Genomic DNA, 57671 nt, shown 5'->3' on the forward strand with positions numbered 1-57671 from the left:
CCCATGACCTTTTGAGTCATAGGATTTTGATCTTCTTCAGCTAAAAATCAACTAATTTTCTTAACTGATCGGCATTAGCCTTACTTGTGAATAACTGCAGTTACACAGAATTATTTACAGGGTCGTTATTCAATATTATGTCACTTATTATTTGATAATTCATTATTCAGGGGTTATCAAATAATAAGGATTAACAGATAATCTATTAATCCTTATTCATTTGTATAACCAGGTAATGAATCTAGAGCAGAGTCTAAATAATCCATTAACGAATTTAAGTTAGAAACCGCAATATCCATGGTATTAAATTGCTTATATAAGCGCTCTTCTAAATTATCCATACGATACGTTAAAGTTTCTTCTTGCTCTTCAAGTGATGCTATCTCTTTATATAAAGAATCTAATTTACTATCGATAGTAGAGCCACTACTGCTGATATCGCCATCTGTCGCACTGACGTTGGAATCAATAATACCATCTAGCATATTATCTAACATTGAGCTTATTCCTTGAGAATAAGAAACACTCCCTCTTTCGCCTAAAGCACCACCGGTAATAGCAGCTTTAAGGCCTTTTGAATCACCCGTATCAGATAGTAAGAATTGTCCATCACCTTTTGCAATATTACCATCAATTAACCCTTCTACATTTTCACCATTACTACCGCCAGCAACTGATAACCCTAATGAAGAAGCAAAAAAACTAGAATCTTCTATTTCTGTTATTGCGACCGTTGAAGAGGTTCCGTAACTATTAGAATTAATTGAGAGCATACCTGCGCTTTCAAGAATGCTCGCATTGAGTCCATTCTCTACAAAATTGGCATCCGAATTGATTTTTGACTGTAACTCAGTGGTAAACTCTTCAATGGTGTTATAGGTTTTAGATGTAAGGGTAATATCATCAGATAAAAAACCATCTAAACGCATTTTAAACGTATCATTACTTGAATCTATCGTTATTGGTACTGATAAAGAAGAAGAGCCTATTAATGTTCCTTGAGTCGCTAACTTAGTGACCTCTATATCGTAAGAGCCAGGTACCGTAAAACTACTTTTGCTTTCATAATCAATAAATGAGTCTGATGCGCCACCCGATGCAGTAAAAAACTCGGCAAGACTGTCCATATCAGAAGCCATAATATTATTTAATGCTTCTGAGTCTATTGATAACGTCCCGTCTCTGTTGGTTAACATACCTAAGTCAGCAAAACTCCGTACAGCACCATCAAGATGAGGTATGGTGGTGTTTAAAATACTACGCATTTGACTTTTAATGTTACGTATCGTTGAATCCCCGCTTAGCACGCCATTACTTTCTGAATCTGTACCATAAGCGCTCAAGGTATTCATTTGTTCAATGGTACTGTTATAGTTTTCAACAAAGGCATTAATTTGCTCTTCAACAGTACTATTATCTGAAACGATAGTTAAAGAAACTGTGCTCCCAACTTCAGTTTTACCACCAACGTTAAGCGTAACCCCTTCAATGACGTTAGCAATATTATTAGTGGAGCGAGTCACTTCAATACCATTCATGATAACTTTAGCATCTTGAGCAACTGACGTTTGCTCCATATTTTTTACATCACTAGAATAAGTTAACGCAGAAAGGCCTATTGCATCTAAACTATTAGCATCGTCATCTGCAACAGTTAGTTGCAAAGCGTTCTCTTTTCCCGTTTCTTTATTAGTTAATACTAAACGATAATTAGTACCATCATTAATAATAGAAGCTGACACACTATAATCACCTTCATTAATCGCATCTCGCATTTTATCAAGGGAATTATTAGCAGGATCAATCGTTAATGTTTCTACCGCTTTATCTGGGTTAATTGAGAAGGAACCATCCTCCTCATAAGTACCATAACTAAAACTAATAGTACCAGTACCAATTTCAGAGGTTGCTTCAGAATAAGAGTTTGCAGAAGAAGATACGATAGTTTGTGCTTTAGCTTGTTGCTCTACTTCAAAACTCCAACTACCTGTTGCAGCACCGATACCCAGTGTCGCACTTATAATCTCATCATCACTGCTAGTGGCACTAGTCGCAGAGAAAGTAGAAGCTCGTGATAGATCTGAATAGGAATCTTGAAAATCAGACAATGCACTATTGATAGTACCAAAAGCAGAGATCATTTCAGTCGCTTCTGTAGCACCCGCTAATAAAGAGGCAGCAGCGGGATCTTCTTCGGCGGCAACAATGGCTGTGACAATATTATTTATATCAAGTCCAGAGCCTAAACCTGTTGATGTAATTGAAGTCATTGTTGTTCCTTAATCATTCACTGAATCTAATGTATTTTTTATTTCTATTTCTATTTCTATTTCTGTGTCATTAAAACTATTAACGTCACAATAAAATGCAAAAAATAAGCCATATTGCGAATGTAATGATTGGCCAAATTAATAGTGTAATGGGTCAATAATGATGACATGAATGTTATTTCTACATTCATGTATGCCTGCAATACGTATATTAGCTTATATCGGATTTTAAAAGCTTCACACATATAAGTAAGAATCTTAAATTAAGATCTCTAAGCAAAATTTACACTTTTGTATCAAATAAAATACCTGCAACATCATCCATTTTTTTACGTAAAACAACTAATTCTTCTGACGGAATTTGGCGAATAATCTCATCGCTTTCGGAATCTTTAACGGTAATAACACTTTTTCCTAAATCATCATCCACTGAAAAAGATAAATTACGCTTCATATCCTTTAAGAAAGTATTCATTTCTTCGACCGTTGCTGATATTTCAGCTGCAGTGAGTTCCGGTAATTCTGTATTATTTTCAGACCAAGTAGCTTTTGCTAGTTTATCTACACCATCAATGACTTGTCTTGTAAATTGCATTGCAAACTGTGTTGTAGCATCTATTGGTTTATCTAACTTTACTGCTTGATATCCCGCTACAGGATTAGTGATATTGAGCTCTGACATAATCAACCTCTTTTAGTATCTCTAATAACCAAAAAAAGCCCCCTATGACTTAGGGAGCTTTAAATCAATTACTTAGCAACCCTAGCGGCTTAACCAAGTAGTGAAAGTACACTTTGAGCAGATGAGTTAGCTTGTGAAAGCATTGACGTACCCGCTTGTTGTAAGATTTGTGCTTTACTCATGTTAGACGTTTCAGAAGCAAAATCGGCATCTTGAATACGAGAGTTAGAGGCAGATAGATTTTGAGAAACATTCTCTAAGTTAGAGATAGTTGAATCTAAACGGTTTTGAATCGCACCTAAACCTGCACGTGAAGCACTGATTTTTGCTAATGCATCATCAACTTTAGTGATCGTATTTGAAGCACCTTCCATCGTTGATACGTTAGTACCTAATGAATCAATTTGTTTACCGCCCATTTCAGTTGTTAAACCAAGCTTAGCTAGTGCACCCGTACGTTCAGCTTGAGTTGCTGCATTTGAGCCTATTTCGATTCCCTTACCAGGTTCAGCTGAGAATGTTAAACCATCATCACTTAATGTAACACCTGTTTGCTCACTATATGAATTTATATGTGCAGCTATATCTGCAGGAGCAGTCGCAGTAGAAGCGGCAATATCAACACCATTAATAGTTAGTGCATCAGCATCAGTAAAACCACCACCACCGGCAGTTGCAACGACCATAGAGTCCGCACCATTTGATTTTTCAAAACCACCAACAGCTAAACCTGCAGCAGTACCATTGATAGCAATTGGCTCATCAGCAACACTATCTAAAGCTAAATAACCAGTGTAAGTATCAGCTGCAATACCAGAACCAGCAACAGCACCACCCACAATAATGTCTTCACCGGTATCATTGGTCATGATCAACTCACCATCATTTCCCAAAGTGGCAGTAACACCAGCTACGTCACGATTAATGGTTTCAACTAAGTTATCCATAGAAGACGTTGCACCTAATGTAGTAACACCAGACGTACCAACTTGAATCGACATACCATTTGTTACACCTGTAACAGTAGTACTTTCATGGTCACCTTGAACAACATTGTATGCGCTCGCTGTAACACCACTTTCAGCAGTATCTAAGTTAATTGCTTTAGCAATATCAGCGGCAGATGCACTGTCAGAAGCAGCTACATCAACACCATTAATCGATAGGTCGCCAGCAGCCCCCGTTGTTGCAGCAGTAACACGTCCACTATTTAATTCATCTTTATTTAAACCACCATTTAAACCAAGATCATTTGTTGTTACAGAGTCGATCTCGAAACTTAATGTTTGGCCTTCGTTAGCACCGATTTGTAAGGTAGTTGGTCCCATAGTGCCATCTAACAGTTTTTTACCGTTAAATTCTGTTGTATCTGCAATACGGTCAAGTTCACTGTGTAATTGATCGACCTCTTCTTGAATTGCTGTACGGTTTTCAGCTGAGTTTGTATCATTGGCTGATTGAACCGATAGCTCACGCATACGTTGTAAAATATTAGTCATCTCATCCATTGCACCCTCAGCAGTTTGTGCCATTGAGATACCATCGTTTGAGTTACGTACGGCTTGTGTCAAACCTGTGATTTGAGAGTTCATACTTGTTGAAATTGCAAGGCCGGCTGCATCATCTTTAGCGCTGTTAATACGCAGACCAGAAGATAAACGTTCCATTGCTTCGTTAGACGCCATTTGCGTTTTGCCTAGTTGACGTTGTGCATTAATCGACATTACATTTGTGTTTACTACTGATGTCATGATGAGCTCCTTGATTTATTTATTACCTAACGTCACTGAGTAAAGTTAGTATTAAGTATTTGTTGGTGACATATTTTATTTATCGACCGCTTAAAAAATAACTTTAATGATTTTTAAACTATTTTTATTATGCTTTATCTCACATGTTCATCGCTGATAAAGTAAAGCTACGGTTCATTTTTAAAGCAGTCGATGTTCAGACTTAATAACTATATCGACCCACTAAAAGATATCTTTAGGGCTTTTTGGAAATAAATAGGTATTTTCGAAGGAAATAAAAAAGGCGATAGATCTTTTTAGATCTAACGCCTTTTTGGAAGAGTCATTATTTACCAGAAATAAAAACTAAGTTATTGAATTTAAAAATAAACCCTAACGACTGACACAGCAACACAACCTGGACGGCGTGTTCCTTGAATTTCTACAGAGATCTCTTTTTCGATCTCTAACCCACGTTTTATAGGTGAGACTTTAATTAAACGACTATGCGCGCGTATCACACTACCCGTTTTAACGGGGTACGGAAAACGTACTTGGTTAAGGCCATAGTTAACCGTCATTTTAGCATTTGCATAAGCAGGACGGCTGGCATCAACACTATCGGTTAAATAGGGTAATAAAGATAAGGTTAAAAAACCATGTGCGATAGTCGTTTTAAAAGGAGATTCTTTTTCAGCACGTTCAACATCATTATGTAGCCATTGATGATCTCGCGTAACATTAGCAAATTGATCCACACAATTCTGAGTAATCGTTAGCCATTCGCCAACATGGACTTCATCCCCTATTCTTGATTGAAGGCATAAATAGAGTTCACGTGCTTCCGATGAAACTTGAATGGGTCTTTGAGCGACTTTAACTGATCGGCCATTTTCTAAAACTGAATATTCTTTCACCCATGACAATAAATGTGCACGTTTATAATGCGCATTTTTAAGAAACAGAGAGTAATAGTCACGAACAGCAGGAGACATCCACTGCTTAAAATCAAAAGCAAACTTTTGCATAAAATCCGCTTTGTATTTAATAATATCAAGTTTTTTCATAAAAAAAGATCTTTCCTTAACTCACTAGCATTAACTTAATGATGCGTTAATTTCATTTAATACTGTAACAGGATCTGCTGCTTGGGTTATAGGGCGTCCAATCACTAAATAATCAGAACCGCTATCGATTGCTTGTTTTGGCGTTTTAATACGACGCTGATCACCAGCATCGGATCCCGCAGGGCGAATACCAGGTGTAATTAATTTAAATGAGGCACCTAATAACACCTTAAGTTCTTCAGCTTCATGTGAAGAGCAAACAACACCATCTAAACCTGAGGATTTAGTTAATGTAGCAAGACGCTTCACTTGCTCTGCAGGCGTCAGATTGATGCCTAGTTCTGTTAAATCACTTTGATCCATACTAGTTAAAACCGTGACTGCAATTAATAAAGGCGCTTTATCGCCATAAGGTTCTAGAATAGTTTTAGCCGCTTCCATCATACGACGCCCACCACTTGCATGTACATTAACCATCCAAACACCTAAATCAGCCGCAGCCTTAACTGCTTTAGCCACTGTATTAGGAATATCATGAAATTTTAAGTCTAAAAATACATCGAACCCTTTTGCGACAATAAGTTTTACAAATTCAGGTCCAAAATGTGTAAACATTTCTTTACCGATTTTTAGGCGGCATGTAGCGGGGTCTAATTGCTCTATAAAAGCCAATGCTTGTTGTTTATCATCATAATCTAATGCGATAACAACTTTAGGATCAGTTAGCTGATTCATTTTTTTTCCTATCTAAACAGTTTGTAAGCCGTTACGTTAAAATAATTTATTCGCCGTCTAAGCCTCTGATCGGCTTAATTCTTCCCCAACTTTTACAAGATGGACATTGCCAGAATAACTTCTTAGTCGAATAACCACATTTTTGACAACGATACTGTGGTCTAAAAGTAATTTGTTCACTCACTAATTTATGTAAAAAGATTAAACTCTCTTTTTCGTTATCAGACTGCGCGAGTTGCAAATGATAGGTCATTAAATGATTAAAGCCTTTCATTGTTGGATTACGACGTAATTCTTGCAACATAAATGCTTGTGCCTTTTCGACACTGTTGAATTCCGCAATCAACTTTGCCAATAAAATGACAGCACTTGCACCAGCACCTAATTCAACAATACGCTTTAAGTAAATCATTAGGGCTTGCTGTGTATTCAACTGTTTATGTAGTTCATATAACCTTTCTAGAACGACTTCAGTAAAATCAATATCTAATTCAGGCACTTGCTCTAACATGTTCAGTGCTTTTTCTGGTTGTTGGCTTTGGTCGTAGTAATCTGCCATAGCTAAACAGGCACGAATACATTTAGGGAAAGTGATTAATGCTTTTTGATATAATTTAATGGCTTGTTTTTGTTGCTCAGGCTTTTTAAGCTGATCTGCCAAACTACAGTATAAATAAGATAATGTTCTAGGTTTCGCTTTTGACTTGTCGCTCTTATTCATTTGTTCGGTACAGTTAATCGCTTCTTTCCAATCTTTTAGTTGTTGATAAATAAGCAATAAATTTTCTAACGCAACTTGTTTGTATTCAGGAGACTCTTTAAGTTGAATAAAAATTTCTTCACTACGGTCAAACAAACCTGATTGATAGAAATCTTTACCCAATTGAAGCATTGCTAAATCACGTTGCTCTAATGTTAAAGATGGGCGAGCAATAAGATTTTGATGGATACGAATAGCACGGTCTACTTCGCCGCTTTGACGAAATAAATTACCTAACGCAAGATGCGTTTCGATGGTTTCATCATCGACATCCAATAAGGCAATAAAATGGTCAACTGCCTTATCAGGTTGCTCATTTAATAGAAAATTTAAACCTTGAACATAGTCACGGCTTAGTTGATTACCTTTTTTTTGCTTTTTTTGATAAACACTACGCACACCCATATACCAACCATAAAAGGCTGCTACAGGCAGTAATAGGAAAAAAACTTCTTGCACTAAGAGTTAATCTTTTTCGATGCTGTCACGCAGATCATTGAGCTCTCTACGCTGTTTTACATTCAATTTAGTTAATTGACGAATTTTCATTTTCTGTGCCAAGTAGAAATAACTAGCAAAGCACAATGCAATAGCAAATCCCACAGAGAATATAATTGCCATTAACGTTGATAGGCGTAATTCATTTTGCGCAATGAGATAGTTTATTGTGACGAGTTGTTGGTTTTGTAAACCCAATACAATCACGACAATAAAAAACACCACTGTGATTAATATAGCTAGAAAACGTTTCATACTGATACCTACACAAGAATAAGAAGTCATGAGTGTATTATAAATCAATCAGGGAATAAATCATTGAAATGAATCGTTTAACATTATCGACTCAGATAGTGATCAAATTGGTATTGTTGCCAGATAAATACTCAGAAAAGAGTAGATAGAAAGTTAAGTAAAAAAAATGGTGCTTTTCAGCACCATTTATATTTAGACATTTAACGCATTAACACGTTCTCTCAATGCTTTACCCGGTTTGAAGTGAGGAACATATTTCCCGCCTAGCTCAACCTTATCACCTGTTTTAGGATTACGGCCAACGCGTGGAGCACGGTAATGTAGTGAAAAACTACCAAAACCCCTAACTTCAATTCTTTCGCCAGAAGCGAGTGAGTTTGTCATTAGTGTTAGCGTTTCTTTCACGCTGTCTTCAACTTCTTTAACCGACAATTGAAAGTGTTTGCTGGTTAGTCTTTCGATCAAATCAGACTTAGTCATAACTTACCTCGTATTATGTGAATACAATTAAAAAGACTCCAGTTAATGCTTTAAATGTGGCTGTTGCCAGCCACATTTAATTATTTGCCTTTAGCAGCGTTAAACGCGTCAAGCATTGCATTACCCATGCTTGCTTCGTCTTGTTGCTTCAAGCTATCGATAGCATCTTTCTCATCTGCTTCATCTTTAGCTTTGATAGACAGGCTAATTACGCGGTTTTTACGATCAACACCAACGTACTTAGCTTCAACAGGTTCACCAGCTTTTAATACTGTAGATGCATCTTCGATACGATCACGTGAGATATCAGCAACACGGATGTAACCTTCAACGCCTTCAGTAAGAGTAACAGTTGCACCCTTAGCATCAACTTCAGAAATAGTACCATTAACAATAGTACCTTTCTTGAATTCTGCTAGGTAGTTGTTGAATGGGTCTGCAGCAATTTGCTTAATACCTAGAGAGATACGCTCGCGCTCTGGGTCAACTTGTAATACAACAGCTTCGATTTCGTCGCCTTTTTTGTAATCAAGTACTGCTTTTTCGCCTTCAACTTCCCAGCTAATGTCAGAAAGGTGAACTAGACCGTCGATGTTGCCATCAAGACCGATGAAGATACCGAAGTCAGTGATAGATTTAATCTTACCAGAAACTTTTTGACCTTTATCGTGTGTTGAAGAGAACTCTTCCCACGGGTTAGCTTTACACTGTTTAAGACCTAGAGAAATACGACGACGTTCTTCGTCGATGTCTAGAACCATAACTTCAGCCATATCACCTAAATTAACAACTTTAGATGGGTGGATGTTTTTGTTAGTCCAATCCATTTCAGAAACGTGAACAAGACCTTCTACGCCTTCTTCAATTTCTACGAAACAACCGTAATCAGTTAAGTTAGTTACTTTACCAGTTAGACGAGTTGATTCAGGGTAACGCTTAGCGATTGCAACCCATGGATCTTCACCTAATTGCTTAAGACCTAGAGATACACGAGTGCGCTCACGGTCAAACTTAAGGATTTTAACGTTGATTTCTTCGCCAACAGTTACGATTTCGCTTGGGTGTTTAACACGTTTCCAAGCCATATCTGTGATATGTAGTAGGCCGTCTACGCCGCCTAAGTCTACGAACGCGCCGTAGTCAGTTAGGTTTTTAACGATACCTTTAACTTCTTGACCTTCTTGAAGATTTTCAAGAAGCTCATCACGTTCAACACTGTTTTCAGTTTCGATAACAGCACGACGAGATACAACAACATTGTTGCGTTTTTGGTCTAGCTTGATCACTTTGAATTCAATATCTTTGTTTTCAAGGTGAGCAGTGTCACGTACCGGACGTACGTCAACTAATGAGCCAGGTAGGAAAGCACGGATACCGTTTAATTCAACAGTGAAACCACCTTTAACTTTACCGTTGATAACACCGATAACAGTTTCTTGGTCTTCGTACGCTTTTTCTAACTGGATCCAAGCTTCGTGACGTTTAGCTTTTTCGCGAGAAAGTTTAGTTTCACCGAAACCGTCTTCTACAGCGTCTAGAGCTACATCACAAACATCGCCAACTTCAACTTCAATTTCGCCAGCAGCGTTCTTGAATTCTTCAACTGGGATAGCAGCTTCAGATTTAAGACCAGCATCAACGAATACTAAATTATTGCTAATACGTACGATTGTACCTTTAACAATTGTTCCTGGGCGAGTTTCTACTTGTTGAAGAGATTCTTCAAATAGTTCAGCAAAAGATTCCATCATCTATTTATTCACACTTATTTTATACAACCACATACATTCCATTCGTACGGGAGGCAAGAAAGATTACCACTTCATCCTTGAAGCAGCTTTATTCACAACTGATTATTCAGTTGAAATTTTTAATTTAAGTTCAGTTAAAGTCAGGATTTGTTCGACCACTTCATTAATAGTTAATTCAGTTGAATCGATAACAAATGCATCATCGGCTGGTCGTAATGGAGCAACAGCTCGGTTACGATCTCGATAATCACGTTCTTTAATCTCGCTTAAAATTTGCGCGATGCTAACATTAAAGCCCTTATCTTGCAACTGATTAAAACGGCGCTTAGCCCGTTCTTCGGCGCTTGCGTCTAAGAATATTTTGACTTTAGCCTCAGGAAATACAACGGTTCCCATGTCTCGACCATCGGCAATTAAACCAGGTTTTTGCAAGAAAGCTTTTTGCCTTGCTAATAAGGCAGATCGTACCAGCTCGATAGAAGCAACTTCAGAAGCGGCTTGCCCTACGACTTCAGTACGTAATTTATCACCTACATTTTCACCTGCTAATAAAGTATCCACACCTGCGCCATTAGAGACAAAAGAAACATCTAATGCTAATGCAAGATCAGCTAATGCTGTTGAATCGGTTAGTTGTATCTTTTTTTGGAGTGCAGCATAAGCAAGAATACGATAAAGCGCCCCACTATCTAATAAATGCCATTGTAATTTTTTAGCTAAAATATGGCATACAGTACCTTTACCTGATCCACTTGGACCATCGATAGTTATTAAATTTGAAACTGACATTATCACTCCGAATCTGTGATTAAAGATTATATTATCGTATTAGCGGTTCGACTCTTAATCAATTTCATCTAAGAAATCATTAAGATTTTCGTCTGTTTTTTTCTGTGACTCTTGCTGTTTTAATAAAAGGAACTCTTCGGTACTTGCACCATTAGCATTAAATTTAAATGCTTCAAATTGCATATAAGCTTCTTTTACAAAAGTATAAGGATCTAAAGATTGCTCAAGTAATATTTCTTGCCCCAATAGCCCTTCACGAACATCTAGACCATTAAGACCTATCACAACACCTGTTTGCCATAACTCAAAGTAACTGTAAGGGAAATATAAACTATCAACGATACTACCAGCTAATATACGTGTACTACGTGGCCCTATAAAAGGCACCATTAAGTATGGCCCATGAGGAACAGACCAACGACCTAATACGTTACTGAAGGTCTCTCTACGGCGCTCTACACCACCATACTTTGCTACATCGAACAGACCTAACAAACCAAAGGTTGAATTAAAGGTAAAACGGAAAAAAGCATCAGTAGCACGACCAAATTCTAATTGTAGTAGGTTATTGACCATGGTAGAAGGTTCATCTAAGTTTAACACCATGTTATTAATAGCAACTCGCCCTGCTTTAGGCACCCAATCAACATAGGTTTCAGTCACTGGTTTATAAATATAACCATCTAAAACATAATAGTTAAAATCCCAAACTAAACGGTTCGCTGGTTCGATTGGGTCACTCATATAAGTTGCATCATCACCCTTGATCGTTTGAGCAGAAGAGCCAAAACTTAACAAGAGCAAAAAAATAGAAAACAAATGTCGTGTAAACATGTCAAATATCCAAATAGTGTTTTTAATGATTAAGCATTAATACTGTTTGATTTCATCATTAGTTCACTCTTAACTAGTTCTAAAAAAATAAACAGTGATAACCTAAAATAGCAATAACTTAAACTAACCGTACTTAATCGTTATAACTCCATAACAATAAAGATTAACTGTTAGCTAAGGAAATTTGTTGATGGAAAATAACTCATTAACCATCAACAAACCTAAAGAATGTTTAAGATTGTTGATTAATTATAATATTAATCACGCTCTCTTCTCCGGCCTTAATAACACCACTTTCACCAGACCACTGACCAACGTTTTTATTCACCGTTCCGTCAGCTGAGATACGCGCTTTAATAATAAATTGAGGATGATCACTTAATTTAATACCTTGCACCATCGCATTAGCATCAGACAAAACAACCTTTACAGGGAATGTACTTATAGGTAGCTTAATTGCGGCAATAGGCATTGGCGAGCCATTCACTGACTGAGCATAGACAAATAACGTGCTATTTTTTGCATAATTAACTTGCTCAGACAACGAAACATTTACTTCATAAGCCGTACCAACAATAGCTGGCGCATCATTACTTTGTTCAGGGTTAATTTGTTCTGCAGATACCGCTTTTTGTTCTACTACTTCAGGTTGTTTCTGTAATGCTAATTGCTCTTGAGCATAAGCAATACTATTTTTTAACATGCTTGCTTTATCACTGTTTTGATCAACTAAGGCTAACATTTTTTGCCAACGTGCGATTGCCCCTACAAAATTTTCCTGTTGCAAGGCCATAAATCCAAACATTGACCACCCTTCATAATTATCAGGATATTTTTGCAAAAAACGATTTAACATCGATTCTGCTGTTGCTTGTGAATATTCGTCACCGAGTTTCATTTTTAGTTCGATGTATTCTAGCTCGATCTCTGCATTATCAGGTGCAACTTGAATCGCTTTTTGAATAGCACCTAATGCTAACTCTTTATCTTTAAATACGCGCCCTAATCGACTGTATAACACCCAACCTTGGGCATCGTTTGGTTCATTTTCTAGGTGCATTCTTAAACCTAACATGAGATCTTCTAATTCTTTTTCATTAGGCGTGGAATCATTGTCTTCAAATAATTTCTTATGAATTTCAGGGTAGCGTTGTAATGCCCCCTGCCAATCATTCATTGCTTTAAACGCCCCTACTGACCAATATAAACCAAGGCTAGCGAGTATTAAAAAAACAACACCAGGAATCCAAATACGTTGTGAATTATGTTGCTTACTTTGTTTATTTGAAGCAGTGTCATCAATATCATCAAGTAAATTGTATTGAAGTTCAGCGATCATGGTTTCTTTATCAATAACCACTCCTTGCTGAATATCATTCTCAACTTCTTTAACACGAATATCATAAAGTTCATGGTTAAGTTGATTTCGCCTTTCTTGAGTCGTATTTTGATTCGATTTATCACGTATAAAATGAATCGCTATCACAACACTAAAAATCACCAACAATAACAAAGCGGCAATAACAAACTGTAATATCATTATTTCGTATCCTTAACATGCTGCTTTAACAACTTTTGTAACTTTTCTTGTTCTTCTGTATCTAAAACGCTTGCTTTAGTGGGTTGTTTTTTAATTTGTCGAAACAAAACCAATAAACCAAAAATAATAAATAATGCAGGACCTAACCATAAAAAGATGGTGATAGGTGTAACTGGTGGATCATAACGAACAAAGTTGCCAAAACGCGCCACCATGTAATCAATGACTTGTTCTTTCGTTTGTCCTTGTGTCACTAATTCGTATGTCTTATTACGCAGATCTTTTGCTAATTCAGCATTCGAGTCTGCAATATTATTGTTCTGACATTTAGGGCAACGTAATAATTTAGTCAGCTCATGGAATGTTTTCTCTTGTTGCGGATTATCAAACTCAAAAGTCTCAATCGCAGCTTGGCTATGCTGACTAAACAACATTAAGCTAAAAAAGAGCATTAATAACATTAACACACTGCTTTTAGTAAAAGTCATTATTCCATATCCTCATAAATCGAAAGCAATTTGTCATTCCATACTTTTTCATTCAAATCACCGACATGGCGATATTGGATAATCCCATTGCTATCAATTAAAAAGGTTTCTGGAGCACCGTAAACCCCAAGATCCATGCCTAGCATGCCATTTTGGTCGAATAAACTAATTTGATAAGGATCGTTTAAATCATTCAACCAGCGGATAGCTTTTTTACGATCATCTTTATAATTCATACCTACGATATACAAACCTTGTTTAGCTAGTTTATTAAGGTAGGTGTGCTCTGCATAACAAGTTGGACACCATGTTGCCCAGACGTTTAACAACATTTTTTGACCTTTAAAAATAGTCGCATCATATTGTTTATTTTCGTCGTAAATATCTTGCAGAGTAAAAGCAGGAACCGCTTGTCCCACCAGTGCAGAATCCAATTTACTTGGGTCGCTACCTTTTAATAAGGGCGTTGCTAACAACACAGCGCCTATAATAAAGATAATAAAAGGGACTAATAGTGTTAGTACACGGCGTTTATTAAGCATTTTGAGTTCCTTCTTTATCAGCCGTAATCGTGTCTTGATCGGCGTTTTCTTTTTTACTACGGTAACGTCTATCACACATCATCAATATACCGCCAAATGCCATTATTAATGGACCTAACCAAATCCAACGAATAAACGGCTTGTAATAAATTCGAACCGCCCACGCACCATCAGGTAACTGTTCGCCCATAGCGATATACAAATCGCGTGTGATACCTGCATCAATAGCCGCTTCGGTCATTGGCATACGTTGCACCGTATAAAGTCGTTTCTCCGCTTTCATTACAGCAATTTGTTTTTGATCTTGCTTAACTGTAAAAATACCCACTGTGCCCGTATAATTTGGACCGTTAAGTGCGTCCACTTGATCGAAGTGGAAATCATAATGCTCAAAGGTAATATGGTCGCCTACTGCTAACTTGACATCTTTTTCGATAGAAAAATTTTGTGTCATAGTAATGCCAATAATGATCACAGCCAAACCAAGATGTCCAAGACTCATCGCCCAGTGACTATTACCTAATTTCATCAGACCTTTGCTAAATGCATGGCGATGGGTTGAACGTAAATAAATTTCGTAAACAACCGCAACGATGATCCAAAACCCTAAGAAAGTACCTAACACGGCTAGCCAAGTAAGGAATGGTGCAAATATAAACAAGAAAGCGACCGTCGATAGCACACTTAAAATTAAAATAAGTGATAACGGTTTTTTCAAATCATTTAGTTGCTGACGCTTCCAACGAAACAATGAACCTACGCCTAAGAACAAGGCAAATGGTACAATCAAAATAGTAAACATACGATTAAAGAACGGTTCACCGATAGAGATACTACCTAAGCCAATTTCTTTATGCACCAGCGGTAATAAAGTACCTAATAACACCACGATCAACGCCGCAATTAACAAAATATTGTTAATTAACAACATACTTTCTCGTGATGCTAATTCATAACGTCCACGGCTTTTCACTTTAGATGCTTGTATCGCATACAATAATAATGAGCCACCAATAACCAGCACTAAGAAACCTAGAATAAATAAACCGCGGGTTGGATCACTCGCAAAAGCATGTACTGAAACCAACACACCAGAACGAACGAGGAAAGTACCTAATAAACTTAATGAAAATGCACTGAGCGCCAGTAATACTGTCCATGATTTAAAGACACCACGCTTTTCACTCACAGCTAATGAATGAATTAAAGCAGTACCTGCTAGCCAAGGCATAAATGAAGCATTTTCTACTGGATCCCAGAACCACCACCCCCCCCAACCTAACTCGTAATATGCCCACCAACTACCTAGCGCAATACCAACTGTTAAAAAGACCCATGCGGCCATTGTCCAAGGACGAGACCATTTAGCCCAAGCACTATCCAAACGGCCTTCAAGTAAGGCAGCAATGGCAAAAGCGAAAGCAACAGAGAAACCAACGTAGCCCATGTAAAGCATAGGAGGATGAATAACTAAACCAAAGTCTTGTAATAATGGGTTTAAATCACGTCCATCAATAGGGAAATACGGCAAGGTACGATCGAAAGGATTAGACGTTAAAATAACAAACAAATAAAACCCAAAAGATAACAAACCTAATACCGCAAGCACTCGAGCAACCGATTCAATAGGTAAACGCTTACTCATTAAGGCGACGGCAATACTCCACCCAGATAAAAGGAAAACCCATAATAATAATGACCCTTCATGTGCGCCCCATACGGCAGACAATCGAAAATACCACGGCATTGCAGAGTTGGAGTTAGTCGCAATATATCCAATTGTAAAATCATTAATTAAAAAAGAATAAGCTAAAATTGCAAAAGAAAAAGCAACGGCGACAAACTGTAAAATAGTAAGAATTCTAGCACTACGAATAGCGCCTTGATGGCCAGTTTGGACGCCATATAATGGATAAACCATTTGTAAAAATGACAAGACACACGCCAAAATTAAAGTAAATTGACCAATTTCAGGAAGCATTAATCTAACCCTTTTTTTATGAATTAAGTTTTATTAGCTTTATTTTGCTAATTCACTTTCCGTTTTTAAATGTTCCATACCTTTCAGTGCATCAGCGACTTCTGGCGGCATATATTCTTCATCATGTTTAGCAAGTACTTCAAATGCATCAACAGAGTTTGTTGATTTTAAAACACCTTGCGCCACTATTCCCTGACCTTCACGAAATAAATCTGGCAAGATACCATCGAAGTAGACCGTGACTTGCCCTGCTTTATTGTCTATTAAATCAAAACTAACTTTAAGACTTTCAGGGTCTCGTTGAACAGAGCCATTTAAAACCATCCCACCAATACGTAAACGTTGGCCAATTTCAGGTTTAGCACCCGTTTCATTTTTACCATTAAGAATTTCATTAGGGGTGTAAAACAAATCAATATTTTGTTGCAAAGCATATAACGTTAACCCGATGGCTAATGACAATCCCGCAATTAATGAAGAAGTGATTAATAAGCGTTTTTTACGTCTTGGATTCATAAAATGTCTTCTCTATTTTCGGCTGCTTTAATACGTTGCTCACGTTGTATGCGTTGTTCAACCTGATGAAATATTTTTTTACGTTTAAATACACTATTGGTAATAAGCAAAATAATACTCAATAGTGACACACCATAAGATAACCATACATAAAAACTATAACCGCCCATGGCGATAAAGTCTGACAATGATGTAAATGCCATATTAACCTCTCTTATTGTTTTTTAAGGATTGCTTCACTAAAGCAATGACCCAAGGACGATGACTTTCTCGTTGTAATATTTCATTACGAAAACGATATAAAATCATAAAACCTAAGAAACTCGCAAAACTCACAATCATAATCAATAAAGGAATAAGCATTTCAGTCGCCATTGAAGGCTGATCAAACTTAGTGATGGTTGCGCCTTGATGTAAGGTATTCCACCAAACGACTGAAAAATGAATAATGGGTAAATTAATTACACCAACTAACGTTAAGATAGAAGCAGCACGCCCAGCCAAAATTTTATCTGAAAATGCATTGTATAAAGCAATAATACCTAAATAAACAAATAATAAAATCAACTCAGAGGTCAGTCTCGCATCCCAAACCCACCAAGCTCCCCACATTGGTTTGCCCCAAGCTGCACCGGTAAACAAAGCAATAAATGTATAAACAGCACCAATAGGAGCAGTGGCTGCAACGGTCATTTCAGCTAAACGAATTTGCCACACTAAACCAATAAAAGCAGCAATGGCCATTGTAGAATATGCCCCCATTGCCATCATGGCAGCAGGGACATGTATATAGATAATACGAAAACTATCACCTTGCTGGTAATCAGCAGGTGCGAACGCGAGGCCCCATATAATGCCAACAAAAAACGTCGGTACCGCAATGACTAAAAACCAAGGCATTAATTTCCCAGATAACGCATAGCTTTTCTCAGCTTTTGCATAAGGATGTAACCATTTCCACATAATTGTTTCTCTATCTATGTCTTTATTTTCAATAAGTAAGAATAACTAAAACGAATTAACTCACGCTAACTCGTAAAGATGCTGCAATGGCAAAAGGCGCTAACGTAATAGCACCGACTAACATTGCACCCAATAACGCCAATAAACCAAGGTAAGGTTGTCCAAATGAAGCCGCATCAATCGCCATGGTTGAAAAAATCAAAATCGGAATACTCAGTGGCAACATGATCAAGCTTAATAATACACCGCCCTTTCGTAATCCAATTGTTAACGCAACACCAATAGCCCCTAATAAACTTAATATAGGGGTGCCAATCAATAGTGTTAAAAATAGCGCCCAAAATGTATTTTCTTCAAGTGATAAGAAAATCGCTAACAAAGGAGAAACTAATAAAATAGGTAGCCCTGTTAACAGCCAATGCGTAAATACTTTGGCGCACACTAACCACGTTAATGAGTGAGGTGCGAGCATCATTTGCTCTAGTGACCCATCGATATAATCATCTTTAAATAAACGTTCAAAAGAGAGTAAGGCAGCTAACAATGCGGCTACCCATATAATGCCAGGAGCGATACGCGCTAATAAGGCAGGATCTGTCCCTATTCCTAAAGGAAATAGCGTCACAACAATAACAAAAAACCAAATTGGATTTAAGATATCGCTTTGTTGACGAAATGCCCCTAATAAATCTTTACGGACAATTTGCCCAAAAGCATCAAACATATTGCTCTCCAATAGTTGGCTTTTGTAGCATAAGTTTTTTATAGAATTCAGCAGGAAGTGATAAATCTTGATGGGTGGTTAATATGATCATTCCACCTTTGTGGGCATGTTTAATTAACAAGTTCTCAATGACTTTAACGCCGCTTTTATCGATGGCCGTAAAGGGTTCATCCAAAATCCATAAAGGACAATCACTAAACCACATTCTTGCTAAAGCAACGCGTCTCTGTTGCCCTGCAGAAAGTTGTGCTGTGGGGACATTTTCATAACCAACAAGCCCCACTAAAGTTAAAATATCCCAAAGATCTAACTCAACAGTAGGATTATATAAACGATGAAAGAATTGCAGATTTTCAAGTGCCGTCAACTCAGGTTTTACGCCTGACTTGTGACCAAGATAAAGCATATTTTGATAATAAGATTCACGATCTGACATTATGTTTTGTTGCTGCCAGTAAATATCGCCAGCATAAGGAGAGGATAAACCAACAAGTAAGCGGAATAAACTGGTTTTGCCAATGCCATTAGGCCCCTCGACATGCAAAATTTCACCCGGGGAAAGTGCAAAGTTTAGATTATTGAACAAAACTCGCTCTTCACGTACACAAGTTAAGTTTTTGCACTCAAGCATTCAGACTTACCTTCACCAATAAATAACACACAACAAAGTAGAATCGTCATATTATGCCATTTAATGTCATAAAATGTGAGCGGATCCTAACATAGAAAAAGCTTATGAGTAACTATCAGGAAGAGACAACAGATAAAATCAAATACAAAGATCACAATAGTTTGTTTAATCTCAAGTTCTGTTGTCTTATTTATCTTCAGAGAATGGTTATTTTCGGTGTAAATTCAGTAATAACTCTGCTTCTGCACGTGGCAACTCACATTCAGTCATCAGCTCTTCAATACTTGCACCTAACTCAACCATTTTAGTGGCACGAGTATAAAGTCTATTTTCAGGCGCCGAAGCCACTAAATTAACTTGATTCTCTTGTGTTTTTTTCACTTCAGCATCTAATTGCTGTAGTTTTTTACCAATACCCACTGCACCTGAATGGATTTCAGTAAATTGTTTTTTAGTTGTCTCTTGTTGCATCAATAATGATTTAATTAATACTTCAAGACTATGACTTTTTTTATTAACTTTATTTAATAATATGAGTGTAATAACAAAAAAAACAATGGCTAGCACTAATGCTAACCAGGAAATATATTCAATAAACATGTACGACTCGATACGAATAGTAAAAACAAATTACAATAGATTTAGTTCATCCCATTCGTCGTCGCTTAATAATTTGTTTAAATCGACTAAAATTAACAAACCATCATCACGATTACAGACACCTTGAATAAACTGTGAACTTTCTTCTGTACCAACATGAGGTGCTGGTTCAATTTCTGATTTTTTCAAATAAACTACTTCTGCAACACTGTCGACTAAAATACCAATCACTTGTTTTTCAGACTCAATGATAACAATACGGCTGTTATCAGTAATATCAGCAGGCATTAAGCCAAAACGAGTACGTGTATCAATAACGGTAACAACATTACCACGTAAATTAATAATACCTAACACATAGTCCGGCGCACCAGGTACTGCTGCAATTTCACTGTAGCGTAAAATTTCTTGTACTTGCATGACATTAATGCCGTAAGTTTCATTATCTAATAAAAAAGTAACGCGCTGTAATATTTCATCATTAGCAGTTTTATTGGCTAAGTTAGTTTCTCTATTCATTTTATCTCTACTTAAATTATTGGTTATTTTAAATTCAGGCTATATTAGCCGCGAATGTCCATTCCTTGGTCTAATAGCTTCACGAGTTCTTTTGCATGGATCAACGCACACATTTTTTGTTTAACCATTCCTGCTAGCCATGGTCGAGATCCTTTCTTATCACGCCATCTAATTTGATCTTTACTGAGATTTTCAGTGCCTAGTAGCTTCTCACAAGACAAGCCCCAAGCAGTATCACCTAATAGTATGAAATGAGTATAGTTCAAATCAGTCGCATTACGACCAAGTTGCAACCATGATGAAGTATCTACAATATTATATAGCCGTTCATTGTGACTCATTACCCCACGAAACCATGAAGGTTTACCCATTAAAAAATTAAGCGAATCACCTAAATGATAAATACCACCTAAATCAGTTAATGGTATTGCAAAGGTAATATGGTTAAGTTCAAAGAACAATACTTGAAATTGATCTGCAACAATTAAGTTTTCCCACTCATCATCTTGACTAACAGTTTCAGCTTCTGGTGCTTGTTGAACCTTTATCGTTGGACTAGCAAAAACCAACTGTTCAGATAGTGCATCAGGCTCTGCAAATTCAGACTGGCTATCAGCGATAGCATCTTCATCCACTGTTTTTTGGTCATCACTACGCAACATGGAGTCAAAATAGTTTTTCATTGCGTCATTGTTATTGTTTTTCATTTAATTGTGCTCAGTTTGTAGCAAATAATTTAATAATGTTTCATAGGCAAACGAACCTCTAGAGCTCTTTATATAAAGAGAAATCGGTAAGTGAGCTAAGCTTGCATCCCTGAATTTAGTATCAATGGGAATAACACCATTCCACACCTTGCCTCTATATGTACTTTTTAATTCTTCTAGCGTATTAATTGACGCTCTAGTGCGTTTATCAAACATAGTAGGAATGATGCAATAATTAAAGTCATCGCCTCTTGAATGTTGCATTATTCCAAGTGTTTGTACCATTCTTTGTAAGCCTTTAGACGCTAAGAACTCTGTTTGTACTGGAATTAAAATGCGCTCACAAGCGGCTAATGCATTAACCATCATGACACCTAATACCGGTGGGCAATCGATTAATACAAAATCATAATCATCTTTTACTAATTTTAGTTGTTTGTGTAAAAATAACCCCATACCTTCTTGATTTCCTAACACACGATCTAACGTCGCTAAAGACATCGAAGCTGGAATTAATGACAAGTTATTGATTTCAGTAGGCAGTATCACTTGATCTAACTCTGCTTTAGTTGTCGCAGGATCTTGAAATAAATCATATAAACTAACGGGCAACTGGTCTGAATCATATTGCAGATAACTCGTTAAAGACGCATGCGGATCTGTATCAATGAGTAAAACACGAAAACCTCTATCAACTAGAAGACCTGCGATTGAAATAACCGTTGTGGTTTTTCCAACCCCCCCTTTTTGATTTGAAATAGTCCAAATTTTCATCGTCACTCCTGCCTTGTTGTAATGATGATTCGACCATCGGGGTGATATATTTCGCGTATTTCATCACTATCAGGCTTTGGCATACGCGGTATTTTCTGTGTTTCTGTTTTGCTATCTGATTTTACTTTAGTAATGTCATTCGGTTGTTGAGCTTTAAACACCGCAAATTTAGAGATAGCAATAACAACACGTCGACTTTTTAACTTATCTTCTTTACCGTCGCTATTTAATACTGGTTGAAACTTTCCATAGCCCTCTATCACCATTCGCTCTCCCGCTATCCCTCGCTCATTAAAAGCATGTAGTACACTAATTGCGCGTAATGCAGATAGCTCCCAATTGGATTTATATATTTCATTAGCAACGGTATCTACATCGGTATAGCCACGTAACCTAATCATATTATTAACTGGTTTTAATACGTCTGCAATCTGATCTATTTGGTATTTTGCACCATTTAATAAAGTATGACTTTCACCTGCAAACAATAAAGGTCCACTCATTTTAATGGTTAGCCAATCGCCGTCTAAATCGACGCTAAAAGCACCTGTTTCCAACTCAGTTCGTAATGCCGATTTTAAGGATAATTGTATTTCCTCTAATGACTTTCCAGTGTAGCTTTGCTCAGGGTCGGATAATTTTTCACTTTCTAACTCACTGACATATCCTAAATTATAGCTATCGCCATCGCTTATTAATGCAGGGCCAGTATCATCTTTAATGTCATTACTGCGCTTAGTTAATATACCTTTGGCATCTGAACCACTATTATTAGCTTGGACAAACTGACTGGCACTTTGAATTACTTCAATGACTTCTTGGTACTTTTCTTCATTGTTCAATGACACCGCATAAAGCACCACAAACAAAGCAAACATCAAGGTCATATAATCCGCATAAGAAACTGTCCAACGATGGACATGGTTATTATGCGGCTTCTGAGCATGAAGACGGTTATAGATTGGCATCAATACACCGCTCTAGATAAATACCCATTTAGACGACGCTCTAATAATAAACTATTTTCACCATGTGCAATGGCGATAATACCTATCATAGACATCTCTTCAAACAACGCTTGGTGTTGATAATTTAAACGTATTTTATTGGCGACAGGTAGAAAAATAAAATTAGCAAAAGCAACACCATATATTGTTGCTACAAAGGCAATGGCAATACCTTGCCCTAATAACTCAGGTTGATCTAAAAACGCCATTGCTTGAATTAAGCCTAATACGGCACCAATAATTCCAATAGTAGGACTATATCCTCCCATCGCGTCAAACACTTGTGCACTACGTTCATTTTTATCTATTTCGAGTTCGATTTCTTGCTGTAGAATTTCTTGTAAAACAACAGGATCACATCCATCTACCAGCATCAATAATGACTTTTCGGTAAAACTGTCTAAATTATCTCTATTTTCTTTTTCTAGACTTAGCAAGCCATCTTGGCGAGAAATAACAGACCACCGTTTAATCAATGCTATTTGTTGTGCTAATTGATAACGAGGTTTAGCAAATAAAGTCAATAATTGCTTACAAGCATGGCTAAGCTGTTTACTTGAAGATTGGATTAGAATCGCACCAACAGTACCGCCAAAAACGATTAAAAAGGCAGAGAAATCTAATAAGCCGCTAAGAGGAGCATCGTGGTAAAGCTGTGCAAAAACGATACTCGCAATAATAACAACAAAACCAATCAGGCCGATCTTACTCATGCTTTAGTTCCACTAAAATACGTTTAGCAACTTGATCCAATGCGATAGACTCTGTTGAAATACCTGCTTTGGTTACCGCTTGTGGCATGCCGTAAACGACACAACTTGCTTCATCTTGAGCCCAAATTTCAGAGCCTTTGCTTTTTAGTAAGCGAGCTCCATCACGACCATCAGCCCCCATTCCCGTTAGTATAATAGCCAATACTTTATTCGTATAAGATTTAGCAAGTGACGCAAAGGTAATATCCACACTGGGTTTATAGTTCAATGCTTCATTGCCTTCATGGATCTTTATTTGCCCATTAGCAGCAATTAACATTTGCTTACCACCAGGCGCTAAGTAAGCACAACCAGGTTTTAATATATCGCCTGTTTCAGCTTCTTTTACAGTGATCTTACAATTACTATTTAAACGTTCAGAGAAAGCTTTAGTGAAGGTACCTGGCATATGCTGTACTAACACGATAGGTAATTTAAAGTTATGTGGTAATGCCGTTAAGATTTTTTGTAATGCAACAGGGCCGCCAGTTGATGTGCCGATAGCCAGTACATTGTAGGATTTTCCAGACGCTTTAACACGATGGATAGGTGTCGACTTTGCAATAACACCATTATTTTCATGTTTAGGCAGTACTCTATTCAAAACAGGCTTTAATGTTGCCGAAGGTATGCTAACAGTCGGTTTAGCAAGACCAGATGGTTTTTCAGGTACTCTTTGGACACGTCTTCTCGCAATCATTTGTATACGTTGCTGTAACAAAATAATTGCTTCTTGTTTGTCACGAGCAATGTCTTCAAACTTTTTCGGTAAAAAGTCACACGCACCAGCATCTAATGCATCTAATGTCGCACTCGCACCTTGGTGTGTTAATGATGAAAACATTAAAATAGGGGTCGGTGCTAAATCCATTATTTTTTGAACCGCTGTAATACCGTCCATCACTGGCATTTCAACATCCATGGTGATCACATCAGGCTTATGTTTGACCACCATATCAATGGCTTCTTTACCGTTATTAGCAGTAGCAATCACTTCTAAATAAGGTGATGCATTAATTATTTCGCTAACTCGACGACGAAAAAAATTCGAGTCATCAACCACTAAAACTTTAATCGTCATCTACTTTCCTTTATGCGTAGTGTTTTAATAAACTTGGTAAATCTAAAATTAAAGCAATACCACCATCACTTGTAATAGTCGCGCCAGCCATTCCCGGTGTACCAGAAAGCAATTTATCTAATGCTTTAATAACCACTTCTTCTTGTCCGAGTAGACCATCAACAACAAAACCTACTTGTTGTGTACCAAGTTGGACAATAACAACATGTCCTTTGCCTTTACCTTTGTCGGTTAAAGGCGAATGAGGTGCTAACCATTCTCTTAAATAAAATAATGGAATAGCATGGTCACGAATAACAACGGTTAATTGACCATTAACAATATTGGTTTTAGCCAAATCAAAATGAAATATTTCGTTTACATTAGTTAACGGTAATGCGAATGTTTGCTTAGCAACAACAATCATCAACGTCGGTAAAATAGCTAATGTTAACGGCACTTTAATTTCTAATCGAGTACCTTTACCAATCGCAGAATCAATCGAAATGGTGCCATTTAATTTAGTAATGCTGGTTTTTACAACATCCATTCCAACGCCACGACCTGAAATATCAGAAATTTCAACCTTGGTGGAAAAACCCGGAGCAAAGATTAATGAGTAGGCTTCAGTATCAGTCATGCGATCAGCCCCATCTTGATCTAAAATACCTTTATTAATTGCTATTTGTTTTAATTTATCAGCATCCATTCCTGCGCCATCATCTTCAATGACTAACAAAATATGGTCTCCCTCTTGGGCTGCTGATAGTAAAACACGGCCTTGTTTTTCTTTCCCAGATTGCATTCGAATCTGTGGCATTTCGATACCATGATCTACCGAGTTACGCACTAAATGCACTAATGGATCGGCTAATGCTTCCACTAAGTTTTTATCTAAATCTGTTTCTTCGCCGACTAACTCTAAACGAATATCTTTACCAAGTTGGCGAGCTAAATCCCTGACAACACGCGGAAACTTGCCAAATACTTTCTTGATAGGCTGCATACGAGTCTTCATCACAGAACCTTGTAAATCACTTGTTACAATAGCTAAATTAGCAACTGCACGAGAAATTTCTTCATTGTCTGAAGTCGATTCTAAACTGACTAAACGATTGCGTACCAATACCAGTTCACCAACCATATTCATGATCTCATCAAGTGTACTCGTATCAACTCTGACCGTTTGTTCGGCTTGATTCACTTTATTAGGTGGATTTTTTGTGGTGGTCGCAGGCGTTGTTTTTGCTACTGGATTAGCATGTTGTTTAATAGGCTCAGCTTGAGGTTTAACTGTTTGATTATGATTAACGTTAGCAGTACTTGCAGAAGCACTTGAATTCAGTATTTTATCTTGAGTTACTTCTGGAGTAATTTTTCCTACACCATGCAATTCATCTAATAAAGACTCAAATTCGTCATCGGTAATATCATCTGAAGCACTTTTATTTGTAGACGGAGCTCTACTATGCGCACCTTTACCATGCAGATCATCTAGTAAACTTTCAAATTCATCATCGGTAATGTCATCACTAGCAACGGTCTCAACTACATCCTCAACAGGCGTTGTCGTTGCGCCAGATAGTGAATGTTTTCCAACGCCATGTAAGTCATCTAATAGCGACTCAAATTCATCTTCACTGATTTCGTCACTAGCCACTGTATTATCTGGAACAGGTGTTTTTTCGGTTACTGGCACAGAGTGTTTTCCAACGCCATGTAAGTCATCTAATAACGACTCAAATTCATCTTCACTAATTTCATCGCTATCTGTTTCTGCTGCAACGTTTTCAGTGGTAGAAAATTTAGCAGATGATTCAGAACTTGCATGTAACTCATCTAATAATGCGTCAAATTCAAATGCATCAATGTCATCAATCGTTTTAGCGGCTTCTACAACAGGCTCAGAAGTTTGAATAATCTCAGGTTCAGGAGCAACTTCTTGAACAACTGCTTCCTGAATAACTGGCTCATCGATACTAGCGGGTTTACTCAGGCGGTGTAATGCATCTAAAATATGATCCGGTGCTTTTACACCTTGCTCACCATTTTGAACGGCTGAAAATTGCTCATTGATAATATCTAATGCAGCTAAAATAGTATCCATTAATTCAGAGTCGACGAGACGTGCGCCTTGACGTAAACCATCAAAGACATTCTCTGCACCGTGGCAAGTTTCGACAAGTTCATTTAGAGATAAAAAACCTCCTCCGCCTTTCACGGTATGGAAGCCTCGAAAGATTGCATTTAATAACTCGGAATCATTAGGGTTATTTTCTAACTCTACAAGCTGCTCAGATAATAATTCTAAAATTTCTCCCGCTTCGACTAAAAAGTCCTGCAAGATTTCATCATCTATTTCAAATGTCATTCCCGGTTCCCTTTAAAATCCTAAGCTTGAAAGCAAATCATCCACTTCATCTTGTCCATTAACTACATCTACACGAGACTCTGCATCTATAATTGGTCCTTCCGCAACAATCATTTTTGGTTGTTCTTTCTCTTTTTCTTGTCCTACTGAAGCATCTAATTCACTTTGTTTACTGCAGACGGTCAATATCACAACGAGTTTGGATTCAATCTCTTGTACTAGTGCAATGACTCTATTAATGATCTGCCCTGTTATATCTTGGAACTCTTGGGCCATTAATATTTCAGTTAATTTGTCGCGTAACTCTACTGTACTGCCTTTAGAGTAAGTGAAAAACTCATCAATGGAATGACACAATACTTTAAATTCACCGACGTCTAAATTACGTGTCATCAAGCTTTCCCAGCTTGGCATGACTTCATCTAGATCATGAATTAACTTATCAGCAATAGGTAAGCAATGATCAACGGCATCCATGGTGGTATTAGCCGCTTTATCAGTCATCTCGATAACATAATTTAAACGATTTTTAGCGTCAGGTAAGTCATGACCAGCGAGATCCATCAAACGTGTATCATGATTAAAGCTTAATAACGCTTCATGTAATTCACGCGTTAATTCGCCAACTTGTCCAAACAAAAGATGATCTACTGATCCAGAAAAATCAACACTCTCTACAATCTTATTAGCTTCATTAATTTGCTCTGCTTCTAAATGAGCAACTAGCGCTTTAGCTTGAGAAAGTGAGATATGTGGCATAACTTCATTAGCCATACATTACTCCATTAATTAAGCTAAACGCTCAAATATCTTATCTAACTTTTCTTTCAATGTACCCGCTGTAAAAGGTTTAATAATATAACCGTTAACACCAGCTTGAGCAGCTTCAATTATCTGCTCTCGTTTTGCTTCGGCAGTTACCATTAATACAGGTAAATGCTTTAATTTAGGGTCTTTACGGATCTCTTTTAACAGATCAATCCCTTCCATTATCGGCATATTCCAATCGGTTACTACAAACTCAAAATCACCATTTTGTAACATTGGCAAAGCAGTATGACCATCATCTGCTTCTAATGTATTAGTGAAACCTAAGTCCCTTAATAAATTTTTAATTATTCTTCTCATTGTTGAAAAGTCATCAACAATTAGTATTTTCATATTTTTATTCAAAACATTCCCTTAAGGCAAAAGTAGGCCTATTTTATATCTCTGTTATATATAGGTAAAAACTGCAAGAACACATTAATCTTTTACGTTATTCTGTAAACGATTTACAATTGTGTGAGCTATCCCAAACTATTACCTCTTATTGGTTATATTCTATCAGAATTAATTTTAGATTTCAGTCTATGTATTGCTTGACTAAGAATTTGACTAACTCGTGATTCACTGACTTCCAAAATGAGTCCAATTTCTTTTAGATTCATCTCTTCATCGTAATAAAGTGATAGGACCAAAGCCTCTCGCTGCGGTAATTGTTCAATTAACTGTGCGAGTTGTTGGGTAAACTGGTTATCTGCAACGTGGTCAAAAGTACTATCGAATGTTTTACTTGATTGAGCAAACATATCATCAGGGTTTGGTAAGTCTTCATAAGCGATGAGTTTGCCGCAATTAACGTCTTGCAGCATTTTTTGATACTCACTCAGTGAGATTTGTAGATAATTAGCAACATCAATTTCTTTTGCATCTTCGCCGCTTTGCTTTTCAACGGCATCAATAGCACTAGCAATCGTACGGCTATTTTTATGCACTGAACGAGGAACCCAGTCACCTTTTCGCATTTCATCTAACATGGCACCGCGGATACGAATGCCTGCAAACGTTTCAAAACTAGCGCCTTTAGAGGCGTCAAAGTTACGAGCAGCTTCCAATAAACCAATCATGCCGGATTGCACCAAATCATCTACCAATACGCTAGCCGGTAATCGAGCCAACAAATGATAAGCTATCTTTTGTACTAGCTCTAAATGGCGAGTGATCAGGTCTGATGTATCTGTTTGATATCCTTGCACTTTAATCACTTATAAAAACCCTCGCGTTATGAGCACTTATAAAAGCTCTTTGATACTTTCGTCATCATTTAACAATAGTTTTTCAATAAAGAACTCTAAATGGCCACCTGGCTGATGTGGAATAGGCCAATCACAAGCGCGATTAGCTAATGCTTTAAAAGCCAGTGAAGCGGGTGTTTTTGGAAATGCATCCACCACTGTTTTTTGTTTTCTCACAGCTTGACGAACATTGCCATCAAAGGGAATACAGGCGACAAGCTCTAAAGACACATCTAAGAATCGATCTGTCACGCGCGTTAATTTAGTAAATAAATCTTGGCCTTCACGTAAACTGCGCACCATATTAGCTACAATTTTGAAACGATAAACACCGTTTTGTTTGCTAAGAATTTTAATTAATGCATAAGCATCGGTAATTGATGTTGGTTCATCGCAGACCACCATTAAGACATCTTGAGCTGCTTGTGCAAAACTCACGACCATGTTGGAAATACCAGCAGCGGTGTCAATGAGTAGAATATCGATTGGAGTTTGTAATGAGCTAAAAGCTTGGATCAAACCAGCATGTTCAACATCGGTTAACTCAACCATTGATTGAGTACCTGAAGTCGCAGGTATAATCATCACCCCTTCTGGGCCATGCACAATAACTTCATCTAAAGTACATTCACCAGATAAAACATGTGATAAGTTTTTAATAACACGAATACCTAATAACACATCCACATTAGCAAGGCCTAAATCGGCATCAAGTACCATCACTCGCTTACCCATTTTAGCAAGTGATACAGCCATATTAAGAGTAACATTAGTTTTACCGACACCACCTTTACCACCAGTAACCGCAATTACTTTCACTTGGTGATTGGTCATTTTTCTTAAACCGCTTGCTTGATCTGCCATCATCTTACTTACTCATTTTTTAAATTAATTAAACTAATATGGTGTGTATTATAACATCGATATTAATCGTCAGTACTGCTATACCATTGATGTTTGTCTTGTTGTTCTTGGTTATCCATCATTGCTAAAGTACTACTGATTAAATTTTCTACTTTAGCAATTTCAATATCTTCAGGGACACGCTGTCCTGTAGTAATATAACTGATTGGTAATGCATGCTTCATTGTCACACTTAATACTTCACCTAAACCGATGCTTTCATCGATTTTAGTTAAAATACAACCTGATAATGGAATCCGTTTAAAGTGCTGTAATGCTTCCTCAACGACTCGGCGTTGTGCAGTCGAGGGAACCACTAAATAACTTCTAATATGAACACCGCTACTACTCATTAAGGTTTCTAGTTGCTCAGAAAGGCGAACATCTCGTTGTCCCATTCCTGCGGTATCAATTAAGACTAATCGTTTTTCTCTAAATTGATATAAGATTTGTGACAATTCATCAGCATCTTTAGCGACACGTACTGCACATCCCATTATTTTTCCATAAGTGGCTAATTGTTCATGAGCACCAATACGATAAGTGTCAGTGGTAATTAACGCGACTTGTTCTGGACCATATTTAATAGCGAATTGAGCGGCCAGCTTGGCAATGGTGGTGGTTTTTCCTACACCCGTTGGGCCTAATAAAGCAATCGCACCACCTTTTAAGAGTATTTCATTTTTACCAATGGATATTTTGTCTTGTAATAACGCTTGTATGTACTGCTGCACTTCACTTGATGATGCATCTTCAGGAACATAACTTGCTAAATTATCAGCGATTTCATCGGAAAATCCAGCATTGTTTAACCATTTAATGATCATTGCTCTAACGGGTTCTTTACGCTCCATTTCTTGCCACATTAAACCTGATACTTGATGCTCTAACAATTTACGTAAAGAGGCAACTTCCTCACTAATTTTAGCAATATCTTTATTTTCACTACTACGATTTGCTTGCGAAGCATTTTTTAATGTTGAAGTGCGGCGATCAGGACTATGATTCCAACTTTGTTGTTCAGCTAAGGTCGCAGGCTGTGAAGAAGCAAAAGGCTTTGGCCCTTTTTCAGCTTCCTCTTTAAATGAAAAAGCAGGCAGTTCTTCGCGCTTTTTTAAAGCAGATTTTTTATTTTGATGTGCATTCACTTTACCAAAAAATGAATTTAATGACTTAGCAAAGTCTTCACCACTTTCTTTACGATTACTGCGAATACTATTAGGTAACTTTATTTTTGGTGTTTTTTCAGTACTTTTTGAAGACAACTGAACGCTATCTTCCTTGAGTTGAGAGAGTGCATCTAATTTATCTGATTTTGAGTCTGCAGTAGATTGTGATTGGTAATCAACTGCCGCGACAATTTCAATGCCACCCACTACTTTTTTATTAGACATGATCACAGCATCAGGCCCTAAGACCTCTTTAACTTCAACCATTGCTGTACGCATATCTTTTGCAAAAAATCGCTTAATTTTCATTCATTACAACCGTTATTGCCCAATTGAGCTAATGATTTTAATCTGTTTATCATCAGGTATTTCTTGATAAGACAGTATGTGTAAACTCGGTATTGTGTTTTTAACAAATCGAGCTAAGGTACCGCGTAATACACCAGATGTTAATAATACTGCTGGTTGACCTAACAATTCTTGCTGTTGTGACGCTTCAATTAATGAATTCTGAATACGCTCTGCTAATCCGGGTTCGATACCTGCGCCATCTGCTCCACCAGCCTGTATAGACTTGTGCAATATCTGTTCCAATTCTGAGGATAGTGTAATAACAGGGATCTCAGGCTCGTTGCCAACAATTTCTTGAACTATCATGCGTTTTAATGAAATTCGACATGCTGCTGTCAAAACTTCGGCATCCTGACTACGCGGCCCATAATCGACTAACGTCTGAACAATTGAACGGATATCTCTAATCGCTACGTTTTCATTCAATAAGCTTTGTAATACTTTCACCACCGTACTCAATGACAGCACTTCAGGTATTAAACCTTCGACCAATTTAGGGTGTTTTTTAGCGAGCATATCTAATAAGTTTTGAGCTTCTTCATGCCCTAATAATTGCGCGGCATGGTTACTAAGAATTTGACTAAGATGTGTTGCAACCACTGTTGCGGTATCAACAACTGTATAACCTAATGCTTGCGCTTGTTCCCGTTGCGCTTCTTCAATCCATACCGCTTCTAGGCCAAACGCAGGATCGATACCTGTTACGCCATCAATAGGGCCAAAAACTTGCCCAGGATTGATCGCCATATCTTTATCATGATAAATATCAGCATGGCCGCAAGTAACGCCCATCAAAGAAATTGAATAGTTATTCGGTGCCAGGTCTAAGTTATCGCGAATATGAACAGGTGGAATTAAAAACCCCATTTGTTGAGATAGTTTTTTACGTACCCCTTTAATGCGATCCAATAATTGCCCACCCTGTGCTTTATCGACCAAAGGAATGAGTCGATAACCCACTTCTAAACCGATAGTGTCAACACTACGAACATCGTCCCAACCTAACTCTTTAACTTCAGCAGGCCCATCATTTATTGCCCCACCATTATTTTTAATCGCTAATGCTGTTTCTTCTTTGGTTTTGATACGTTTTAACTGCCAATATGCACCACCAGCAGCAATACCACCTAACGTTAAAAAGGCAAGGTGTGGCATGCCTGGTACGATACCCATCACTAATAAAATACCTGCGGTGATCATTAATGCTTTAGGGTCATCAAACATTTGCCCCAGCATACGGTTACCCATATCAGCTTCGGTATTTTCACGCGTAACAGTAATTGCCGCAGCAATAGATAGTAGTAAGGAAGGTATTTGTGCAACTAACCCATCACCAATCGTTAGCAAGGTGTAGATTTCAGCAGCTTGTGACAAAGGTAAATCGTACTGCACCATTCCAATAATAAAACCACCAATGATATTAATGAATAGGATCATGATCCCAGCAATAGCATCACCTTTAACAAACTTACTCGCACCATCCATCGATCCGTAAAAATCAGCTTCCATGGTCACTTCTTGTCGACGTAAACGCGCTTCTTCTTGATTGATTAAGCCTGCGTTCAAATCTGCATCAATAGCCATTTGTTTACCCGGCATTGCATCCAAGGTAAAACGTGCACTTACTTCAGAGATACGTCCAGCACCTTTTGTAACGACCACAAAGTTAATGATCATTAAAATGATGAAAACAATCAAACCAACGGCTAAGTTACCACCAATAACCACCGAACCAAATGCTTCGATAACGTTACCCGCTGCATCTCCACCTTCATGCCCTTCTAACAATACTACTCGAGTTGATGCAACATTTAAGGCGAGACGTAACAGTGTTGCAATTAAAAGAACGGTCGGGAAAGCGGCAAAATCTAATGGGCGCTTTGTATAAATAGACACTAAGAGTACAACTAATGCGAGTGCAATATTAAACGTAAATAAAATATCGAGTAACAGTGTCGGCATAGGTAAAATAACCATACCCAACGCAGCTAACACAATTATTGGCGTGCCTAATCCACCGAGTACAACGGAACGTTTAGACCATAGGGATGTTAAAATACTATTGATAGTGCCACCTAAAAATGAATGTGATGATGTTTACATGTTATCTAGCGATGCTTTTATTTTATCTACTTCAACCCTGGATTTTTAATCGCTATTCAATCTAATCAGTTTAGCTTATTAATATAAAGATAATTACATCGAATTACTAACTACAAAGTAATATTTTAGAAATAACAGTAAAAAATAGGGTTATCCCTCAATACATCTCATCTATATTCAATTAATGCTTATTAATCAAACATATTAGTTAGGGTAAATAAAACCATCAGGTATAGGGATCTCTGTTGGTAATGTTTTAGGACGGCCCGATTTACCTTTTCTAAACTGCTCTAATTGATAGATATAAGCTAATATTTTTGCAATGGCGATAAACAACTCTTCGGGAATATCTTCACCTATTTCCGTTGTATGGTAAACAGCACGGCATAGTTGTGGAGACTGCATCACAGGAATTTCATTCTCACGCCCCACTTCTCGAATCTTGAGCGCCATAAAATCGACACCTTTAGCAACAACATAAGGAGGTCTATCGCCTTCTTTATCATATTTTAATGCGACTGAATAATGAGTTGGATTAGTCACAATAACATCCGCATCAGGCACATCTTGCATCATCGTTCGTTGCGACATTTCATATTGTAATTGACGGATACGTTGTTTAACTTCAGGTTTACCTTCAGAATTACGATACTCATCTTTCACTTCTTGTTTGGTCATTTTCAACTCATCACTGTGCTTATGAATTTGATAAGGGACATCCACTGCCACAATAATTAATAACGACAAACACAATAAAAGAAACATCCAACTCAGCATATCTAAGGCTTCAAATGCACTACCCGGTAGCTGACTTACTGACAGGTGTAATATATGCTCGAACGTCGCGGCTAAAATAGCCCAAGCACCACAAATAACCACAGCTACTTTTAAAATAGATTTTATTAACTCAACCCAAGCTTGCATACCAAACATGCGTTTAAAACCCGCTTTAGGGCTCATACGACTAAACTTAGGCATCATTGCTTTCGTACTAAAAATCATTCCTCCTAATAATGAGCTGCCTAAAATTGAAATAATGAAGAGCATCAGTAAAATCATAAACATGGGCATGCCCAAACCACTAAAGCCATCAACTAACGCATGCCACATTTGTTCAGGCGCATAAATATCAGCACGCTCAAAAGTAAAAGCACGTTTCATCATGATTGATAGTTCGTAAGCAAGGCGGTCACCAAACATAAAAATAGACAGTGCGGCGGCAATTAAAACTGACGCAGTTGCTAATTCTTTAGATCGAGCAACCTGTCCCTTATCCTTGGATTTACGGATTTTGTCGGGTGTGGCTTCCTCGGACTTATCAGTACCGTTCTCATTTTCAGCCATCGATTAGCCTTTTAATGCCGAGTGAGCAAAAAGAAGAGCCATTAGGGTTTTACACAAGGATTATTAAGCACTTCGCACATACTGGTAATCCCTTTGATCCATTGATTTTCAAAATGGAATGGCACATTTAATAACGTAATCCAGAGAACAAATAAACCAAATACCATGCTAATCGAAAACCCTAAACTAAAAATATTTAATTGAGGAGCGGCTTTGGTCATTATCCCAAAAGACAAATTAACCAATAACATCGCCACCATAGAGGCAATAGAAAAAGCGAGTGCAGCATGGAACATAATTGCAAACCAACCAGCGACTTTATAATAGTCTAAAGCGAGTAAACCACTTTCGGAAATGGGTAACGTTTCAAAACTATTAATGATCATTTCAATCATTAATAAGTGCCCGTCTACACCTAAAAATAATAAAGTAACCAACAACACATAGAATTGCCCAACAACGGGAGATGTTTGGCCACTCATAGGATCTGCCATAGAAGCAAAACCTAAACTGGTTTGCATGGCAATAATTTGCCCTGCGATGACAAATGTTTGCACTACAAAAACTGAAATAGTACCAATCGCAACACCAATCAATATTTGTTGCATCACCACGACAAAACTACCGAGTGAGAACAGTTCTATATTATCAGGGGCTGGCGGTAATGAAGGTAAAGCGAGAAGGGTAACACTTAACGCATAAAACAAACGGATCCGAGTAGGTACCGTATTAGAACCAATCGCAACCATGACCATTAACATCGCGGCAATACGGCTGAATGCCCATAAGTAACTGGCCAGAAAGTCTAATATCAGATCAGCCGAAAAAACCATCACCCCACCACTTGTGGGATTTGATTAATCATGGCTATAAAAAACTCCATTAACTTACCAAATCCCCAATGAGCTCCAAAGGCTAATGCAAATAAGGTCATGATTAAACGCGGTAAAAAACTTAATGTTTGTTCATTAATAGAGGTTGCAGCTTGGAAGACAGCAACAACTAACCCAATTAATAAACTCGGGACAATGACCGCTGAGACTAAAATCATCACCAGCCATAAAGCTTGTCTGAAAATATTTACAAAAACTTCCGGTTCCATAAGTACCCTTATAATCCGAAGCTATTAGCTAAACTACCCATCACTAAATTCCAACCATCAACTAATACAAATAGCATTAATTTAAAAGGTAATGAAATAATCATTGGCGATAACATCATCATCCCCATCGCCATTAAAATACTCGCAACAACTAGGTCGATAATCAAAAAAGGAATAAATAACATAAAACCAATTTGAAAGGCTGTTTTTAATTCACTGGTGACAAAAGCAGGTATAAGTACTGTAATAGGCACTTCTTCTGGCGTATCAACTTGAATATTGGCAATTTCCATAAAGGTTTCTAAATCTTTTAGACGCGTTTGCGACAACATAAATTTCATCATCGGCTTTTTACCTTGCTCAAGCGCTTGAACAATGGTCATTTCTTCATTTAGATAAGGTTGTAATGCAGTTTCGTTAATACGGTCAAAAACGGGCGCCATAATAAAAAAAGTAAGAAATAAAGCAATGCCATTAATGACTTGATTTGAAGGAGAGCTTTGTAAACCAAGCGCCTGTCGTAAAATTGACATAACAATCACGATACGTGTGAAAGAGGTCATTAAAATTAACATAGCAGGCAAGAAACTCAGAGCGGTCATGAATGCAAGGACTTGCAAAGTCACACTGTATTCTTGATCGCCAGAAGCACTCGTTGTTACCGTCACGGCGGATAAAGCGCCTGGTTCTGCAATTGCATTAGAGGCAAACAGGAATAAGCCAGTACATAACAAGATGAGCAGTTTATTCATTTTTTTTCTTCCCTGCTTTAGATAATACAGTCGCAAAAGCCGCTGCTAATGACGGTGTACTTTGAACATCAACCTCTGCTTCTTTATCCATGAGAGGTGTTTCTAGTTGGTCTAATAAATTAACAGACTGCTCACTTACGCCTAATAAATACTGCTTACCATGTACTTCAACAATTTGAACACGACTTTTGTTAGTTAATGGTTGCGTTGCAATAATTTTGATGGGATTTTTATTGTTTCCATGGCGCAATAAGTTGCTTTTTTTCATTAAAAACGCAAATAAGAAAATACAAGCAAGTACTAATATTAAAGAACCAAGCATCGTCCCTATTGCTAACTCAGGACGTTCACTTGTTTCTTCAAATGCCATAGCAGGTAAACTCAGTAAACCTAATAGAATCACTTTTATGAATGTAGGAATTATTCGACTCATTTTAATTTTTTGATACGTTCAGTTTGACTGATAACGTCAGTTAAACGAATACCAAACTTATCGTTTACAACGACGACTTCACCATGGGCAATAAGAGTCCCATTGACTAACACATCTAACGGCTCACCAGCAATGCGCTCTAATTCCACTACAGAGCCTTGGTTAAGCTGCAATAAATTACGAATATTAATTTTGCTGCGACCGACTTCCATCGAGATAGTCACGGGGATATCCAATATGCTATCTAAACGCGCTAACTCTTCTTCACTCATTGGTTTTGCAGTATCTTTTAACTCATCAAGATCAATCGTTTTAGCACCTGAATCTGCATCACCAGACTCTTCTAATGCTGCCGCCCAATCATCTGCCATATCTTGCTCTGTGCTCATACTTTAATTCCTATCTATTGGGGTAGCTAATAATTTAGATAACTAGTCATTTCAATAACCAGTCATTTAATAATGTGTAGCTACTTAGTTGTTTCTTTTAAATCTTCTAAATGAATTTGTGTTTTTTGCATTTCAGGACGTTTAATCTTTTCAGTTATTTTTAATGCGTAATTATCACTGGTTTTACCTAGCGTAGCCCTAAAAGAAGGCAGTCCTTCTACGGAAACCAATAAGCTATCCGGTAAATCAATAGGAATAATATCACCCGCTTTAAAGTCCATCATTTCTCGTAGTTTCATTTGCTTTTCAACTAGGCGAGCTTCAATTTCAACTTCAACATCCATTATTTCGTCTTCAAGCGCTTGTGACCAACGTTGATCCGTATCTTCCTTGTCGCTTTGTACACCTGCGTCTAATAATTCTCGAATCGGCTCCAACATTGAATACGGCATGGCGATATGGAAATCACCACCACCACCGTCCAATTCAATATGAAAAGAATTAACCACAATTACTTCTGTTGGACTCACGATGTTAGCCATTGCAGGATTCACTTCAGAATCTAAATATTCGAATTCAGCATCCATGACTGGCGCCCAGGCATTATGATAATCTTCAAATACTATTTTTAATAACATTTGAATAATACGACGCTCTGTTGGCGTAAACTCGCGTCCTTCAATCTTGGCATGATAACGGCCATCACCACCAAAGAAATTTTCAACAAGAATAAACACTAATCGCGCTTCCATGGTAATTAGCGCCGTGCCTTTTAATGGACGAAAACGTACCATATTCAGACTAGTTGGAACGAATAAGGTGTGAACGTACTCTCCAAATTTAAGCATTTGCACACCATTAATAGACACCTCTGCGGTATGGCGTAGCATATTAAATAAACTGATCCGTAAATGCCGAGCAAAACGTTCATTAACCAACTCTAATGTTGGCATACGTCCACGTACAATACGGTCTTGAGATGAAAAGTCGAAATGTGCGTGGGAATCACCCGAGCTCATTTCATTATTTTCAATCATATCTTCATCAACGTCATCAACACCATGCAATAGCGCGTCAATTTCCTCTTGAGATAATAAATCCATGCTTAACCCTTATCGATTACTGTAAAACAAAACCGGTAAATAATACCGTATGGATAAGTGCACGATTTTCAACCATTGTGGTTGCTTTATTAAGTGCTTCAAGAGCCGTTTCTCGTAATTCATTTTTACCTTGTGGGCTGCGTAATTGCTCTGCTGAAGCTTCGCCAAAAACACTCACTAATGTACTTTCTAATAAAGGAATATGTTTTCTAACCAATGTTTCGCTCGCTTTATCCACAACCATCAATTGCACTTTAATTTGCGCTGTTCTATCTCGATTACCTTCTAATACATTAAAAACTAAAGGTCTTGGCATAGGCACATAATTAGCTGACACTTTCGGAGTTTCAGCAATAGCCTCTTCGCTCATTTGCGCAGTATTTTCATTTGCAGGGTCTCCGCTAAAAAAAACAAAAAAGACAGCAGCACCAATAATTGAAAGAGTAAGCACGGCAGCCGCGATAATAATGATCAGCTTCTTTTTTCCTGCTGGTTTAGGATTAGTTCCATCTAGTGATTCATTTTCTTCAGGCATTTCAATTTACCTCCTACATTACTTTATGATGAGCATACTGCGTATTTATGCGAATAATACACTGATTTTAATTATTATTTTGCTGTTAACCAGTAACTATTAACGTTTTATGCATAATAATCAATTCCTTGCTCTTTAGAGGCTATTTTAGAAGGCATCCATATCGCATTTTGATTGTCTTCGGTTACCTCAGTATTCTGACTTAGCTTTGCTGCCATTGTTTGCATTTGGCCATGACCACTTTGTTGGTTTTGTTGCTGAGATTGTTGGGGCTGCTGTTCAACATTAGCTTCTCCCAGTTGAAGACCTTGTTGGGCTAATTGCTCACGTAAACGAGGCATATTTTGTTCAATAATCTCTTTACTTAAGCCTGCCTGAGTTTGAATATTAAGTTGAACTTGATCTTGGTGAACATGCGCTTTAATAAAAATCGATCCTAATTCAGCGGGGTCCAATCTAATTTGGACCTCTTGTTTACTTTGTGAAATCATCATCATGACTCGTTCACCGATAGCTGATGCCGCTTGTTTTGATTGAATATCTAAAGGCGCCTCTAATAAATTATTATTCGCTTGAGTTTGTTGATTTACAGCAACTAATTTATCTGTCTGTATTAGGTTAGTTTGAATCGGTTTTGCACCATTAACATCAGCAACAGACGAAGTCATCGGTGCTTCAGTTTTTACTGGATTCAACGCGCTATCATTTTTATCAGTTTTTAACAGCGGTAGATTATTCTCATCACTTGAACCTGCCAGTGTCGCCTCAGCTTCATCACTTATATTTTCAGCCTGGTTGTTGACACTGTTATCAGTGGTAACTTTACCTGTTAATGCTTGGCTTACTTTTTCTGTAGAAGTTAATAAATCAATTTTATTATTTTCACTTGTACCAGAAGACGCCTCAGCTTCGATTGCTTTAGTATTAATTGTACTGTTGTTTATTAGATCGTTATTTATTACTCCAGTACTTATTACTGAAGCTTCCTCTAGTAAGTCACTTTTATTCTTTTTATCTACATCAGAAGATTGCTCAATTTCGATTGCTTTAGTATTTATTGCATTATTGTTTATTAGTTCGCTTTTTATTGCTTCAGTACTTATTAAATCAGTTTCTGCTAATAAATTACTTTTATTCTTTTTATCTACATAAGAAGATTGCTCAACTTCGATTGCTTTAGCATTTATCGCATTATTGTTTATTAGATCGCCTTTTATTGCTTCAGTCCTTATTAAGTCAGTTTCTGCTAATAAATCACTTTTATTCTTTTTATCGATATCAGAAGATTGCTCAACTTCGATTGCTTTAGCATTTATTGCATTATTGTTTATTAGATCGCCTTTTATTGCTTCAGTACTTATTAAGTCAGTTTCTGCTAATAAATCACTTTTATTCTTTTTATCGGTATCAGAAGATTGCTCAACTGCAATTGCCTTAGTATTTAATGAATGATTGTTTATTAGATCGCTTTTTATTGCTTCAGTGCTTATTACTGAAGCTTCTTCTACCGAAGCGTTTGTATTGTTTATATTCGTATTAACTTGCTGGGCAGCTTGGATACTTGATAATAATTGTGTTTGCTGTGAACTTGAGTCTTGTAGTTGTTGATTATCCCCATTAACGATATCGACATTATTGAACTCAATATCATCAACTCGAGTAAAATAATTAATATCACCATTAATACTTTTAGAATCAGCTTTTTCTACAGTTGTTACTTGAGCTTCGCTTTTAACTTTATAATCGATTTCATTTTCAGCAGTAAGCACATCAATTTCAACATCTGAGTCGATACGACGATCAAGATTTTCAGTTTCTTTGCCCTGTTTACTAAGAGAGTATTGTCGATCATCATTTGGGAACTCCCCTAGACTTTCGCTTAATAAATTTTGTGAGCTTTCATCCTTGGCGTCATTTACATTTTGACTTAACTTAGTTTGCTGCTCTTTACTGATTAATGCCTCATCTGACGCAGATATTGGCGCATCCTTTTCTTTATCAGTACTTTCTTTATTCAGTTCTGCTTTATTCAGACCTTCTTTATTAAGACTGTCGTTATTAATATTTTCTTTTAACACTTCAGAAAAATTTTGCTGTTTATTTTTAGATTCGACTTGCTTTAAAGTATCCTCACTTTTGCGTGCAATATCAATATCATTGCGCACTTTCAACTCGCTATTCTTTAAGCTTGTTGAACCATTTAATAATAAGGACTGAACCATAAAATATTCTCTCTGATTTTTATGTTTGTTTAATAAGTAAGCTATTGCCGCTTTTATAAAACGCCAACAATCACTGTTAGATAAGCAATTTGTAGTCCAAAAATTAATTAAACTCTTGTTCTGCTTGTTTCTTTCTAAAAAACTGGAAAGTGGCAAACTCATCTAATAGCTGCTGTTCTTTTTTATCTTCTAATTTTATTTTTTCACGTGCTTTTTTTTCTAATAACAATCCCATCGCTTTATGCGCAATTTGGCTATCTGTCCATTTACGTTTTGTATTACGCACTGCGTATTCGAATTTAACTAAAGTAGATTGTTGATTGGAGAGGCCTTGATCTATTTGAACAATAAATTGCTGGTATTTAGCGAGTGTAGATATGGTTAACCCTTGCGAGCCTTTTTCACTTAACTGCGCTATATATTGACGGCGATATTGATGTAAGTTTTGTAGTTGACTACGCTGCTCAAACAATTCTTTTTGAGCTTGTTGATAAGTATGTAGAGCTTGCTCAACTTGCTTTTCTCTTTGTTCATAAACAAGCTGTAATGCATTAGCGGCCATGGTTTAAGTCCTTTAACTATTAACAAACTCCTGCGTCAATACAGCAAGCTGTGTCAAACAATCGTTGTAACTGATGCTGTCTTTCATACCTTGTTGCAAGAAGTGATCCAACCTTGGTTTAATCAGAATGGCTTTATCGATACGAGGGTCACTACCACGAGAGTAAGCCCCGATTGTGATTAACTCTTTATTTTCTTCATATAAAGAATAGGCCTGTTTCAAGACACGCGCTAATGTTTGGTGTTCATCTGAAGTCACCATTGGCATCACACGACTAATTGATTTACTCACATCGATGGCAGGGAAGTGGCCAGAATCGGCTAACGGTCGTGATAACACAATATGGCCATCTAAAATGGCGCGTGATGCATCAGCAATAGGATCTTGAAGATCGTCCCCTTCTGTTAATACGGTAAAGAAGGCACTTATTGACCCTTGGTTTTCATTGCCATTACCCGCTCGTTCTACTAAAGCCGGTAATTTAGCAAACACAGAAGGCGGATATCCCTTTGTTGCTGGCGGTTCACCAATGGCTAATGCTATTTCACGTTGTGCTTGTGCAAAACGAGTTAATGAATCCATTAACAACAAGACATTCATGCCCTGATCTCGAAAGTACTCTGCAATCGTTAATGAAGTTTCACAGCCCTTTAAACGCATTAATGGTGATGCATCAGCAGGGGCAGCAATAACAACAGCACGAGAACGCCCTTCTTCACCTAGAATTTCCTCAATAAATTCTTTTACTTCTCGGCCACGTTCACCAATCAAGCCCACCACCACCACATCGGCATTAGTGCCACGTGTCATCATCCCCAACAAAACACTTTTACCAACACCGGAGCCAGCAAAAAGCCCCATACGTTGACCTTGGCCAACAGTAAGTAAGGCATTGATTGCTTTAATGCCAGTATCAAGAGGTTGCTTAATCGCTTTACGTGAAAGAGGATTGATACGCATATTATTATAGCCACTCATGGAGTTTGTTTTGATATCTCCTTTACCATCAATAGGGTTCCCCATGCCATCTAAGACACGACCTAATAACTCCATGCCAACGGGAATACCTACTTCTGTTGTTTGAGGAATAACTTTAGCGCCAGGTAATACACCGGTAAGGCGCTCACTTGGCATAAGGAATAACCGGTCATTTGAAAACCCAACGACTTCAGCATCAATATAACCGTCATTAGTCTCTACTTTACACATGCTTCCCACCGCAGCACGACAGCCAACGGCTTCTAAGGTAAGCCCTACCACACGTACTAATTTACCGGCGACAACAGGATGAGTAATCGCTTCTCCAACTTGATATTGTTCAATACGTTGCGATAGTTTATTCATTCTAAGGGGTTACCGTCTCAGACTTTGTATCAATGCTAGTATCGGCAATGTTTTTAGATTGATTTAATTCAGCAGAGTCTGAAACACTTGCTTCTGAAGAAGCGGTCTCGGTATTACCTGTCATACTTTCTACTTCAGTTGTATTCAATTCGACCTCTGAATGTTCAGCCTCACTGATATCGCTATCACTTATGGTTTGTTCAGCTTCAGACTCAAGTATTGTTTGTAATTCCTCTTCGGTTTTCATTTCATAATCTAATGGCTGATCATTACTAATATCACCGTTGTTACTGACTTCAGGTGTATTTTGATAATTTTCTTTAAGGAAGTTTTTTAAAACTTGTTCAATACGGATTGAAAAAGCGTAATCGATACTGGAAGTTTGTGTATGTATCTGGCAATCGCCACGCAACAAAGTCGGTTCAGCGCGTAGATCCCAACCTCTTTTTTTACATTCTTCTTCTGAAAAAGCATCTTGCACAAAAATGAGATCTTCTGGGTTAAGTGAGATAACAATACTCTGCTCATTAACAGGTAATGCCTCAACACCTTGTTTTAAGGCTTGTAAAATAATTTGAGGGTTAACAGTGACTTCACATCGTGCCATTTGCTCTGCAAGGTTAGTCGCCAGTTTAATTAATTGGAACTCAACAGTATCATCCAACTTTTCTAGTGGAGCATGTAATCGAGAAACAAGTTGTTCCCAATGCAAGGTTTGCCCCTCGACCTTCACCTTACCTTCCATTAAACCTTGCTCTAAACCTTGAGCTAAGCCTTGTTCATGGCCTTCATTTAACCCTTGTAATTTTCCTTCCTCTATTCCTTCAGTAAAACCCGCTTCTTTGCCTTCATTAAAACCATCTTCGTAAGCAGATGCTCGAATTGATTCAATATCTTCTAAGGTTAATGGTTTTGGAGCCTCATCTTTCGATTCTATGTTTTCTGGTTCTTCATTTTGATACCAACTAGCAGGTCGGCCAAATAAATCAACTTCACCTTGCTCTAAAGCATCATCGTTTTCAAAATTAGGTAATATCCATTCTTGAAAATCATTATCTGTATCAGCAACCATTCATGTACCTTAATTTCACTAAAAGTGATGCTTAAAAATAGGGATTAAACGTTAATTAAAACGAAGGCTATAGGAACTCATCACCACCACCGCCACCTAGCATTAACTCTCCAGCATCAGATAAACGACGTGCAATACCAAGAATTTCTTTTTGCGCACTTTCTACTTCGCTAATTCTAATGGGCCCCATGGCTTCAATATCATCAGCTAACATTTCTGCCGCTCGTTTCGACATATTAGCCAAGACTTTATTTTTAAGGAGTTCGTCAGCGCCTTTAAGTGCTAATTGCAATTGTTCTGGTGGAACTTCACGTAACAATGTTTGAATACCGCGATCATCAACATCGATGAGGTTATCAAATACAAACATAAGATCTTGAATCTGTTGACTCATATCTTCATCTGACTCACGTATAGAGTCCATCAGAGGGCCTTCGATAGCAGTATCTAAATAGTTCATGATATTGGCAGCAGCTTTAGCGCCACCCATTTTCGCAGCTTGTGCGCCAGCTTGCCCAGCAAACTGTTTCTCCATAATCTCATTCAGTTCTTGTAATGCGGCTGGCTGCACTTCTTCCAAGTCAGCAATACGCATCATCAAGTCTAAACGTACTTTTTCTGGGAATTGCGTTAAAATTTCAGCAGATTGTTCTGGATCTAAATAAGATAAAACAATAGTTTGAATCTGAGGGTGTTCATTAAGAATAATACTAGCAACCTGACGGGCATCCATCCATTTCAAAGAGTCTAAACCTCTAGAGCCACTACCCAGAATAATTTGATCAACTAAATTACCCGCTTTGTCTTCGCCTAATGCTTCAATTAATGAAGTACGAACAAAGTTTTCACTATCCAATCCAATGTTACTGTATTTTTGAATATCTTCAATAAAAGCACGGTGAACACTGCTTACCTTTGCTTGCGATGAATCTTCTAATGAAGCCATTTTCATCCCTAGCTTTTGTACTTGCTTAGGCTCTAAATTTCTAAATATTTGTGCCGCATCCGCAGGGGTAAGACTCAACATTAATAACGCAGACTTTTCTACCCCACTTAATTCTGTGACGTCAAAGGTAGCAACTTTAGTTGATTCTTTCTTTTTATCGTTCTCACTCATCTTCTACCAACCATTCTCTAATAACTTGTGCTGATAACCCAGGTTCGTTTGAAACTAAGGCTCTGACTGCTTTTAATAAGTCTTCATCTTTATGTAAGTCAGGTAATTGTATTTGTCCGTTAGTCATGCCGAAATCAAGACTTTCGTTATTTTCATCTGACAATAACTGTAAATTATCATTGCCTACCGACCCAATTGCACCACCTAACTCGTAATCTTCCGCTTTTTCAATTGCCTCTGGATAGAGTAGTTTTTTCATGATCGGACGAACAATTAATAACAAGGTCAAAATAATGACAAACAAGCTGCCACCAAACCTTACATAACCTTGAAATGTTTCTGTTTCCCAAAGAGCCTCTTCAGGGGCTGCTTCGATTTCAGGACGATTAAAGCTAACTGAAGCCAGCGCCAAAATATCGCCACGTTCGACATTAACGCCCAACCCACCTAATAATAATTGTTTAATATTTTCTACTTCTTCAACACTTCTTGGTGAATAACTCACTTCGCCAGCATCATTGACTGACTTAATATAGTCCAGCGCTACAGAAACGGCGAGACGCTCTACTTTTCCAACTTTATGTTTTGTATGTGTGATAGTGGTATCAACTTCGTAGTTTCGAGTCGACTCCGTTCGAGAACTACCATTGCTATTATTAGTACTATCATTGGCTTCTTCTAACTCTTCAGGAATAGCGCCATTTGCTGGAGGTTGATTAGACAACGCACCTGGGACAGATCCAAAAAGTGACGATAATGACGATTTATCTTCAATCAACATTTCACTGCGCACGGCTTGGTTAGAAGGGTTAAAGGTTTTTTTCGTTTCTTCGACAACGGTGAAGTCCATCACTAAATCAACTTCAGAAGCATAGTTTGCAATACCTAATACAGGAATTAAAATAGCATCTATTTTTGATTTATATTCTTCTTCGCGCTCACGCTGCATGCTAAATTCTTTGCTCGTTTGTGCCGAACTGCCTGTGCTACTCCCTGAATGTAATAAACGGCCACGTTGATCGGTTACTGTTACGCTATTTGGTGATAAGCCTTGCACCGCAGAAGCCACTAAATCAACAATAGAATCAACTTCTTGTGCAGATAACGCGTAAGACCGTACTGTCGTCACCACCACAGTCGCACTGGCTTGGCGCTCTTTACGTGCAAACACACTTTCTTTAGGAATGGCTAATAAGACTTGAGCATTAGTCACGTTCTTCATTTCTTTAATCGCTAATGCTAATTGACGCTCGCGACTTAATTTTAATCTTTCTTTTTCAACTCGTTGGCTTACACCAAATCCCATATCTTGCAATAAGATATCATCGCCATTTTCAGTATTATCATTCACTAACCCTGCGCGAGTCATCAGTAGTTTAACTTTTTGGTATTGGTCTGACATGACCGACACATTATTCCCTTCTAATTTATAAGGGATTTTTTGTTGATCTAAAAAGTCTAATGTTGTAATAAGTTCGTCTGTTTGATAGGTACCTAAAGGACGGTAATCCGCTTCTTTACCCCATGACCAAATAATGACAACGATCGCTAATACAATCAATAAGCCAATAATCATACTGATTTGACGCAACACGTCCACATTAGAGAAAAACGATGAAATCGCCCCTTTCTCTGCGGCTACTGGCACACTATCATTATTATCTAACAATAAATTTGCATTATTTTCTGTATCAGACACAGACTTTCCTTTTAACGATTAGATGTAAAGTAATTGCCGTTAAACCGGCATGCTCATTACTTCTTTATAAGCTTCAACCATTTTATTACGAACTTGTACTGTCGCATCAAAGGCTAGGCCTGATTTGTTAGAGGCGATCATGACATCAGACAAGCTAACGTTCTTATCCCCCATTTCAAAACTGTTACGTAATTCAGAGGTGTTTTGTTGCAGACCATTAACATTTTCAATTGCTTGTTTAAGCATGGCAGAAAAATCGGCAGGAGCAGGATTAATCGCTTTAGTACTTAACTCACTGTTTAAGCCTTTTGCTTCTAGACCTTGTGTTTGTAACTCTTGAAACATTGATGCAGCATTGATATTCATTGTATTTAGCCTCTTTTTGACACTGATAATAGTAAATAGCAATAACTATGCCACTTGGCTTGCAAGAGCATTGATCAACACACCACAATAAACACCTCCAAATAGGTAAGTGCATCTTATCTTAAAAAAAACAATAAAAAAAAGGCATTAACAACTGTTAATGCCTTTTTCAAAATACAATGTCTGTATGTAATATTTATTCTGCGTTAAGTTTTTCTAATTCTTTATCGAGTTGAAGATCTGCACGTTGCGCTTTAAATTCTTGATATAACAAATCTTCTTGCCCTGAATTCAAAGGACGCTCAGAAGCTTTAACTAATCCATCAAAAATAGCTTTAGTTGATTCTTGACCCACTCCAACTAAAACGCATAAGTTATTTTTATCTGCAATTTTAACGATGTCTGTTTTAAGTGGGTTAGTACCTATTAATGTCTGTTGCGTAATTTGTTTTGAAACACTAGAGAAAGTAGAACCAGACTCAGCACCTGCAGCTACTTCTATTTTATCACGGTAGGTTTTATCCATTGCACTGACACGCGTTTCGATACGTTGTGCCAATGATGTACGTGCATTAGCAATCGCTTGCTGCTTATCAATAGACATATTACCAGACCATAAAACACATTCAGAAACTGCGATACCGTCTTCAACTTGAGGGTTTAATATCCAACTTGGAATCTCACCCACAACCGTTTCTTGCGTAGGTTCGCTGTTAGAACATGCACTCAATAATACAATCGCAGTAAGGCTTAATAAATGAAGCTTTTTAGACATAATCATTCCTTAATTAAAATAAAAGTAAAAGCAAAAAACACGTACTTAATAGGCTTAGTTTAGATTGATTCATAAAAATTTCATATAAAAAAATCCCCATCTTAATTAATAAGATGGGGATTTATATTAGCTTAACAATTTCTTCGTACTGTTCGAGTACGAAGAGTAAGCTCTAATTAATCTTTAAATTCAGGGTAAGCTTCAACACCACAGTCGTGTAAATCCATACCTGCATCTTCTTCTTCAGCAGTAACACGGATACCCATTGTTACTTTGATGATAGACCAAACAATCCAAGACGCTGCAAATACAAATCCGAAGATAACTGCCGCACCGTATAACTGAGTGATTACTGAAGCACCGTCATTTGACATTGGAACTACTAATAGACCAAACAGACCACACACACCGTGTACAGATAAAGCACCTACTGGATCATCAATTTTTAATTTATCAAAAGTAATGATGCTGTAAACAACAATCACACCAGCAACTGCACCAATAACGGCAGCAAATAATGGTGATGGAGATAGTGGGTCAGCTGTAATAGCAACTAGACCTGCTAATGCACCATTCAGAATCATTGTTAAATCTGCTTTACCCCATTTGAATTTACTCACTAACAATGCTGCGATTGCACCTGTTGCTGCTGCTGCGTTAGTGTTAAGGAAGATAAGGCCTACAGCTGATGCATTTTCTGCGTCAGAGATAAGTAATTGAGAACCACCGTTAAAACCAAACCACCCCATCCATAGGATAAATGTACCTAATGTAGCAAGTGGCATGTTTGAACCAGGAATTGGGTGAACACTACCATCTTTACCGTATTTACCACGACGAGCACCTAGTAATAATACCGCTGCTAATGCTGCTGCAGCACCGGCCATGTGAACAATACCAGAACCTGCGAAATCACTAAAACCAGCTTCGCTTAAGAAACCACCGCCCCAAGTCCAGTAACCTTCCATTGGGTAAATAAAACCCGTTAAGAATACTGTGAAAACTAAGAATGCCCACAGCTTCATACGCTCAGCAACAGCACCCGATACGATAGACATTGCAGTTGCAACGAATACCACTTGGAAAAAGAAATCAGACTCTAAAGAATGGTCTGCACCTTCAGCTTGAGTACCAATTAAAGAACCTAAAGAAGGTAACCAACCGCCAGCGCTGTTATCAACATACATAATGTTGTAACCCACTAACAAGAACATCGTACAAGCAATCGCATATAACACGATATTTTTAGTTAAAATTTCAGTGGTATTTTTAGAACGAACTAAACCTGCTTCTAACATGGCAAAACCGGCTGCCATCCACATAACAAGGACACCTGATATTAAAAAATAAAAGGTATCCAGCGCAAATCGTAGTTCTGTAACTGTTGTTTCCATAATAGTAATCCTTAACTTATTAAATTTGGTTTAAAGTGCTTCTTCGTCGAATTCGCCAGTACGAATACGAACAACTTGCTCTAATGGCTGAATAAAGATTTTACCATCACCTACTTTCCCTGTATTAGCCGCGCTAATAATAGCTTCAACTAAACGTTCAATATCATCGTCTTTAACCGCAATTTCTAATTTAACTTTTGGTAAAAAATCAACTTGGTACTCAGCACCACGGTATAATTCAGTGTGCCCTTTTTGACGACCAAAACCTTTCACTTCAGAAACAGTCACACCCGCGATGCCGATACCCATTACAGCTTCGCGTACTTCATCTAATTTAAATGGTTTAATAATTGCGGTTAACATTTTCATCATATATTCCTTCAAGGTGTAATTAACGTTAGTTTATGAGTATTTATTAACAACTAACGTGCCAAAAAATATAACCTTTAAATAACAACAACTTAATATAAAAAAATCAATTCAATCCAACTTTATCGCACCACCTTGGTGCAGTTCCTGCAATTGCAACGCACTGATATGTGACATTTAAAACGTTTATCGTAAAACCATGCTCGAACTTACTCAATATTTGATTGCCTAATCCTGTTATGCCAATAAAAATGACTAAACAATTATTATTTAAATATTTTAAAATATAAAAAGGCACTAAAATTAACCAACTAATCTGCTTAGCCCCTTAGCAAATAAAGCTTCATCTGCTATAGTGCGTAACAATTTTTCGACTTAACAACCTTGAAGGTATGTAACATGAAAAAAATAAGCCTACTGCTTATCACTTTCCTATTTAGTATTAATGCGTTTTCCGCTCCTATGATTATTCCTAAAGCACCGTCAATTGCCGCTAAAGGATATTTATTAATTGATTTTGATTCAGGAAAAGTGCTATCTGAAAATAATAGTGAAGAAACACTCGAGCCAGCATCATTAACTAAAATGATGACCAGCTATATCATCGGGCAAGAGTTAAAGTCAGGAAATCTTAAACTGACTGATAAAGTCACTATTTCTAATAATGCATGGTCAAAGAATTTCCCTGATTCATCAAAAATGTTTATCGAAATTGGTAAAGAAGTCACTGTTGAAGATTTAAACCGCGGTATCATCATTCAATCAGGTAATGATGCTTGTGTTGCAATGGCTGAACATATTGCAGGTAGTGAACCTGCTTTTGCAGATTTAATGAACTCTTGGGCATTACAGTTAGGCATGAATGATACGCACTTTGTAAATAGTCATGGTTTACACGCTGATGGACATCATACAACTGCAAAAGATATGGCAACATTAGCAAAAGCAATTATTACTGATGTACCAAATGAGTACAAAATATATAGCGAAAAATCATTCAAATACAACGGTATCGTACAATACAATCGTAATGGTTTGTTATGGGATAAAAGCCTAAATGTAGATGGTATGAAAACAGGCCACACTAGCGCAGCAGGTTACAGCTTAGTGTCATCTGCAACAAAAGATGGTATGCGTTTAATCAGTGTTGTAATGGGTACGCGCTCTGATGATGCTCGTAAAGTAGAAAGTAAGAAACTACTTAACTGGGGCTTCCGTTTCTTCGAAACAATCACACCGTATAAAGCAAATGATCAGCTTGCAAGTGAACGCATCTGGATGGGTACACAAGCAAACATTCGTTTAGGTGTTTCTGTTGACACACCATTAACGTTACCACGTAATCAATCTCAAAATCTAAAAGCTGATTTTGTTATTAATAACGAGCTTCGTGCACCAATTCAAAAAGGTGATAAAGTAGGTCAAGTTAATTACACTCTCGCTGATGAACCAATTGCAACTTACGACTTAATTGCATTAGAAACAGTGGAAGAAGGTGGTATTTTCAGCCGTATCATTGATTACATTAAATTATTATTTATTGGTTGGTTTGGCTAAAAAAATCCCCATATACCAATAATGTTTATCGTATAACATTAACCAATAATCTAAAGTGAGGTTAAAAGCCTCACTTTATTAGTTTAAACGTCTATTTTTGCTCTGGAGGCAAGCGTGGCATTAAATACTAAATTTGATGAGTTATTAGAATTCCCATGTAGTTTGTCATTTAAAGTGATGGGTCTAGCTCATCCAGAACTAGTTCCTGACGTTATCCGCGTTATTCAATTAATTGCACCGGGTGACTATTCTCCGACAATAAAGCCTAGCTCTAAAGGGACTTACCATTCTTTAGCAGTGCCTGTTATTGTGACGAGCAAGGAACATATAGAAGAGATTTATACTGAGCTCAATAAACTTGAACACGTTCGTTTTATTTTATAAGCCGACATCATGACTGCAATCCAAGATAAATTGATCATACGCTATTTAGGCGTCACTCCTTACCAAGAAACATGGCAAGCGATGAGTGACTTCACAGAGCAACGTGACGAAAATAGTGTTGATGAAATATGGTTAGTTGAACACGCACCTGTTTTTACCCAAGGGTTAGCAGGCAAAGCAGAGCATTTATTAACTAACAGCAATATTCCTGTGGTAAAAAGCGATCGTGGAGGGCAAATTACCTACCATGCTCCTGGCCAATTAATTGCTTATTTATTGATTAATATTCGCCGTAAAGATTTCAATGTACGTAGTTTAGTCAGTATTATAGAGCAAGCGATTATTGATGTATTAGCAGAGCATAAGGTTGTTGCGGTAGCGAAACCCGATGCGCCTGGTGTTTATGTTGATGGAAAGAAAATTGCGTCATTAGGATTAAAAATCCGTAAAGGCTGTTCATTTCATGGTTTAGCGTTAAATGTGGACATGGATCTTTCACCTTTTTTACAAATTAACCCATGTGGTTATGCTGGATTAGAAATGACCCAGTGTCGCGATCTAGGAATAACATCTTCTGTCGCAGAATTATCGCCGTTATTGATTGAAAAATTAAATCAGAATTTACAATACACACAGATAGAGAGCTTCATTAATGAACACTAAGCCAAGCCAATTAACAGCCGGCAACAAACTGCGTGATGCAGATAAAATGTCTCATATTCCAATTAAAGTAATTCCATCTGATAAAGGTACTATTTTAAAGAAACCATCTTGGATGAAGATAAAGCTAGCGGCAGATAACACTCGCGTTAACGAAATTAAAGCTGCATTACGAAAGAATAAACTACATTCTGTGTGCGAAGAAGCTTCTTGCCCTAACTTAAATGAGTGTTTTAACCACGGTACAGCGACCTTTATGATTTTAGGTGATATCTGTACACGTCGTTGTCCTTTCTGTGATGTAGGCCATGGTAAACCGCTTGCTGTTGATGAAAATGAGCCTAAAAAACTAGCTGAAACAATAAAAGACATGAAGTTAAAATATGTCGTTATTACTTCTGTTGACCGTGATGATTTACGTGATGGCGGTGCGCAACATTTTGCTGACTGTATTCGTGAAATCCGTCTATTGAATCCAGCGATTAAAATTGAAATCCTAGTACCTGACTTTAAAGGCCGTATGGATAAAGCATTAGCTTGTTTTGAAAAAGACGTACCAGATGTATTTAACCATAACTTAGAAACTGCACCACACTTGTACAAACAAGTGCGCCCAGGTGCCGATTACAAATGGTCATTACAACTATTACAAAAATTTAAAGAGCAACACCCAACCGTGCCAACTAAATCAGGTGTAATGATGGGTTTAGGTGAAACAAACGAACAGATTGAAGTTGTGATCAAAGATTTAGCCGATCACGGTGTAACTATGCTTACGCTAGGCCAGTATTTACAACCTAGCTTACAACATCTTGCTGTTGAACGTTACGTTCCACCAGCAGAGTTTGATGCACTAGGAGAGATGGCAAAATCAGTAGGTTTTGAACATGCAGCTTGTGGCCCATTGGTACGTTCTTCTTACCACGCAGACTTACAAGCATCAGGTAAAGAAGTAAAATAATAAAAATAGATTAAATCCCTATTCCCCAAAAGCCTGTTTTAAACAGGCTTTTTTGTTATTAAGTCCCTCATAAAATATAAATTTATTAACGTGCTACCTTCCAATAAAATAATACGAGACAAATAAAGCTAATTTTTAAAGCTATTAAGTCATGATATTTAAAACTCACTTATCAACTTGCTTTCCAAACGACAAGCGAGTGAACACTTATTTAAAAACAGTTAATTAGAATGAATAAAGCCTCTACGAGAGAGGCTTTATGGATTATTAATAGATTATTATCATAATGGCTTATTCATTAAATACCTTTATGCGTTAGCCAATCCCTCCTTATTATTCGAAGCCATAAAAGCCTGGAAAAATAACGATTGAAGCTAATACGAGTAGCTGTAATCCAATGAACGGTATAACGCCTTTATAAATATCCATTGTTTTCACTTCAGGCGGGGCAACCCCTTTTAGATAAAATAGACTGAAGCCAAAGGGGGGCGTCAAGAAGGACGTTTGTAGATTCATTGCGATTAAGATAGCAAACCATGTTAAATCAATTCCCATCATTTCAGCAATTGGGTACAGCATAGGCACCACAATAAATGAAATTTCTACAAAATCGATAAAGAAACCAAGCACTAAAATAACCAGCATGGTAATGATTAAAAAGCCCCACTTATCACCAGGTAAACTAAACATTAATTCTTCAATTAACTCTTCACCACCCGTGTATGAAAACACCATAGAGAAAGCCGTCGCACCGATAAAGATAGCAAATACCATTGCAGTGACTTTGACCGTCTCAACGGAAGACTCCCAAATAATTTTCCATGAACACTGTCGATATAAAAGTGCTAATAGAATAGCCCCGGCACCACCAATGGCAGATGACTCTGTTGGCGTGGCAATACCATAAAATATGGATCCCAATACCGAGAAAATTAACACGAGAGGTGGCGCAATCGCTTTGAATGCGGTCCAGTAAGGCGCGAACCCACCAGGCCCTGAAAATTCAGACTCAGGTAGTGCAGGTGCAGATTCCGGTTTAAAGTAAGCATAAATCAATACATACAATATAAAAGCACCAACTAATATCGCCCCAGGTAATATTGCCGCTTTAAAGAGGTCCCCAACAGGCACCCCCATCACATCGCCCAAAATAATTAAAATAATAGAAGGTGGAATGATTTGCCCTAACGTCCCAGAAGCACAAATAACCCCAGTAGCAAGTTTCTTATCGTAGTTATACTTGAGCATAACAGGTAAAGAAATAACCCCCATTGCAACAACAGAGGCGCCAACAACACCTGTTGAAGCCGCTAACAAACAACCTACTAGAATAGTAGAAACAGCAACACCGCCCCTAACGCGACCAAATAACTGCCCCATTGCTTCTAATAATTGCTCGGCTAATTTAGTTTTTTGTAATACGTTCCCCATGAAAATAAACATAGGTACCGCCATCATGATCGAGTTTTCCATGATGCTCATAATGCGATATGGCATAAAGGCAAATAATTCAAATCCCTCAGCAAACACACCAAAAATTAAAGCAACACCACCAAATACAAATGCGACGGGAAAACCTGTTAGTAGTAGCAATAACGCCACACCAAACATAATAATACCAATCATAAAAAGTCCCTTTTAAATGTCTTGTTTAAGAATGCAGCGAAGATTTTTTATCAACATGCCTAACCCACTAAAAGTCAGTGCAATAGCTGAAAGAGGGATCATTGCTTTAATCAACCAGCGATGCGATAACCCACCAGGATCTCCGCTCACTTCATTCAAACTATAAGATTCCAGTGTAAAGTCATAGCCATACCAAATAACTAGACCACAAAAAGGTAAAAGAAAGAAAATACAACCTAGGCTATTAATCCAGGCTTTATTTTTATTACTGAGTTTTTCATAAATAATATCAACACGGACATGCCCTTCTTCTTTTAATGTATAAGCAATCCCGAGTAAAAACATTGAAGCAAATATATGCCACTCTAATTCTTGAAAAGCGATAGAGCTAGATTTGAAAAAATAACGAGCAACCACATCATAAAAAACATTAATTAATAATAAAATCATTAATGCAGCAGCTATTTTACCTATAACATCAGAAAAGCGATCGAAGACGTTTTGCAGACTTTCCATTTGAGATAATTCCTTCTAGTAGACAGGCTAGGGTAAAAAGAAAAAGGCTACCGTAAGTAGCCTTTGTTTAACTAGTTAACTATTCAACTAGTTCTTTAGTACTTTTAATATAGCCATATTCCGATATATCAGTCCAAACGCGTACTAGTTTTAAATAGTCTTGTTGTGACTTAATGATTTTAGCTGCCATTGGGTCATTACTTGCTTTCTCTTCAAGAATTTCATCATTGGCTTTTTTCATTGCACTTAACACAGCAGGTGGGAATGTTTTAACTTGAATATCAGGGTATTCAGTTTTCATTACAGCCCAGTTTTCAGCACTTAATGCATAAGATTGTACATACATGTCGTATGACGCTTTACGCATAGCCACTTTTAAAATAGCTTGTAAGTCTGCAGGAAGTGATTCTAGTTTCTTTTTATTAACAATGAACATTAACTCTGTTGCAGGTTCATGCCATCCCATGTAATAAATTGGTGCAATTTTATGGAAGCCCATACGTAAATCTAAAGACGGACCTACCCACTCTAATGCGTCGATTGTATTACGCTCTAGTGAAGTATAAAGCTCACCTGGTGGAATATTTACCGGTGTTGCACCTAACTTAGCTAACACTTCTCCAGCAAAGCCAGGAATACGCATTTTTAAGTTTTTAAGGTCTTCAAGAGTGTTAATTTCTTTTCGGAACCAGCCCCCCATTTGCACCCCAGTGTTACCGCCAGGGAAAGGAACTAGATTATGAGCGCTATACACTTCATCCATTAGCTCTTGACCACCACCATACTGGAACCAAGCATATTGTTCACTCGCCGTCATACCAAATGGCATTGTTGTGAAATATAACGTATTAGGCACCTTACCATTATAGTAATAGCTCGCAGAATGGCCCATATCATATTGGCCCATTTTCACCATATCGAACACACCAAAGGGTGACTTATGTTTGTTAGCCGAATCGACACGAATTTTTAAACGACCATTAGACATTTCCTCTGCCATTTTGACCATATTTTTAACAGAATCACCAAATACAGGGAAATTTGGCCCCCATGTTTCTGCTAGTTTTAATCGATATACTTTATCTGCTGCAAAAGCGTTAGCACTTGTCACCATGACTACCGCTGCGATTAAGGTACTTTTATAAAAGGACTTCAGCATTTTAAACTCCATGTAAGGTTAGGGTTGAATGATTTGCTACCTAAGCAATAAAAAAGGATGCAACACGTAATGAATATGTTTCAAATTACTTATTTTTTGTTGCTAAGTTGTTATGAGATTGCCATACACGCAAAAATAAAAATTTCTTTAATTTTTAATTTGTAACTTACATCACAAGCACACTTTTTTTTTGCTCATTAAAGTGTGGTTGCGCAATAAAAAAGAAAAAAGGTCCAATAATATTTTAAGTTAACAGTGAGGATCCATGATGTTCTAAGCGCATAAAATTCAAGTTAATAGCAATTTATCAAATGAGCGATTATATATTTACAATATAATCGAGGGACAATTACCGGATAGCGAGGAAATTATTACAGGGTAGTAAAAATAAAAATGACGGTACAGAAACTTAGATACTGTTAAATTTTTAACGATCCTTTAACGTCAAATATGAAAATTAAATTAAATGAAATGAAATGAAAAACATATATCCTAGAGATTATTACAAACCTCTTTTAACCATCTCTTTAATCACCTTAGCTTTAACAAAATGATCTAATTTATGAGTTTGAATCCACCATGTCGCTGCTTCCATCAATAAATCAGGATCATCATTCTTAT

At 37.4% G+C, this 57671-nt stretch carries 60 protein-coding genes (1 of these 60 running past the window's edge); 4 read left to right on the top strand and 56 right to left on the bottom strand.

Annotation, left to right across the window (positions count from 1 at the left end; translation table 11 throughout):
- Positions 1-212: 212 nt before the first annotated feature.
- From fliD to Q0794_RS07575, 52 genes are all read right to left on the bottom strand, one after another.
- Positions 213-2270, bottom strand: a complete 2058-nt coding sequence (gene fliD / locus Q0794_RS07320) for a flagellar filament capping protein FliD (RefSeq protein ID WP_298941084.1) — start codon at positions 2268-2270, stop codon at positions 213-215.
- A 283-nt stretch (positions 2271-2553) separates the two neighbouring features.
- Positions 2554-2952, bottom strand: a complete 399-nt coding sequence (locus Q0794_RS07325) for a flagellar protein FlaG (protein ID WP_298941085.1) — start codon at positions 2950-2952, stop codon at positions 2554-2556.
- Between the two features lie 89 nt (positions 2953-3041).
- The gene (locus Q0794_RS07330; protein ID WP_298941086.1) at positions 3042-4703 is read right to left on the bottom strand and encodes a flagellin; all 1662 of its coding nucleotides are present in this window, start codon (positions 4701-4703) and stop codon (positions 3042-3044) included.
- Positions 4704-5062: 359 nt separating this feature from the next.
- Complete coding sequence (locus Q0794_RS07335) at positions 5063-5749, bottom strand: MaoC family dehydratase (RefSeq protein WP_298941087.1); 687 nt, start codon at positions 5747-5749, stop codon at positions 5063-5065.
- Between the two features lie 30 nt (positions 5750-5779).
- Positions 5780-6484, bottom strand: a complete 705-nt coding sequence (gene pyrF, locus Q0794_RS07340; RefSeq protein WP_298941088.1) for an orotidine-5'-phosphate decarboxylase — start codon at positions 6482-6484, stop codon at positions 5780-5782.
- 46 nt (positions 6485-6530) lie between these two features.
- Positions 6531-7703: a lipopolysaccharide assembly protein LapB gene (gene lapB, locus Q0794_RS07345; protein ID WP_298941089.1), complete on the bottom strand. Its 1173-nt coding sequence runs from the start codon at positions 7701-7703 to the stop codon at positions 6531-6533.
- A gap of 6 nt (positions 7704-7709) precedes the next feature.
- Positions 7710-7997: a lipopolysaccharide assembly protein LapA domain-containing protein gene (locus tag Q0794_RS07350; protein ID WP_298941090.1), complete on the bottom strand. Its 288-nt coding sequence runs from the start codon at positions 7995-7997 to the stop codon at positions 7710-7712.
- 192 nt (positions 7998-8189) lie between these two features.
- Complete coding sequence (gene ihfB, locus Q0794_RS07355) at positions 8190-8477, bottom strand: integration host factor subunit beta (RefSeq protein WP_025564957.1); 288 nt, start codon at positions 8475-8477, stop codon at positions 8190-8192.
- 80 nt (positions 8478-8557) lie between these two features.
- A complete protein-coding gene (gene rpsA / locus Q0794_RS07360) occupies positions 8558-10228 on the bottom strand; it encodes a 30S ribosomal protein S1 (RefSeq protein WP_025564958.1) in 1671 nt (556 codons plus the stop codon).
- Positions 10229-10330: 102 nt separating this feature from the next.
- Complete coding sequence (gene cmk / locus Q0794_RS07365; protein WP_298941091.1) at positions 10331-11017, bottom strand: (d)CMP kinase; 687 nt, start codon at positions 11015-11017, stop codon at positions 10331-10333.
- Positions 11018-11071: 54 nt separating this feature from the next.
- Entirely contained in the window at positions 11072-11851 is a 780-nt protein-coding gene (locus Q0794_RS07370) for a VacJ family lipoprotein (RefSeq protein ID WP_298941092.1), read from the bottom strand.
- Positions 11852-12083: 232 nt separating this feature from the next.
- Entirely contained in the window at positions 12084-13391 is a 1308-nt protein-coding gene (gene ccmI, locus Q0794_RS07375) for a c-type cytochrome biogenesis protein CcmI (protein ID WP_298941093.1), read from the bottom strand.
- Positions 13391-13879: a cytochrome c-type biogenesis protein gene (locus tag Q0794_RS07380; RefSeq protein ID WP_298941094.1), complete on the bottom strand. Its 489-nt coding sequence runs from the start codon at positions 13877-13879 to the stop codon at positions 13391-13393. Before Q0794_RS07380 ends, ccmI begins: the two co-directional genes overlap by 1 nt.
- The gene (locus tag Q0794_RS07385; protein ID WP_298941095.1) at positions 13879-14421 is read right to left on the bottom strand and encodes a DsbE family thiol:disulfide interchange protein; all 543 of its coding nucleotides are present in this window, start codon (positions 14419-14421) and stop codon (positions 13879-13881) included. Before Q0794_RS07385 ends, Q0794_RS07380 begins: the two co-directional genes overlap by 1 nt.
- Positions 14414-16402, bottom strand: coding sequence for a heme lyase CcmF/NrfE family subunit (locus Q0794_RS07390; RefSeq protein WP_298941096.1), 1989 nt, complete (start codon positions 16400-16402; stop codon positions 14414-14416). The genes Q0794_RS07385 and Q0794_RS07390 overlap by 8 nt, the downstream gene beginning before the upstream one ends.
- A 39-nt stretch (positions 16403-16441) precedes the next feature.
- On the bottom strand, positions 16442-16918 hold the full coding sequence (gene ccmE / locus Q0794_RS07395; RefSeq protein WP_298941097.1) for a cytochrome c maturation protein CcmE: 477 nt from the start codon (positions 16916-16918) through the stop codon (positions 16442-16444).
- Entirely contained in the window at positions 16915-17121 is a 207-nt protein-coding gene (gene ccmD / locus Q0794_RS07400; protein WP_298941098.1) for a heme exporter protein CcmD, read from the bottom strand. Before ccmD ends, ccmE begins: the two co-directional genes overlap by 4 nt.
- A 1-nt stretch (position 17122) precedes the next feature.
- Entirely contained in the window at positions 17123-17881 is a 759-nt protein-coding gene (locus Q0794_RS07405) for a heme ABC transporter permease (protein WP_298941099.1), read from the bottom strand.
- Between the two features lie 55 nt (positions 17882-17936).
- On the bottom strand, positions 17937-18605 hold the full coding sequence (ccmB, locus tag Q0794_RS07410; RefSeq protein WP_298941100.1) for a heme exporter protein CcmB: 669 nt from the start codon (positions 18603-18605) through the stop codon (positions 17937-17939).
- On the bottom strand, positions 18598-19236 hold the full coding sequence (gene ccmA / locus Q0794_RS07415) for a cytochrome c biogenesis heme-transporting ATPase CcmA (RefSeq protein ID WP_298941101.1): 639 nt from the start codon (positions 19234-19236) through the stop codon (positions 18598-18600). Before ccmA ends, ccmB begins: the two co-directional genes overlap by 8 nt.
- A gap of 207 nt (positions 19237-19443) precedes the next feature.
- Positions 19444-19836 (bottom strand): DUF2802 domain-containing protein, encoded by a 393-nt coding sequence (locus Q0794_RS07420; protein WP_298941102.1) that lies wholly within the window; start codon positions 19834-19836, stop codon positions 19444-19446.
- A 30-nt stretch (positions 19837-19866) separates the two neighbouring features.
- Positions 19867-20355, bottom strand: coding sequence for a chemotaxis protein CheW (locus tag Q0794_RS07425; RefSeq protein ID WP_298941103.1), 489 nt, complete (start codon positions 20353-20355; stop codon positions 19867-19869).
- A 44-nt stretch (positions 20356-20399) separates the two neighbouring features.
- Positions 20400-21062 carry a chemotaxis protein CheW gene (locus tag Q0794_RS07430; protein WP_298941104.1) on the bottom strand — a complete coding sequence of 221 codons (663 nt, stop codon included), beginning with the start codon at positions 21060-21062 and terminating at the stop codon, positions 20400-20402.
- The gene (locus Q0794_RS07435; RefSeq protein ID WP_298941105.1) at positions 21063-21836 is read right to left on the bottom strand and encodes a ParA family protein; all 774 of its coding nucleotides are present in this window, start codon (positions 21834-21836) and stop codon (positions 21063-21065) included.
- Positions 21837-21838: 2 nt separating this feature from the next.
- On the bottom strand, positions 21839-22804 hold the full coding sequence (locus Q0794_RS07440) for a flagellar motor protein MotB (RefSeq protein WP_298941106.1): 966 nt from the start codon (positions 22802-22804) through the stop codon (positions 21839-21841).
- The gene (locus Q0794_RS07445) at positions 22804-23556 is read right to left on the bottom strand and encodes a flagellar motor protein (protein WP_298941107.1); all 753 of its coding nucleotides are present in this window, start codon (positions 23554-23556) and stop codon (positions 22804-22806) included. The genes Q0794_RS07440 and Q0794_RS07445 overlap by 1 nt, the downstream gene beginning before the upstream one ends.
- Entirely contained in the window at positions 23549-24676 is a 1128-nt protein-coding gene (locus Q0794_RS07450; RefSeq protein ID WP_298941108.1) for a chemotaxis response regulator protein-glutamate methylesterase, read from the bottom strand. Before Q0794_RS07450 ends, Q0794_RS07445 begins: the two co-directional genes overlap by 8 nt.
- 10 nt (positions 24677-24686) lie before the next feature.
- Positions 24687-27026, bottom strand: coding sequence for a chemotaxis protein CheA (locus tag Q0794_RS07455; RefSeq protein WP_298941109.1), 2340 nt, complete (start codon positions 27024-27026; stop codon positions 24687-24689).
- Positions 27027-27038: 12 nt separating this feature from the next.
- The gene (locus tag Q0794_RS07460; protein ID WP_298941110.1) at positions 27039-27800 is read right to left on the bottom strand and encodes a protein phosphatase CheZ; all 762 of its coding nucleotides are present in this window, start codon (positions 27798-27800) and stop codon (positions 27039-27041) included.
- 15 nt (positions 27801-27815) lie between these two features.
- Positions 27816-28199, bottom strand: a complete 384-nt coding sequence (gene cheY, locus Q0794_RS07465; RefSeq protein WP_025564980.1) for a chemotaxis response regulator CheY — start codon at positions 28197-28199, stop codon at positions 27816-27818.
- Between the two features lie 143 nt (positions 28200-28342).
- Positions 28343-29053 (bottom strand): RNA polymerase sigma factor FliA, encoded by a 711-nt coding sequence (locus Q0794_RS07470; RefSeq protein WP_298941111.1) that lies wholly within the window; start codon positions 29051-29053, stop codon positions 28343-28345.
- Positions 29054-29080: 27 nt separating this feature from the next.
- Positions 29081-29950, bottom strand: coding sequence for a MinD/ParA family protein (locus Q0794_RS07475; RefSeq protein WP_025564982.1), 870 nt, complete (start codon positions 29948-29950; stop codon positions 29081-29083).
- Positions 29951-30009: 59 nt separating this feature from the next.
- On the bottom strand, positions 30010-31464 hold the full coding sequence (flhF, locus tag Q0794_RS07480) for a flagellar biosynthesis protein FlhF (RefSeq protein WP_298941112.1): 1455 nt from the start codon (positions 31462-31464) through the stop codon (positions 30010-30012).
- 12 nt (positions 31465-31476) lie between these two features.
- Positions 31477-33573: a flagellar biosynthesis protein FlhA gene (gene flhA / locus Q0794_RS07485; RefSeq protein ID WP_298941187.1), complete on the bottom strand. Its 2097-nt coding sequence runs from the start codon at positions 33571-33573 to the stop codon at positions 31477-31479.
- 240 nt (positions 33574-33813) lie between these two features.
- A complete protein-coding gene (flhB, locus tag Q0794_RS07490) occupies positions 33814-34953 on the bottom strand; it encodes a flagellar biosynthesis protein FlhB (protein WP_298941113.1) in 1140 nt (379 codons plus the stop codon).
- A gap of 41 nt (positions 34954-34994) precedes the next feature.
- Entirely contained in the window at positions 34995-35786 is a 792-nt protein-coding gene (gene fliR, locus Q0794_RS07495; protein WP_298941114.1) for a flagellar biosynthetic protein FliR, read from the bottom strand.
- Positions 35786-36055, bottom strand: coding sequence for a flagellar biosynthesis protein FliQ (gene fliQ / locus Q0794_RS07500; protein WP_298941115.1), 270 nt, complete (start codon positions 36053-36055; stop codon positions 35786-35788). Before fliQ ends, fliR begins: the two co-directional genes overlap by 1 nt.
- Before the next feature lie 8 nt (positions 36056-36063).
- Positions 36064-36807, bottom strand: coding sequence for a flagellar type III secretion system pore protein FliP (gene fliP, locus Q0794_RS07505; RefSeq protein WP_298941116.1), 744 nt, complete (start codon positions 36805-36807; stop codon positions 36064-36066).
- Positions 36800-37240 carry a flagellar biosynthetic protein FliO gene (fliO, locus tag Q0794_RS07510; RefSeq protein WP_298941117.1) on the bottom strand — a complete coding sequence of 147 codons (441 nt, stop codon included), beginning with the start codon at positions 37238-37240 and terminating at the stop codon, positions 36800-36802. Before fliO ends, fliP begins: the two co-directional genes overlap by 8 nt.
- The gene (gene fliN / locus Q0794_RS07515) at positions 37237-37629 is read right to left on the bottom strand and encodes a flagellar motor switch protein FliN (RefSeq protein WP_298941118.1); all 393 of its coding nucleotides are present in this window, start codon (positions 37627-37629) and stop codon (positions 37237-37239) included. The genes fliO and fliN overlap by 4 nt, the downstream gene beginning before the upstream one ends.
- A gap of 80 nt (positions 37630-37709) precedes the next feature.
- Complete coding sequence (gene fliM, locus Q0794_RS07520) at positions 37710-38732, bottom strand: flagellar motor switch protein FliM (protein WP_298941119.1); 1023 nt, start codon at positions 38730-38732, stop codon at positions 37710-37712.
- 16 nt (positions 38733-38748) lie between these two features.
- Positions 38749-39267: a flagellar basal body-associated FliL family protein gene (locus Q0794_RS07525; protein ID WP_298941120.1), complete on the bottom strand. Its 519-nt coding sequence runs from the start codon at positions 39265-39267 to the stop codon at positions 38749-38751.
- Positions 39268-39374: 107 nt separating this feature from the next.
- Positions 39375-41489: a flagellar hook-length control protein FliK gene (locus Q0794_RS07530; protein WP_298941121.1), complete on the bottom strand. Its 2115-nt coding sequence runs from the start codon at positions 41487-41489 to the stop codon at positions 39375-39377.
- Between the two features lie 103 nt (positions 41490-41592).
- Positions 41593-42051, bottom strand: a complete 459-nt coding sequence (gene fliJ / locus Q0794_RS07535) for a flagellar export protein FliJ (protein ID WP_298941122.1) — start codon at positions 42049-42051, stop codon at positions 41593-41595.
- Between the two features lie 12 nt (positions 42052-42063).
- Positions 42064-43395 carry a flagellar protein export ATPase FliI gene (gene fliI, locus Q0794_RS07540; RefSeq protein ID WP_298941123.1) on the bottom strand — a complete coding sequence of 444 codons (1332 nt, stop codon included), beginning with the start codon at positions 43393-43395 and terminating at the stop codon, positions 42064-42066.
- Between the two features lies 1 nt (position 43396).
- Positions 43397-44467, bottom strand: a complete 1071-nt coding sequence (fliH, locus tag Q0794_RS07545; RefSeq protein ID WP_298941124.1) for a flagellar assembly protein FliH — start codon at positions 44465-44467, stop codon at positions 43397-43399.
- A gap of 67 nt (positions 44468-44534) precedes the next feature.
- Positions 44535-45584, bottom strand: a complete 1050-nt coding sequence (gene fliG, locus Q0794_RS07550; protein ID WP_298941125.1) for a flagellar motor switch protein FliG — start codon at positions 45582-45584, stop codon at positions 44535-44537.
- The gene (gene fliF, locus Q0794_RS07555; RefSeq protein WP_298941126.1) at positions 45577-47283 is read right to left on the bottom strand and encodes a flagellar basal-body MS-ring/collar protein FliF; all 1707 of its coding nucleotides are present in this window, start codon (positions 47281-47283) and stop codon (positions 45577-45579) included. Before fliF ends, fliG begins: the two co-directional genes overlap by 8 nt.
- A gap of 39 nt (positions 47284-47322) precedes the next feature.
- A complete protein-coding gene (fliE, locus tag Q0794_RS07560) occupies positions 47323-47649 on the bottom strand; it encodes a flagellar hook-basal body complex protein FliE (RefSeq protein WP_298941127.1) in 327 nt (108 codons plus the stop codon).
- A 196-nt stretch (positions 47650-47845) separates the two neighbouring features.
- Positions 47846-48424: an LPP20 family lipoprotein gene (locus tag Q0794_RS07565; RefSeq protein ID WP_298941128.1), complete on the bottom strand. Its 579-nt coding sequence runs from the start codon at positions 48422-48424 to the stop codon at positions 47846-47848.
- Between the two features lie 176 nt (positions 48425-48600).
- Positions 48601-49818, bottom strand: a complete 1218-nt coding sequence (locus tag Q0794_RS07570; RefSeq protein WP_298941129.1) for an ammonium transporter — start codon at positions 49816-49818, stop codon at positions 48601-48603.
- 30 nt (positions 49819-49848) lie between these two features.
- Positions 49849-50187 (bottom strand): P-II family nitrogen regulator, encoded by a 339-nt coding sequence (locus Q0794_RS07575; protein WP_137297517.1) that lies wholly within the window; start codon positions 50185-50187, stop codon positions 49849-49851.
- Positions 50188-50586: 399 nt separating this feature from the next.
- Here Q0794_RS07575 and Q0794_RS07580 point away from each other — a divergent pair, with 399 nt between their 5' ends.
- The 4 genes from Q0794_RS07580 (at position 50587) to lipA (ending at position 53749) form a co-directional block, all read left to right on the top strand.
- Entirely contained in the window at positions 50587-51744 is a 1158-nt protein-coding gene (locus Q0794_RS07580) for a serine hydrolase (RefSeq protein WP_298941130.1), read from the top strand.
- A gap of 114 nt (positions 51745-51858) precedes the next feature.
- The gene (gene ybeD / locus Q0794_RS07585) at positions 51859-52128 is read left to right on the top strand and encodes a DUF493 family protein YbeD (RefSeq protein WP_298941131.1); all 270 of its coding nucleotides are present in this window, start codon (positions 51859-51861) and stop codon (positions 52126-52128) included.
- Positions 52129-52137: 9 nt separating this feature from the next.
- The gene (gene lipB / locus Q0794_RS07590; protein ID WP_298941132.1) at positions 52138-52791 is read left to right on the top strand and encodes a lipoyl(octanoyl) transferase LipB; all 654 of its coding nucleotides are present in this window, start codon (positions 52138-52140) and stop codon (positions 52789-52791) included.
- Positions 52781-53749, top strand: a complete 969-nt coding sequence (lipA, locus tag Q0794_RS07595; RefSeq protein WP_298941133.1) for a lipoyl synthase — start codon at positions 52781-52783, stop codon at positions 53747-53749. The genes lipB and lipA overlap by 11 nt, the downstream gene beginning before the upstream one ends.
- Positions 53750-54082: 333 nt before the next feature.
- On the opposite strand, the gene Q0794_RS07600 is transcribed toward lipA, so the two are convergent.
- From Q0794_RS07600 to Q0794_RS07615, 4 genes are all read right to left on the bottom strand, one after another.
- Complete coding sequence (locus Q0794_RS07600; RefSeq protein WP_298941134.1) at positions 54083-55375, bottom strand: TRAP transporter large permease subunit; 1293 nt, start codon at positions 55373-55375, stop codon at positions 54083-54085.
- Positions 55376-55387: 12 nt separating this feature from the next.
- Positions 55388-55891, bottom strand: a complete 504-nt coding sequence (locus Q0794_RS07605) for a TRAP transporter small permease subunit (protein WP_298941135.1) — start codon at positions 55889-55891, stop codon at positions 55388-55390.
- A 79-nt stretch (positions 55892-55970) separates the two neighbouring features.
- A complete protein-coding gene (locus Q0794_RS07610; RefSeq protein ID WP_298941136.1) occupies positions 55971-57050 on the bottom strand; it encodes a TRAP transporter substrate-binding protein in 1080 nt (359 codons plus the stop codon).
- Between the two features lie 502 nt (positions 57051-57552).
- Positions 57553-57671, bottom strand: partial view of a DUF6500 family protein gene (locus Q0794_RS07615; protein ID WP_298941137.1) — the 3' portion only. Its footprint extends 100 nt past the window's final position; only the last 119 of its 219 coding nucleotides appear in the window; its start codon lies off the right edge, out of view; the stop codon is at positions 57553-57555.

The organism is uncultured Psychromonas sp., from assembly GCF_947489755.1.
Taxonomy (GTDB): Bacteria; Pseudomonadota; Gammaproteobacteria; order Enterobacterales; family Psychromonadaceae; genus Psychromonas.

Excerpts from the sequence above, each read along its gene's own strand:
- fliD (WP_298941084.1), bottom strand. The coding sequence starts at position 2,270 with ATGACTTCAATTACATCAACAGGTTTAGGCTCTGGACTTGATATAAAT.
- Q0794_RS07325 (WP_298941085.1), bottom strand. The coding sequence starts at position 2,952 with ATGTCAGAGCTCAATATCACTAATCCTGTAGCGGGATATCAAGCAGTA.
- Q0794_RS07330 (WP_298941086.1), bottom strand. The coding sequence starts at position 4,703 with ATGACATCAGTAGTAAACACAAATGTAATGTCGATTAATGCACAACGT.
- Q0794_RS07335 (WP_298941087.1), bottom strand. The coding sequence starts at position 5,749 with ATGAAAAAACTTGATATTATTAAATACAAAGCGGATTTTATGCAAAAG.
- pyrF (WP_298941088.1), bottom strand. The coding sequence starts at position 6,484 with ATGAATCAGCTAACTGATCCTAAAGTTGTTATCGCATTAGATTATGAT.
- Q0794_RS07350 (WP_298941090.1), bottom strand. The coding sequence starts at position 7,997 with ATGAAACGTTTTCTAGCTATATTAATCACAGTGGTGTTTTTTATTGTC.
- ihfB (WP_025564957.1), bottom strand. The coding sequence starts at position 8,477 with ATGACTAAGTCTGATTTGATCGAAAGACTAACCAGCAAACACTTTCAA.
- rpsA (WP_025564958.1), bottom strand. The coding sequence starts at position 10,228 with ATGATGGAATCTTTTGCTGAACTATTTGAAGAATCTCTTCAACAAGTA.
- cmk (WP_298941091.1), bottom strand. The coding sequence starts at position 11,017 with ATGTCAGTTTCAAATTTAATAACTATCGATGGTCCAAGTGGATCAGGT.
- Q0794_RS07370 (WP_298941092.1), bottom strand. The coding sequence starts at position 11,851 with ATGTTTACACGACATTTGTTTTCTATTTTTTTGCTCTTGTTAAGTTTT.
- ccmI (WP_298941093.1), bottom strand. The coding sequence starts at position 13,391 with ATGATATTACAGTTTGTTATTGCCGCTTTGTTATTGTTGGTGATTTTT.
- Q0794_RS07380 (WP_298941094.1), bottom strand. The coding sequence starts at position 13,879 with ATGACTTTTACTAAAAGCAGTGTGTTAATGTTATTAATGCTCTTTTTT.
- Q0794_RS07385 (WP_298941095.1), bottom strand. The coding sequence starts at position 14,421 with ATGCTTAATAAACGCCGTGTACTAACACTATTAGTCCCTTTTATTATC.
- Q0794_RS07390 (WP_298941096.1), bottom strand. The coding sequence starts at position 16,402 with ATGCTTCCTGAAATTGGTCAATTTACTTTAATTTTGGCGTGTGTCTTG.
- ccmE (WP_298941097.1), bottom strand. The coding sequence starts at position 16,918 with ATGAATCCAAGACGTAAAAAACGCTTATTAATCACTTCTTCATTAATT.
- ccmD (WP_298941098.1), bottom strand. The coding sequence starts at position 17,121 with ATGGCATTTACATCATTGTCAGACTTTATCGCCATGGGCGGTTATAGT.
- Q0794_RS07405 (WP_298941099.1), bottom strand. The coding sequence starts at position 17,881 with ATGTGGAAATGGTTACATCCTTATGCAAAAGCTGAGAAAAGCTATGCG.
- ccmB (WP_298941100.1), bottom strand. The coding sequence starts at position 18,605 with ATGTTTGATGCTTTTGGGCAAATTGTCCGTAAAGATTTATTAGGGGCA.
- ccmA (WP_298941101.1), bottom strand. The coding sequence starts at position 19,236 with ATGCTTGAGTGCAAAAACTTAACTTGTGTACGTGAAGAGCGAGTTTTG.
- Q0794_RS07420 (WP_298941102.1), bottom strand. The coding sequence starts at position 19,836 with ATGTTTATTGAATATATTTCCTGGTTAGCATTAGTGCTAGCCATTGTT.
- Q0794_RS07425 (WP_298941103.1), bottom strand. The coding sequence starts at position 20,355 with ATGAATAGAGAAACTAACTTAGCCAATAAAACTGCTAATGATGAAATA.
- Q0794_RS07430 (WP_298941104.1), bottom strand. The coding sequence starts at position 21,062 with ATGAAAAACAATAACAATGACGCAATGAAAAACTATTTTGACTCCATG.
- Q0794_RS07435 (WP_298941105.1), bottom strand. The coding sequence starts at position 21,836 with ATGAAAATTTGGACTATTTCAAATCAAAAAGGGGGGGTTGGAAAAACC.
- Q0794_RS07440 (WP_298941106.1), bottom strand. The coding sequence starts at position 22,804 with ATGCCAATCTATAACCGTCTTCATGCTCAGAAGCCGCATAATAACCAT.
- Q0794_RS07445 (WP_298941107.1), bottom strand. The coding sequence starts at position 23,556 with ATGAGTAAGATCGGCCTGATTGGTTTTGTTGTTATTATTGCGAGTATC.
- Q0794_RS07450 (WP_298941108.1), bottom strand. The coding sequence starts at position 24,676 with ATGACGATTAAAGTTTTAGTGGTTGATGACTCGAATTTTTTTCGTCGT.
- Q0794_RS07455 (WP_298941109.1), bottom strand. The coding sequence starts at position 27,026 with ATGACATTTGAAATAGATGATGAAATCTTGCAGGACTTTTTAGTCGAA.
- Q0794_RS07460 (WP_298941110.1), bottom strand. The coding sequence starts at position 27,800 with ATGGCTAATGAAGTTATGCCACATATCTCACTTTCTCAAGCTAAAGCG.
- Q0794_RS07475 (WP_025564982.1), bottom strand. The coding sequence starts at position 29,950 with ATGATGGCAGATCAAGCAAGCGGTTTAAGAAAAATGACCAATCACCAA.
- flhF (WP_298941112.1), bottom strand. The coding sequence starts at position 31,464 with ATGAAAATTAAGCGATTTTTTGCAAAAGATATGCGTACAGCAATGGTT.
- flhB (WP_298941113.1), bottom strand. The coding sequence starts at position 34,953 with ATGGCTGAAAATGAGAACGGTACTGATAAGTCCGAGGAAGCCACACCC.
- fliR (WP_298941114.1), bottom strand. The coding sequence starts at position 35,786 with ATGGTTTTTTCGGCTGATCTGATATTAGACTTTCTGGCCAGTTACTTA.
- fliQ (WP_298941115.1), bottom strand. The coding sequence starts at position 36,055 with ATGGAACCGGAAGTTTTTGTAAATATTTTCAGACAAGCTTTATGGCTG.
- fliP (WP_298941116.1), bottom strand. The coding sequence starts at position 36,807 with ATGAATAAACTGCTCATCTTGTTATGTACTGGCTTATTCCTGTTTGCC.
- fliO (WP_298941117.1), bottom strand. The coding sequence starts at position 37,240 with ATGAGTCGAATAATTCCTACATTCATAAAAGTGATTCTATTAGGTTTA.
- fliN (WP_298941118.1), bottom strand. The coding sequence starts at position 37,629 with ATGAGCACAGAGCAAGATATGGCAGATGATTGGGCGGCAGCATTAGAA.
- fliM (WP_298941119.1), bottom strand. The coding sequence starts at position 38,732 with ATGGATTTATTATCTCAAGAGGAAATTGACGCGCTATTGCATGGTGTT.
- Q0794_RS07525 (WP_298941120.1), bottom strand. The coding sequence starts at position 39,267 with ATGCCTGAAGAAAATGAATCACTAGATGGAACTAATCCTAAACCAGCA.
- Q0794_RS07530 (WP_298941121.1), bottom strand. The coding sequence starts at position 41,489 with ATGGTTCAGTCCTTATTATTAAATGGTTCAACAAGCTTAAAGAATAGC.
- fliJ (WP_298941122.1), bottom strand. The coding sequence starts at position 42,051 with ATGGCCGCTAATGCATTACAGCTTGTTTATGAACAAAGAGAAAAGCAA.
- fliI (WP_298941123.1), bottom strand. The coding sequence starts at position 43,395 with ATGAATAAACTATCGCAACGTATTGAACAATATCAAGTTGGAGAAGCG.
- fliH (WP_298941124.1), bottom strand. The coding sequence starts at position 44,467 with ATGGTTGCTGATACAGATAATGATTTTCAAGAATGGATATTACCTAAT.
- fliG (WP_298941125.1), bottom strand. The coding sequence starts at position 45,584 with ATGAGTGAGAACGATAAAAAGAAAGAATCAACTAAAGTTGCTACCTTT.
- fliE (WP_298941127.1), bottom strand. The coding sequence starts at position 47,649 with ATGAATATCAATGCTGCATCAATGTTTCAAGAGTTACAAACACAAGGT.
- Q0794_RS07565 (WP_298941128.1), bottom strand. The coding sequence starts at position 48,424 with ATGTCTAAAAAGCTTCATTTATTAAGCCTTACTGCGATTGTATTATTG.
- Q0794_RS07570 (WP_298941129.1), bottom strand. The coding sequence starts at position 49,818 with ATGGAAACAACAGTTACAGAACTACGATTTGCGCTGGATACCTTTTAT.
- Q0794_RS07575 (WP_137297517.1), bottom strand. The coding sequence starts at position 50,187 with ATGAAAATGTTAACCGCAATTATTAAACCATTTAAATTAGATGAAGTA.
- Q0794_RS07580 (WP_298941130.1), top strand. The coding sequence starts at position 50,587 with ATGAAAAAAATAAGCCTACTGCTTATCACTTTCCTATTTAGTATTAAT.
- lipB (WP_298941132.1), top strand. The coding sequence starts at position 52,138 with ATGACTGCAATCCAAGATAAATTGATCATACGCTATTTAGGCGTCACT.
- lipA (WP_298941133.1), top strand. The coding sequence starts at position 52,781 with ATGAACACTAAGCCAAGCCAATTAACAGCCGGCAACAAACTGCGTGAT.
- Q0794_RS07600 (WP_298941134.1), bottom strand. The coding sequence starts at position 55,375 with ATGATTGGTATTATTATGTTTGGTGTGGCGTTATTGCTACTACTAACA.
- Q0794_RS07605 (WP_298941135.1), bottom strand. The coding sequence starts at position 55,891 with ATGGAAAGTCTGCAAAACGTCTTCGATCGCTTTTCTGATGTTATAGGT.
- Q0794_RS07610 (WP_298941136.1), bottom strand. The coding sequence starts at position 57,050 with ATGCTGAAGTCCTTTTATAAAAGTACCTTAATCGCAGCGGTAGTCATG.